Here is a 57,671-nt window from a genome sequence, read left to right as displayed (position 1 = left end):
AATTCGCTTTTTTTATACCCTAAGTAAGATATACCACAGTTAACTAGACGCAATACGGAAAAAAATGTCAAGAAGTGTTAAATTATGCACAAAAAACACCCAACCAAAGGCGTGCACATAACCCTATGATTATTAATATATAACATTATATAAAGCCGCTTAACCAAACAGTAACCCCTTCCAAAAAGTCACTTTAGGCAACCTAAACGCCAAAATCGATAAAAAACCAAACTTTGAAACATTTTATTTACATCAAACTATTTAGATAAACCTGAGACTCTGTTAATTTAGGTGTAATGAGTAATAAAAATGAATCTGAATGAACAGGTTAGCCAACGTAGTTAACTGTCTTCGGCATTATTTCAGCATGGATAAGCAATAGAAATGATAAAAATCATACTAAGAAGATTGTCACCGCTCTTTATTATCGCAGTGTTTGCTGTCGCAGCCTGGTTATTAATTAATACTAAAGAAGCGCCAGAACAAAAAGACACTCCCATCACAGTACCGATTATCGACGTGCAAACCGTCACGCCACAAACCTTATCGCTTAACTTACCTTCCTATGGCGTCGTAAACCCTAAATATAAAACTCAATTGGTCACCGAAGTTCAAGGTCGTCTGCTGAGTATTTCAGCCAATTTTGTTGCTGGCGGCGTTGTCAAAAAGGGCGAGCAACTGGCCATTATAGAGCCATCTGATTATGAAGCTGACCTCATTCAAGCAGAAGCGTCTGTCGCGCAAGCAACGGCTGCGCTAAACGAGGAAAAAGCACGTGGTGAAGTCGCTAAAGTCGAATTTAAAGATTTTGGCAATGGGCTACCACCCGAGCTTGGATTGCGTATTCCTCAATTGAAAAAAGAACAAGCAAACGTCAAATATGCGCAAGCGGCATTAGCACGCGCCCAACGTAACTTAGAACGTACCGTAATCCGCGCACCGTTTGACGGCATCATCAAAGCACGCAATGTCGACTTAGGCCAATACGTCACCTTAGGCACTAATCTAGGTGAACTATACGACACCAGCATTGCTGAAATTAGATTGCCACTCACAAACGAAGACCTCGCTTATTTGGAATCAGTCGACAATCCAGAAACCGCCGTCACTCTCACTGCGTTACTGGCTGGTAAACAAGTGACCTGGGAAGGCAATATTGTTCGCAGCGAAAACGTCATTGATGAGCAAACCCGTATGGTATACCTCGTTGCCGAAATTCATGATCCTTATCTACGTAACAACAAAACACCCGGTCAATTACCGCTTAAATACGGCAGCTTTGTGAATGCCATCATCACCGGAAAATCGGTTGATGATGTAGTCAAGCTACCACGCCATGTGATTCGTAATGGCCAAGCCGCTGTGGTGAACAAAGACAATATTATCGATATGCGCCAAGTGAATATTATCCGCTCAGATGTTGATAGCCTGTACATTAAAGGCAGCTTTACCGCCGGAGAGCGAGTATCTACCACCAGCATTAACAGCCTTAATGCTGGCCAAAGCGTAAAAGTGCTTGGTGAAGAATCAGCAAAGCCCGTAGCTGAAACTGCTACAACGGCAGGTGAATAATCATGGATACCAATAAAGGAATTATTGCCTGGTTTGCCCGCAATAGTGTGGCGGCTAATTTATTGATGGCCGCGTTACTCATAGGCGGTTTATTCAGTGCTGTGATTATTAACAAAGAAGTGTTTCCAACGTTTGAGCTTAATCTCATCAATATCAATGTGGCCTACCCTGGTGCTGCGCCACAAGAAATTGAAGAAGGGATTAACATAAAAATCGAAGAAGCGATTCAAGACATTAGTGGCATTAAAAAGGTCACATCCGTCGCCAGTGACAGTGTTGGTTCAGTGACCATTGAAGTGGAGGATGGTTACGATGTGCAACAAGTGCTTGATGAAGCGAAACTTCGGGTCGATGCAATTGCCACCTTCCCCGACAACATTGAAAAACCCAATATTTACCAAATAAAGCCTGAAAACAATGTTATCTGGGTGTCGGTCTATGGCGACATGACGCTGCATGACATGAAAGAAATGGCCAAAGCAATCCGTGATGACATTACGGATTTACCCGCTGTAACCCGCGCTAAAGTGACGGGTGTACGTGACTACGAAATCGGCATTGAACTGTCAGAAGACAAACTGCGCGAGTACGGCATCACTTTTACGCAAGTGGCTTTAGCGGTTCAAAACTCGTCTATTGATTTACCCGGTGGTTCTATTCGCGCTCAAGATGGCGATATTTTGTTGCGCACTAAAGGTCAGGCCTATACCGCAGATGACTTTGCCCAAATAGTAGTAGAAACACGAGCAGACGGTAGCCGTATTATGCTGCCACAAGTTGCGACGATAAATGACGACTTCGAAGAGCGTTTAGAATACACCCGCTTTAACGGCAAACCTGCCGCGGTGATTGAAATCACCAGTATTGACGATCAAAATGCATTAGATATTTCGTCACAAGTAAAAGCGTATGTGGCAGAACGTAAAAAAACTTTACCCAGCAATATTGAGCTTGATACCTGGGGAGATTTAACCCACTACTTGCAAGGCCGTTTAAACATGATGCTGTCGAACATGTTTTATGGCGCCTTGTTGGTGTTTATTATTTTGGCGTTATTCTTAGATCTCAAACTGGCCTTTTGGGTCATGATGGGATTGCCAGTGTGCTTTTTAGGCACCCTGTTATTAATGCCACTTGAACCATTTAATATGTCGATTAATATGCTGACATTGTTTGCCTTTATTCTGGTATTGGGGATAGTTGTCGACGATGCCATTGTCATCGGCGAAAGTGCCTACACCGAGTTAGAGGAAAACGGTCACTCGTTGGATAATGTCGTAAAAGGGGTGCAAAAAGTAGCCATGCCAGCCACGTTTGGGGTATTGACCACCATTGCAGCTTTTATCCCAATGATCATGGTGTCAGGCCCCATGGGCATCATTTGGAAATCCATCGGTATGGTGGTGATTTTGTGTCTAGCTTTTTCATTGGTTGAATCAAAACTGATTTTACCGGCGCATTTAGCCAATATGAAAATTAATAAACGCAAAGCCCCCACAAATGTGTTCTCACGCGTTAAATTTGCCATCAACGAATGGCTACAACATTTTATTCATCACACTTATCGCCACTTTTTAGAGCGCTGCATTGGCCGCCGTTATAGTGTGGTTGCCGTGTTTATTGGCGTGCTTATTATATCGATAGCCCTTGTACAAAGCGGTAAGGTTCGTTGGGTATTTTTCCCCGATATTCCATCGGACTTCATTCAAGTACAGCTTGAAATGGAAGAAGGCAGCTCAGAGCAAAACACCCTAAAAGTGCTGCAACAAGTTGAAGATGCGTTATACAAAATGAACGCAAAACTTGAAGATGAATACGGCTACGCCATGGTGAAACACAGCTATATCGAGCTTAGCTCGCGCAGCAGTGCCTTTGTGTTTACAGAGCTCACAAAAGCTGAAGATCGCGACGTTGATGGCGTTGCCATAGCAGAAGAATGGCGTAAACAGCTACCTGAGTTACTGTCGGTTAAAAAGTTGAACATCAACGCCAGCACCAACGATGCCGGCGGTGATTTATCATTCCGATTAACATCAAGTGATTTAGACCAGTTATCAGAAGCAGCCAAAGTGCTAAAAGCCAAACTCGCCACCTATGAAGGCGTGTACGACATTACCGATAACTTCTCTTCAGGCTCGCATGAAATACGCTTAAACATCCGCCCTGAAGCTGAAGCTCAAGGGCTGACGCTGTCAGACTTAGCACGCCAGGTACGTTACGGTTTTTATGGCTATGAAGCTCAACGTATTTTGCGTAATAAAGAAGAAGTGAAAGTCATGGTGCGCTACCCATTAGAGCAACGTCGTACCGTGGGCGATCTTGAAAACATGTTGATACGCACCCCATCAGGTGCTGCGGTACCGTTTTCAACCGTAGCCGAGATTGAGTTAGGAGAATCATACGCGTCAATTACACGTGTAGATGGTCGCCGCGCTATCACCATTACGGCTAATGTAAATAAAAACAACGTTGAACCTTCAAAAGTGGTCGCTGAAATTCAGGAAGATTTTTTACCTGAACTCACCGCTCGCTTTCCTAAAGTGGCTTCGGCATTAGATGGCGGCAGCCTGGATGAGCAAAATGCCATGTTGGGCTTAGCACAAGGCTTTTTCTTTGCCATGTTTACCATTTATGCCCTAATGGCCATTCCGCTTAAGTCGTATACCCAACCATTAATCATTATGTCGGTAATTCCGTTTGGTATGATTGGTGCTTTATTTGGCCACTATATGCTTGGATTATCCATGAGTGTATTGAGCTTGTGTGGCATCGTGGCACTGGCAGGGGTCGTGGTAAACGACTCGTTAATTTTAGTCGATTTTGTTAACCGCGCTCGCGAAGAAGGTAAGTCGTTATTGCAATCGGCTATCGACTCAGGTTGTTATCGCTTTAGGGCGATTATTTTAACCTCGCTGACCACGTTTGTTGGCTTAGTACCGATTATTATGGAAAAGAGCTTACAGGCTAAAATTGTTATCCCAATGGCAACCTCACTGGCGTTTGGTATTTTATTCTCGACATTAGTGACGTTAATATTAGTGCCAATTTTGTACATCATTCTTGATGACATAAAACGCACATGGCGACGCTTTTTTAATTGGTGGTGGCAACCTAAAGCGCCTACTGAACCTCTTGGCCTTGATGAGCAACCTTAAGCACCGCCCGCAGTTAAGTTAATAGAGCCTACGCCAAGCTTAGGCTACAAAAAAGAGCGAATGTCATCACATTCGCTCTTTTTATTTCAATATTTTATTGCAACAGATTGCCATAAGTGCGAGCTAAGCAACAAAGCACCAGCATAGAGTTAGCTACAATAATGCGATGTTATTCTTGTCATGTTAACCATTATGACCACCACAACCCCCACCTTAGTTTATGATATCGGCAACAACCGTTATCTTAATATCACCGCCAGATGTACCTTAAGATGCCAGTTCTGCCCTAAACACAATGGATCTAAACAAATTCATGAATATGATTTGTCATTAAGTAAACGGATCACTGCAGACGATATTATTCCATTGCTTGGGGATGTAAAAAAAGTTGATGAATATGTGTTTTGTGGTTTTGGTGAGCCTACGCTGAACCTAGAGTGTTTATTGCAGGTTGCTCATGCCATTAAGGCGCAAGGCGGCCGCGTGAGATTAAACACCGACGGGTTAGGTAATCACTTTCATCGACGTAATATTTTGCCAGAACTGAGCCAATGCGTTGACAGTTTATCGATTTCACTCAATGCCGATACCCCACAAAGCTATGAGCAACATTGTCAGCCAAAGCTTGCGGGGTCTTATCAAGCACTGCTTGAATTTATTCAACAAGCTCCGCAGTTTATTCCAGAAGTTCAAGTGAGTGCTATTAACGGTCTAGCGAATGTCGACATAACACGTTGCCGCGCCATTGCTGAACAAAATGGCGCTATATTTAAGCAACGAGAATTAGATAAACTGGGTTAACTGTGGATAAATAATTATCCACATCTAGGCGTTTTGCCTGCGCGAGCTTCATGCTAGTATTGCCATTCAGTGAAGGCTAAAAAAGTGGCGCAATGTTTAAACGTACAGCAGTGAGTTCTCCTAACTCGTTATTAATCTCATCACAAGCAGCACGTTGGTCTCAACAACATATTCTGTCTCTGTTAAGTCAATTGCTTATACTGTTAATTACAGTGTTTATTGCCACCCATATGGTCGTTAATCTTGGCGAACGTCGCTTGCAAGAAGACTGGGCAGATCAGCGCTACAGCGAATTACAAACTGTCGCATCACTGGCATCAGACAAAGCCGCATTTTTGCAGTTTAGAACCCAAACATTTGCCAAAGCAGAATTACTGCGCCAATACCTGCAAAACCCCTCCAAAACTCAGCAGCAAAGAGTCACCAAAAGCTGGGACTCTTTGACACAAAATATTCCAGAGTTATTGGGCCTAGCCTTGTTTTCTCCAGAAGGTAAATTACGCTTCTCAACCACTGACAGTTTCGACAATATGCAGATCCCCGCAGCATTACTGGGCTCGGGACGTAATATGGGCGGCAGCGATATTTATACATCGCCAATGTCGTTCACACCAATTGACGGCATACTTGAGCCTTACTTCTATCAATTGTCGTGGATAGAGAATCCAGATCAAAGTATTAAAGGCTACTTAGTTACCTACAACTCAATCACCAAGTTGCTTGAGTCAATTAAGCCGGCCTTTTTTAATCATAATTCGCCATTATTGTTGCTCGACACTCAAGGCTTTTTATACGCAGGCGCTAACCAACCAGAGCCACTCACTAATATGCCCGATAATTTAGGCTCGAGTTTAAAACAAACTTACCCTGACTTATGGAAAGACATGGCCATGAATAACTTTGGCCAGTTCTATAGTACAAATGCGACTTTTGTTTATTTGAAGGTAGAGCTGACCAGCCAATATGAAACCAAAAGAGAGTATTTTTTACTGTCTTATATTCGCCACGATGATATTGCAGCGCGCTACCTTGAGTGGCGAATGGTGATCCTTATTGCTGGGGTACTCATCGCATTATTGGCATCGGCTTTAATCGTATTACGCCACTTATTCGTACTTGAACGACGCGCTAAACACAACAGTTTGCAACTCAGCCATGGCCTATTTAACAGCGAAATAAGCTGCTTGATTATTAATGATAACGGCCGCATAGGCAGTGCCAACCCTAAAGCATCAAAAGCACTCGGCTTATCGATTGAAACCTTAATCGATCGCAGCTTTCAACGAGTATTAAACCTCGATGATGAGCGCGTTAAACAAATCAAAGAAGCTTTAGCGCATCACCAACAGTGGCGCGGCGAAATCAGCATACAAAATACCAATAGCAGCACTTTGCAAACCCACATACGCAGTGAAGTATGCCCGCACAGTAAAGAACATTATTGGTTGGTCACATTTGACGACATCACCATTCTTTACGACAGCCAGCGTCAAGCTTACTTATATCAATTACTCAGTGATAGTGCCGTCGCAACCGCGTTAACGGATGCCAATGGCAAACTGATAAAGTGCAACAGTAAGTTTGATCATTTAATGTCGTTAAATGGGGAAACCAATATTGCCATCACTGAGCTATTGGGTAATGAACTTAACAATCAATGGCAAAATATTTGTGCGCAAATCAGCTTACAAGGCGAATGGACAGCGCAAATCATGCCTTTTACTAAAAGTCGCTACAGCCAATGCTTAAAAACCACTTTAGCGGGTCAGTTAGCTTATGACGGAGATATTGAGTACCTGATTTGTACGTTCGAAGAAACGGTACCAACAGTCGCGGTTAATAACAGCAGCAACGTATTTGGTCATCGCAGCGCGATTGTGTTACGACTGAATGAGCTTGAAAATCACTTTAATAATCTCAGTGAGCAAACTAAAGTGGAGTCGAGCTTAATGGTGATGGAGATTAACCCAGAAGGTATTTTCAGCCATATGGGTAATATGAGCCAATTAGAAAAGCGCCAAAAAGACATTGAGTTACAACTCTTAATAGAGCTGCCATTAAACTATCAAATATCGCAATGGCAGCTAGGCAAATTAGTCATTTTATTGCCCGACACGGATGCGACTAGTGCCTATCAATATGCGTTAAATGTTATGCAATGTTTAACTGAAAATAATCTTTGTGAAGGCATCAACATGGGAATTGCAGGTTACGTATCACCACAAACGCTAGAGCAATATTTGGCTAATGCTGAAATTGCACTTAAGCGTGCTAAACAGTCAGTTGATCAAAATATCTGCCAAGCATTTACCCGCCCAGCTCATACTGACCATCTTAACTAACGGTTAGCTCAATGAATGTTTAGTGGAATAACGACAACCCTGATTCAAGCGGTACTTGGATCAGGGTTGTTTTATTTAAGGCTCTACTTGATGATGGTCCACAACTTGAGTGTCTTCATTTAAACTGCTTTCTGACTCCAACGTAAAGGGCTGAACGTTATCAGGCAGCTTGCTTTCGGTAATTTCAACAATACTTGAACGATTCATCGTGACTTTAAAGCGCGCATATTCAGGCTGTTGCTTGCCATCACGTAACACCGCAACCAGATTTACCTGGTAACGACGCTCAACAGATTCATTACTGATATTACCGTCGGACTCTTTATAAATTTTAGCTTTACCACGCTCTAAATGACGCGCAAATGGCACTAAGCTGAAGTTCACTTGCTCCTGGATTTGCGAATACCCCGCCTCAAACGGTTTATTGGCCACTTTTGTGGCAATACGATAATGCAACACGGTCGAGTCGACTTTGTTTTGGCTATGACGTTGTTTCATAATCTCAGACACAGTGTCGGGGATGTCTTGCGAACGCATAAACTCAAGCCAGACTAGCTGTTTTGCGACAATCGCCTGAGTGGTGGTATCACGTAAAATACGGCTCCAACGCGGGCGTCCTCGTTGTATAAAGCGCCACATCGCATTACGAAAGTCTTCTTTAAAGATTTCCCTGAAACCGTAAATAACCGCAAGCGTAAGTAATAATGTTAACGTTAGGCCATTAAAAAAGCCTTGAGCTTTAATAATTAACGCCGAAACGACTAACATCACTAACCCGGTGGCAAGACCTGTGACAAACTTTTTAAGCCCCACGCCCAGAGGTTTTAGCTCTTCTTTTAATACTACGCCTTGTTGGATCAAACGGCGCAGCAGCAGCATTTTATTCGAAATCCGATTAGCATCTAGCTGAGTTTGCATCGAATTGTATTTGCACACCATTTCACGGTAATGATTTTCACTGCGGCATAAATTCAATACTTTCTCTTTCACGTCGCTAAAATCTGAGCTGCGCGGCGAATACGCTAACGTTTTAAGTAATTGTTGCTCACAAAACCATGAAAGATAATTATCGGCATGTTCAAAATACGATTTCCATTTTGGATCGCTAGGTTCATTTCGACGAAACTTTTTAAGGAGCTGGATCACGACATCGCACAGCTCATCGAGTGCCATATAAAATTCACTGGCATCACTTTTTTGCCGCAGTTCTTTGCCGTCGGTTTCAATGGCGACCGCAAATTGATAAGCAAATAGATTAAGGTATAAACGAAATTCCTCTAAGGTGCGCTTATTTAAACTGATAAAACGCGATTGAACCAACGGCAGGTGTAAGCCTTTAGAATAATAGGAGCGACGCCCAAGAATACCACTGTGATAGTATTCCTCTTCGTCTAGTGTGTGTGAGCCAATACCCATCTCATTAGGCAAATAAAAGTACAAATCAAAGGTACGCTGATCCCCTGGTGCCATTTGATGACTAAATTTGATTGATAATGCTTCTTCTTGTTTTACTTTAACTTTTGCCACAGTTTTTGATTACTTACCGTTTAAATTATTCCCTATGTTATGGATAGTAACCTAATAGGTAATTTATTCAATGTTACTGATGTAGATCTGCAGACGCTATCTGACAAGACCATAAACTGTTGCTTGGAATAAACTTCACTGTGGCGCGAGAATGCTCATTATCGATATTGAGTATTTGTACCTTAAGCGGTAAAGACTCAAAAAGCTGTAATCTATCCCTTGATAATGAAAGCTCATTGATGAGATAGGAATACAAGATACTCTCGTCTTGCCATTGTCGTGATTTTATCTGTAACGTTAACTGATAACTTAGCGAACTTAAATCAACCTCATTCACCTCGCCTGTTAATACGGTAAATTCGGCCACCGTAGTGTTAGAACCTAGTTGATAATGCAATGAGACTTGTTGATGTTCAATGTCAAAGTTCAGCGTTAAATCAGTGGGTGCATCCGATTTAAGGGATTGAGCATTAGATAAATATCCATCCGCATGGCAGGCCAAGCGCCATAGATGATGTGGGGTTACCCATTTTTCAAGTGCACTGGCGCCGCTCAACACGAGTAACAAAATACTCAATATCAACGTCAACTTACCGCGTTTTGATTGTACAAAACGACGTGTTTTTCTGCGCCATCGGCGCGTGCGCACTGATAACCTAACCACAAATATGCACCTCGTGAAGCCATTGCTGGGTAATAAATGGCAAGTGCATATTTTCTACCCTAACTTTCACATTTTTAAAGCGCCTTATCGGCTCATTAGATTGGGTTAGCATGAAACTCACATAGTGACGATCAGCAGAAATAGCCGCACTAATCGAATCCCATCGCACATCGTGACATAAACGTAATTGTGTGGATAAACACTCGGCATGCAAAATAGCATCTTGCGGGTGTTTCCCATCAAATACCGACAGCTGAACCACTTTGCCATTAGGCGTTACAACCTGTCGCAGCACATCGGCTTTGGCAAGCAAGGGGGGAGTAATATGTGACCAGAGAAAAAACAGTAACGCTAACAGTGCACCAATAATGACGCCATATTGGCCCAACGATAACAAGCGATTTGGTAAATCGAAAATTCGGGGATGTTTAACGTGAGTCATGGGGTATAAAATCACCCCTTGTTCTGGAATATATTCGATTAAGTCATTGTGACTGTTACACAAATAATCGATGGTATGGTAAATAATACTAACGAGCTCAGTGTGGCTGAGTTGATGGGCAATTTCACCTGAAATCACCACTGCTTCTAGCATACTCAAAGGCACAACTTGGCCCCGATGCTGAACTAATTGAGTTAATACCCAATATTCATTATCGTTTAATTGCCACTGAGTCGAATTTGTTTGATCAACCAACAAACGTCGCTCATTATCAAACCAACAACATCCTATTTGCATCGTCCTTTCTCAGCGTCGCTACTGATAAAAAAAGTATACTCCTAAAGCAATAGACTTATGGGCAAATGGGCCTAAATCAGTAGATAAAAGTCCGGCTCCGTGAACCTAGACTCGAATATGATTGTTTTTTGAGCCAGATATCATTGCATGATTACAAATATAGCGAACGCTAATACGCTGAGTTTTTTGCTAAAAACAAGCCATAAAAAAAGCTGGCTAAGCCAGCTTTTTAAGCGTTAACACATTGAATTAAAATGCGTAAAGCAATGTCATGTTGGTTTCAGTATCTGTGCTTTCTTTGCCATCAAGTGGGTCACTGTTGTAACGCACAATCACTGCAAATTTCATCGCTAATGCACCCACGATGTTTGCCGTAAGTGAGGTTTCAGAACGGGCATCTAATTTTTCACCCCAGTCGGCAACAAACTTCTGTTGAAACTTAGACGATTCGCCAAGCTTAGTTTGAAAGTCAACCACGGCGTGAAGAACCACGCTGTCATCACTATCATAACCTTCTGAAACAGCGAGCTCATCATCAAGCTGCTGATAAATATAACCAGGACCCGCTTCTGCTTTTAATGACATTCTTTCGGTGTCAATAAAACGATAACCGTAACCCGCTGAGGTTGTAGAGGTAAAGTCGTAACCGGTGAAAGGGTCTACTTCGTAGTTAGTGTTAGCAAACAAGTAGCTAAGGTCATCAATTTGATAGTCGCCCTGTACACCAAAGAAGTAGCGTTTAGCCGTAACTTCGTCAGTGTCTTCCTTGTATAAACCTTCGGCGACATATTGGTTTTCCCAATTACCTAATTCTTGCTTTAAGGCTAAACGCGCTTTAAAAGAAGAGGTATCGGTGTTACCCGTGGTTAACGTAGCGCCCAATTCAGCTTCGCCTGCAAGAGTCGCATCGCCTTCAACAAACTCACTTCCAGCATGTGCTGCAAATGGCATGGCCAGTGTAATAGCTGCAGTTAGTAGCAGTTTCTTCATGTCATTCCGTCCTTTAATTACGATTTACAAAAACGTTTGGATGGCTATCTTGTCCAAATTTGTTCGCATATTAACACTTTAACCACTGGATTGAAAAAATAGTGACCAAAATCAATATTAACTTGCTTACATGAACCCAAGATTTGATCCTAAAAAATAAATACGAAATATGAGTACGAAACGATCTGCTTAACTCAATAATATTTAAAGTGAGGTAACCATATTTAGGCGATTAAACTTTTTGTTTGCCAACGTCCACTGCGCCAGCGCCACAACATCGCCAACCCTCTCACCCATTCATCTAACGCTAAAGCAGCCCAAATGCCTAACAAACCAAACTCATAATGAATGCCGAGCAAATATGCGCCAGGTACAGCAATGCACCACATCGAAAATAAGCCCATAAAGAACGGGAACTTAGCATCTCCGCTCGCTCGTAATGCATTAATCACAATAAGATTAAATGTTCGCCCCGGTTCCATCACCAACGTGAGTATAAATAATTGGCCAACAAGCAAAGCGATGTCAGCTTCATCGGTAAATAAGCTCACAAGATTTGGGCCCCATATCGCCACAAATAATGCCACTATCGTGGTAACAATTAAGCCTAACTTTAATGCGCGATACATTTGGTGTTCTGCGGCTTTAAGCTTTTTCGCACCCACCATATGACCAATAATGATTTCGTTACCGATACCAATCGATAATCCAAACAGCAAAATGAACATACAGATCTGAAAATATAACGACTGTGCTGCCAGCGCTTTATCACCCATTAACCCCACAAATGAGGTGACCACCATAAATTGCAGCATCCATGACACGTTTTCACCCGCCGCAGGTAAGCCAATATGGAACACTTTTTTAAGCATCTTCGTTTCTGGGCGCAATATACTCGGAATATGTAATTTAATGCCAGTGTAGCGCACAAACAGCACCGCCATAATAGTCATGCCTACGAGTCGACCTGCAACCGTACTAATAGCCACCCCAGCAACACCCATTTGCGGTATGCCAAACCAGCCGTAAAGCAGTAATAAATTACCCACAAAAGTAATCACGTTCATCGACAACGTAACCCACATGGCTTGTTGAGTAAATCCATGGGCACGCATGCCTGCGGCTAAACACATTGCCATGGCTTCGGGAATAAGACACAAGCCGACAATTTGCAGATACAACTCTCCATCTGCCATTAATTCTGCGGGCAGGTTCATTAAATTCAACATCATAGTGGAGCCGGTTAAAATACCCACGGCAGCCACTAATCCCACTAAAAAGTTAAAGCCAATAGATGAGTACACCACAGCACTGGCCGCGGATTTATTTTGTGAGCCCAAATATTGGGTAATCACCACACTCGCGCCAATACTGACGAAACTAAATAACGTAATCGCCAGTTCAAACACCATATTACCGACCGATAAAGCGGCTACACCTTGGTATGACACATGGCTGATCATAAACGTGTTAATTGCTGCGGTTAAAAAATGCAGCGCAAAATCCACAAATAGTGGCCAAGTCAATGAAAATAATGATAAAGGCTTGTCTGAATTTGAATGCATTAGGTATTCTACTGTGAAATTGAAATTGCGATCTAGATAGGGTTATATCAATAAAACATGACATTTTAAGGGCGCAAATCATGCGTGATGACGTATAAAAAAACAACATTTTTCGTAATTTATTTACAAAAAAATGGCCCACTGAATTCAGTGGGCCATTAAATAACAATATTCGCTAACTTGGTTTACATGATTTTTGGATCAAGTTCACCAGATTGATACGCTTTATACATAGCTTGCAAAGACTTAGGCTTAATTTTAGACGCCATACCCGCACAGCCAAACGCTTCGTAACGAGTAGTACAAATGTCTGCCATTGCTTCCATCGATGCTTTTAAGAATTTACGTGGATCAAATTCAGCAGGATGTTCAGCTAAGAACTTACGAATAGCACCTGTTGACGCTAAGCGTAAATCAGTATCGATGTTCACTTTACGCACACCGTGCTTGATACCTTCGACGATTTCTTCTAATGGTACGCCATAAGTTTCTGGAATTTCACCACCGTATTGGTTAATGATCTGCAACCACTCTTGCGGTACCGATGAAGAACCGTGCATAACCAAATGAGTGTTTGGAATACGTGCGTGAATTTCTTTAATACGGTCAATACGCAGCACATCACCGGTAGGCTTACGGCTAAACTTGTAAGCACCATGGCTAGTACCAATTGCAATCGCTAATGCATCTACATGAGTGTCTGCAACAAAACGTGCCGCTTCTTCTGGTGTTGTAAGCATTTGATCCATGCTTAAAATACCTGATGCGCCAACGCCATCTTCTTCGCCTGCCTGGCCAGTTTCTAAACTGCCTAAACAACCGATTTCACCTTCAACAGACACACCACACGCATGTGCAAATGCAACCGTACGACGAGTCACATCAACGTTATAGTCATATGACGCAGGTGTTTTACCATCCGCCATTAACGAGCCGTCCATCATTACAGATGACATGCCTAACTGAATTGAACGCTGACAAATATCAGGATCAGTGCCGTGGTCTTGATGGATACAAACCGGAATATCAGGGTATTGCTCAAGAGCCGCAGCCATAAGGTATTTTAAGAACTGTGGGCGAGCATATTTACGCGCACCAGCAGATGCCTGCACAATGACAGGGCTGTCTGTTGCTTCAGCCGCTTGCATAATGGCACGCATTTGTTCAAGGTTGTTTACGTTAAATGCAGGGACGCCATAACCATGCTCTGCAGCATGATCAAGCAGTTGTCGTAGAGAGATAAGAGCCATTTTGTTCTCCATTAATAGGGTGATTACTCACCTAGGTCGCTATCGTTTGGACGGATTTTTAACTCTGCCACCACCGACATCCTGTCGATGATGACAAAGCATTTTTTATAATAATTATTATTAGGTATTACAACACAAATGCTGAATACGTGAACTTAAGCGCCACGCTTTTCAAGCATTGCTACAGCAGGTAATTCTTTGCCTTCTAAAAACTCAAGGAAAGCACCACCACCAGTAGAGATGTAAGACACTTTGTCAGCAATATTATATTTATCTACGGCTGCGAGCGTGTCGCCACCGCCGGCAATAGAAAATGCTTTCGAATTGGCAATTGCTTGCGCAATGCGTTTAGTGCCTTCACCAAATTGATCAAACTCGAATACGCCCACAGGGCCATTCCAGACTATCGTACCGGCTTGTTCAATTATTTTTGCCAGTGCTTCTGCGCTATCAGGACCGATATCAAAAATCATATCGCCATCAGTGACATCAGCGACTGATTTAAGTGTAGCCGAGGCCGTTGGGCTAAACTCACTGGCCACAACCACATCTGTTGGTACCGGAATATCACCACCACGGCTTCTCGCATTTGCCACAAGGCGCTTAGCTTCTTCAACCAAGTCTGCCTCATATAATGACTTACCGACTTTATAACCTGCAGCAGCAATAAAGGTATTAGCAATACCGCCACCCACAACAAGCTGATCAACTTTAGTCGACAGGCTTTCAAGTACCGTTAACTTAGTTGATACTTTTGAGCCACCCACAATGGCCACCATTGGGCGAGCAGGATTATCAAGCGCTTTGCCTAATGCATCTAATTCTTGTGACAATAGTGGGCCAGCACAAGCAACAGGAGCATAAACACCTACACCGTGGGTAGATGCTTGAGCGCGGTGAGCGGTACCAAAGGCATCCATGACATAAACATCACATAAAGCCGCCATTTTTTTAGACAGGGCTTCATCGTTTTTGCCTTCGCCTACGTTAAAACGAACATTTTCAAAAACAACAACTTCGCCAACATTCACATCAACGCCATCAAGATAATCACTCACTAAGCGCACTGGGCAATCAAGCGCTTTAGCTAAGTAATCGACTACCGGCTGCATTGAATATTCTGCATTATACTCACCTTCAGTTGGGCGACCTAAATGCGACATCACCATGACGGCGGCGCCTTTTTTCAGTGCGAGTTGAATGGTTGGTAATGATGCACGTAAACGCGCATCACTGGTCACAACGCCATCACTGACAGGTACGTTTAAATCTTCACGAATAAGCACACGCTTATTTTGCAGATCTAAATCTGTCATATTAATAATTGCCATAATTAGCATTTCCTTTTTAAGTTAAAAACAAATCTTGTATTGAGTTAGATGACGACTAGGTTTACAAATCCTAATGCTCATCTCTCAAGTAACCGGCTTAGCGCCTATTACTAAAATATTTGACCTTATTGGTCGGGTTGCTTTGCTTGGATCATCGCTAAGCTCGTATCGAGCATGCGGTTCGCAAAGCCCCACTCGTTATCGCACCATAAAAGTAATTTGACTAAATGCCCAGCGCTTACACGTGTTTGGGTACCATCAACAATACTTGAGCGTGGATCGTGGTTAAAGTCGCACGACACCAACGGCTCGTCAGTATAACCTAAAATACCATTAAAACTGCCGTTTGACGCACGTTGCAGCACACTGTTAATTTGCTCAATATTGACTTTTTTCTCTAACGTGACTGACAGGTCGATCGCGGTCACATTGATGGTTGGCACTCGAACAGATATGGCCTCAAACTTATCTTTCATGTGCGGCAAAATACGTTCAATGCCTCGCGCTAATTTTGTGTCTACCGGAATAATAGATTGGCCCGCTGCGCGCGTTCGACGTAAATCATCATGATAGGCGTCAATCACTTGTTGGTCGTTCATTGCTGAGTGAATGGTAGTAATGGCACCACTTTTGACTTCAAAATGCCTGTCTAACACATCAATAACCGGCACAATACAATTGGTTGTACATGACGCATTAGAAATAATGGTGTGCTCAGGGCGCAATAAATCATGATTAACACCGTATACGATGGTGCCATCAACATCGGCTGACGATGGGTGACTAATCAACACTTGTTTGGCGCCCGCATGAATATGCGCTTCGCACGCTTGGCGTTCAATTAAACTGCCTGTCGCTTCATACACAATATCGATATCGAGCTCTGCCCAGGGCAATAAATTGGCATCTGCTTGATTGAGTAATTGAATGCTGTCATCGCCAATCAGTAACTTATCGCCATCGAGTTTAACGGCATACTGAAAACGACCATGAGTGGTGTCATATTGAGTGAGATGACAAATAGCCTCAGGCTTGGCGAGCTCATTAATGGCCACTATCTGAATTTGCTGACGTTTTCCAGACTCGTACAATGCACGAAGAATTGAGCGGCCAATCCGGCCATAACCATTAATTGCAACTCGAATCATTTAGGGTCCAGAGTAATTAATCAACGCACAAATGGGGTTACGCATAAGTAACAATCCACTAAGCGATTGATTTATTTTATCAAATTACGTGAAATTGCAGGCATAAAAAAACGACCTACAATTGCATTGCAGGTCGTCATTATACAGATTAAACACTTAATAGATAAGTGTTTAATGGCACGCTATTATCCTAAAGACTGGACAGTTTTTACTACATTATCAACAGTGAAGCCGAAATGCTTAAGTAAGTCACCGCCTGGCGCTGATTCACCAAAGGTGGTCATGCCCACTACGCCGCCGTCAAAACCAATGTACTTGTACCAAAAATCAGCATGCGCAGCTTCAATTGCTACACGCTTAGTGACTGCTTTTGGTAGCACTGATTCTTTATATGCCGCATCTTGCTTATCAAATTCAGTCGTTGATGGCATAGAAACCACACGCACTTTTTGACCTAGCTTAGTTAACTCTGCAGCAGAATCCATGGCTAATTGCACTTCACTGCCGGTCGCAATCAAAATCACATCAGCAGTGCCTTGACAATCAGACAGTACATAACCCCCTTTAGCCACGTTAGCTAATTGCTCAGCGGTACGCGCTTGGGCTTTAAGACCCTGACGGCTAAAGATTAATGATGTAGGTGCATCACGGCGTTCAATGGCCGCTTTCCAAGATACAGCAGTTTCCGCAGCATCACATGGACGCCATACTGCCATATTAGGCGTTAAACGTAAGTTAGCTAATTGCTCAACCGGTTGGTGAGTAGGGCCATCTTCGCCTTGACCAATAGAGTCATGGGTATAAACGAAAATGTTTTGAATGCCCATTAATGCTGACATACGTACTGCGTTACGTGCGTACTCCATGAACATCATGAAAGTTGCGCCATAGTTAATAAAACCACCATGTAACGACGCGCCGTTCATAATACCGCTCATACCGAATTCACGAACACCATAATAGATGTAGTTACCGGCAGGATCGTCTTGAATACCTTTTGAACCAGACCAAAGCGTTAAGTTTGAACCCGCTAAGTCTGCGCTACCACCAAGTAATTCAGGCAACATAGCACCAAAGAAACCAATGGCATTTTGAGACGCTTTACGGCTAGCAATACCTTCAGCTTTATCTTGGCTTTCTTGGATAAACGCTTGTGCTTTAGCTTCGAAATCTGCAGGTAAATCGCCTTTTAATACACGACGATCATATTCAGCAGCTAATTCTGGGAACGCAGCTTGGTACGCAGCAAACTTATCATTCCATAATGATTCGTTAGCCACACCTTTTTGCTTAGCATCCCAACCAGCATACACGTCAGACGGAATATCAAACGGCGCATGTGGCCAGTTTAAGAATTCACGTGCGGCTGCAATTTCAGCATCACCTAGTGGCGCGCCGTGACAGTCATGGCTGCCAGACTTGTTTGGCGAACCAAAACCAATAATGGTTTTGCAGCAAATCATAGATGGCTTATCTGTTACAGACTTAGCTTCTTCAATTGCGGCACGGATAGCATCAGGATTATGACCATCAACACCCGCAATAACATGCCAGCCGTAAGCTTCAAAACGCTTAGGGGTATCGTCAGTAAACCAACCTTCAACATGACCATCGATAGAAATACCGTTGTCATCCCAAAATGCCACTAACTTACCAAGGCCTAAGGTACCGGCTAATGAACTGGCTTCGTGAGAAATACCTTCCATTAAACAACCGTCACCTAAGAAACAATAAGTGTAGTGGTCAACAATATCGTGACCAGGACGGTTAAACTGTGCGGCTAGGGTTTTTTCCGCAATCGCCATACCCACTGCGTTACTGATACCCGCACCTAAAGGACCCGTTGTGGTTTCAACACCAGGGGTATAACCATATTCAGGATGACCAGGTGTTTTAGAATGCAACTGACGGAATTGCTTTAGCTCTTCGATAGGCAATTCATAACCAGATAAATGCAGTAAAGAGTAGATAAGCATAGAGCCATGACCGTTTGACAGAACAAAACGATCGCGATCGACCCAGTTAGGATTAGTTGGATTGTGCTTTAGAAAATCATTCCATAGCACTTCGGCGATATCAGCCATCCCCATTGGGGCACCTGGATGACCAGAATTGGCTTTTTGAACCGCATCCATACTTAGGGCGCGAATAGCGTTAGCGAGTACTTTACGAGATGACATGCTCTCTCCTGCTTGTTTGTAAGGTCTAACGGGCAATTGTGAAGCCATATTTTCCCCTACAAGGCGATGTGACGCAAATTAAAATTTCTCTCATTACATTTTTTGTCGCTAATAAACCATATTTTTGACCACTACAGGTCTCAAAACAGCTCAACTTTATACACCACCTCTCAAAAGTAAAAACCAATCTGAGACATTGATGTTCTGAGTAATTATTTATTGACAGTCAAGCTAAAAAGCAACTCAACATCAGTAAAAAAACATATTACAACTTCAGCTAATACCCAATAACCAACCTTAACATTGTTCAATTAATGACACCAAAGTGATTAAAACAGAACAAAATAAAACTTCAAAAACCTTTTTAATCAGAAAGTTAATTAACCTCAAAGCTAAACACTCTCCTTGTAAATAAAAAATATTCATGCACCACTGCACAATTCTCCAGTTAAATTCGTATTAGGGGGTGTTATCGATTTCGATTTCGACTAAAATAGACGTCTAGACGTATATTCAAATGCAACCAACGAGATTCTCCTATTATGGCAAAGCACTTGTTTACCTCTGAGTCAGTCTCAGAAGGTCATCCAGATAAAATCGCCGATCAGATTTCTGATGCGGTATTAGACGCAATACTTGAGCAAGATCCTAAAGCTCGTGTTGCGTGCGAAACATATGTTAAAACAGGCATGGTATTAGTCGGTGGTGAAGTCACCACTTCTGCTTGGGTCGATATTGAAGAGATTACCCGTAAAACGGTACGCGAAATCGGTTATACCAATTCAGATATGGGTTTTGATGCCGATTCATGTGCAGTTTTAAATGCTATTGGCAAACAGTCTCCGGACATCAACCAAGGTGTTGACCGTTCAGATCCTGCAGAGCAAGGCGCGGGCGACCAAGGGTTAATGTTTGGTTATGCCAGCAATGAAACCGACGTATTAATGCCAGCACCAATTACTTATGCCCACAAATTAGTGAAGCGTCAGTCTGAAGTTCGTAAAGACGGCACCTTGCCGTGGTTACGCCCTGATGCAAAAAGCCAGGTGACTTTTGCATACGACGACGGCAAAATTATTGGTATTGATGCAATCGTACTGTCAACTCAACACCGTGAAGATGTTACCCAAGCTGACTTGATTGAAGCCGTAATGGAAACCATTATTAAGCCGGTATTACCTGCACAGTGGTTAAATAAAGACACTAAATACTTTATTAACCCAACCGGTCGTTTTGTCATTGGCGGCCCAGTGGGTGATTGTGGTTTAACAGGTCGTAAGATCATTGTTGACACATACGGCGGTATGGCGCGTCACGGTGGTGGTGCTTTCTCTGGTAAAGACCCATCAAAAGTAGACCGTAGCGCAGCTTATGCGGCACGTTATGTTGCTAAAAACATTGTTGCTGCCGGTCTTGCTGATCGCTGTGAGCTTCAAGTGTCTTATGCAATTGGTGTTGCAGAACCTACTTCAATCAGTATCGAAACATTCGGTACTGGTAAAGTGTCTGAAGAAGTATTGATTAAGTTAGTGCGTCAACACTTCGAACTACGTCCATATGGCTTAACCGCGATGTTAGATTTGGCGCGCCCAATCTACCAACAAACGGCAGCTTATGGTCACTTTGGTCGCGATATTTTCCCATGGGAAGCGACAGACAAAGCTGAAGCATTACGTGCTGACGCCGGTTTATAATTAACCGAGCTGTCCAGCCCACACAAAACCGCCGCATGGCGGTTTTTTGTTAATATTAGAAAAATAAACATTATGATAAACATCCGCTGGGTAGAGACTAACTTACCCACTCAATATGAGCATTGCGCTGCATCGTTGCAGCAAATAAAGCAGTGGTCAGCAATTAAGTTGTTTTATCGCCAACATATGGCTTATTCCAGAGTATCGAGCAAAGAGTCTGTTGCGGTTATTTATCAAGAGGATGTTAAAGCACGCGATACGGCTAATCCGCAAGCGTTGCCACACAATGAGGTAAATTCAACTATCACCTCTGGTCGTGAAGGTTTGGAGTCTCGCGAAATCATTGCTGCTGTAAGAATTAAACATGTTGGTCAATATCAGCTGATCAGCGGCTTATTAGTGGCGCCGCACCTGCGGGGTAAAAAACTAGCGACTCAACTACTTCAATTTATTGCGCCCACATTAATACCGCAAAAGTGCTTCCTTTTTACCGATATCAGCTTGCAGGCGTTATATCAGCAACAACAATTTCAGTGGTTACAACCCGCTCATATAGCTCAAGTTCCTGCAGAGATAATGCAACTGTATCAGCGTTATCACAGTGAAAGCAGGCCGCTTATTATTATGCAGCTATCGTGAAACGGTAAACATGATGAGCATATAGCAGACGTTAGCAGTGATCAAAATGGGCACTTTCAACACACATAAACCCAACTTGTTGCATCGTCATTACAGGGATATTTAGACTCGTTAATGATGTCATTTCAATTCGTTCAATCTCAGTAAACAACACAATAGAAGCACAATAGGAGTTGGTTAACCCGCAAAATAGCCATGCATCATGCCAACGCACAAAATACCCTGTCTCCATTGAAGTATTGACAGGCGATATTGACATCTTAGCTTCAACGCATTGATAGGGTTCATTAATCTCAGACAACACTGCAACAACCAGCTTCATGTTATCAAAGGCCGACAGCGTCAGCACCAAATACGGTTCAAAAAGTGCGTTAAAACGAGTTGTCATCGGTGACCCTCTGCGGCATTGATTTAAGCAGCCGTGACACCGCACACGGCCACTGTATGGAACAACCGCTTACTTTTGTGTTTCAGTGATCAGCAATTGATAATCACGCTGCTCAAAACTAAAGCCTTCTAATATCTGCATAGCCGCTTTATTTTGGTGCGCAGCGAGTGAACGAGCATTATCGGCGGCAATATAGGTCACCATAAACGGATAACGGTCTTTTAAAAGCAATTTAAGTTCGTTAACCATCGCCTCAAATATACCATTACCTCGATATGATTTATTAATCCAAACTGGCCCATATTGGCAGGTATTGGTGGTCGATAAAGGACGTCCTTCAAAATCAGCAAATTTAATTCGTTGAATAATATTACGATACAATGGCTGAGAAGAAACAAAGACCCATTTCGCGGCAACAACATAACCGATAATGTCGCCTTGTTGTTCGGCAACCACTATCCAGTGCTGAATAATTAATTGCTTAACTTCGCTAATGGTTAACGAATGAGCATGTAAAATGCCGTTAGGGGTGGTTAGTTCGTCATCAACATGGGCACGTTCTAAGTGCGCGATGGCTTTGGCGTCGGTTAATACAGCTTTACGGACGATGAATGACAATGGTTATTCCTTTGAATTGAAAGAAGAAGGTTGTTTTTGTGCCCACTCGATAACCAGTGCAACAGGTAACGGCGACATAATTAACGTGCCAATCCCAATGAGCAAGGCAATCACTAACATGCCGCTCACTTGCTGGCCAAACTCTGTCTGCAGGTATAAATACACACCCACCAGCAACATAGCGATGCCAATAAAGTGTAAAATTTTGAGTAGTTTGATCATATGGTGTACCCGTAAACAGGTTAAATTATGTTAATTAAACCAATAATTAGGTCATTATCCCCCTAAATGCGCTGAACAAATAGTAGAATAATGGCTTTTGTTATTTTAGGAACATTAACAACATGATAAAGCCTATTCTTACTGCCGCCGTTTTACTTTTTGGCCTCAGTGCTTGTCAAAACCCACCATTACAACTCTCAAGCGATCAACTCATTGGCACATGGCATGTCGAAACTGTTCTCGATACGCCTGCTATTTACCACAGCCCAGCCAATATCGTGTTTGCTCAAGACGGACAACTCACTGGTAACAATAGCTGTAATCAATTTTTTGGCCAATATACTCAACAAGGTAATCTGTTACAGCTCACCACCGCTGGCGCCACGATGAAAGCATGTATCGATTCATTAATGGCGCAAGAAGCCGACTTAATGCAAGCAATATCATTGGTACAGCATGCAGGTTTTTCTAATGGGAAGCTCAATTTACTGGCTAAAAATGGTGATACTTTATTAGTGCTTAGCCGCTTAAATGACTTAGGCGAACCACCAAAAGCACTGTAATCGCCATATCGCGGTGATAATTGTTCATATAACCCGCAAGGTGTCAGCATTAAGTTCCACTCTTAATTTGAATTTTTATTCAAAAAATATGATTCTTTCTTGACTTAATAAGTGGATCTATTCAAAATGTGCAAGTTTTTTGAATAACAACTATAAGATGAAATATCATTATGCCAGCGACAAGAAATCAGGATGAGCTCGTTAAAACTTTTAAAGCGATTCTGAAAGAAGAGCGTTTTGGAAGCCAAAGTGAGATTGTTATTGCGCTTCAAGCCGAAGGATTCGGCAATATTAATCAATCAAAAGTATCTCGTATGCTTAGCAAGTTTGGCGCGGTACGTACGCGCAATGCTAAACAAGAAATGGTGTACTGTTTACCAGCAGAGCTAGGTGTACCAACAGCTGGCAGCCCACTAAAAAATCTAGTGCTAGATGTTGATCATAACCAAGCCATGATTGTGGTAAGAACCAGTCCTGGTGCTGCACAATTAATTGCTCGCTTACTCGACTCTATAGGTAAGCCCGAAGGTATTTTAGGCACTATCGCAGGTGATGATACCATTTTCATCTGCCCTGCCAGCATCAAAACAATTGATGACACCTTAGAAACCGTTAAATCTCTGTTTAACTACACAGAATAATAAAGCACTTAAACTGAATTTTAATTCTAGCATTAAGCAGAATTAAACAATGTTGAGATATAAAAAAGCAATGCCTCGGCATTGCTTTTTTATTGCCTAAAGATAAACCCTAAACAGCAGAGAACCGATTATGCGTCGTCAAACTGGGTTAAAAAGTCCAGAGAAGGAACAAAGAAAGACGACCCGGTTAAGGCTTTGGTAAACAGCATTAAATGGTCATGATTACCATGAGCATCACCGTGCACCATACTGCGTAACATTTTCTCAAAATGTTCTGGTGTTTTGCACACAGAAATGAACACTAATCCCTGCTCTTTTACCGAACCAAAAGGCATGCTCTGGCGCAAAATCTCTAATGAGTTACCTTGATCATCTTTTAAATTAACCCGCTTTGTATGGCTTGTTAACGGCTTATCTTCAGATTCATATTCAATATCGTCGACCTTAGTACGGCCATAAATATCTTCTTGTTTTTTTAGAGGTAATCTATGCCACTTGCTGAGGTTATGTTTGTATTTTTGTACATGCACATAACTACCTGAAGTGAACTCAGGATCTTCATTACCCACTAATGCGACTTGCTGACGATGACGTCCTTTCGGATTTTCGGTGCCATCGACAAAGCCAGTTAAATCACGGCTGTCCATAAAGCGGAAACCACGTTCTTCATCAACGAGTTCAACCAAATCTTCAAACATTTGGTTAATCTCATTGGCCACTAAATGCAAAATATCGTAGCGATCACAGCGGATATGCACAAAAATATCATACTCCATTGCAGGTGCGTCACGGTTACCTTCGTTCATCGCCGGAAACGGTTTTAACAATGCAGGGCGTGCTTGAGGATAAAAAGTATCCCAAAAGTTAGCGCCAATCCCCACAAAGCCATTAAAAGCACTGTCGGCATATTGGTCCGTGAGTTCGTATATGTATTGCGCCACATTAGCAATTGATGGGCGTAACTGCTCTTCAACACCATCAATAGCGTTAAACATCAAATACACACTGTGTAAATTCCCTTCTGCGCAAATTCCTAACTGTTCACGAGGCATAACTTGGTTACCCATATAAACTCATCCACCTTAATACTGTTTGTCGGCCTAAATGCATATTACTTAACAAATTGATGATATTAGATTTGTAATCATTAAGCCAAATCACTTTAGCCTAAATAACCACAAATTACTTGAAGTGCACTCACATTTAGATGATTAACTGCCATTCACAGTCAATTATCACCGCAGCAAGCAAATAACGACTAAGTTGAGCAATATGTTAATCAAGAAAAACCACCAGTGGGTGCTCGGCAACGGTAAGGCTGACTCGCTGGCCCGCTGCAAAACTCATGATTGGACTGCTCACTTCTATATAAATATCATTTAACTTAACTTGGTAATGACACACTGAGCCTAAAAACCGCCGATCGATGACTTCCCCGAGGCCCTTTGGATCGGCTTGCAGCATCATTTGTTGTGGCCTTAATAATAATTGCCCCTGCGCCCCAACAGCATGGCTTAACGCAGTAGAACTGGTTAGCACACCTAATGGACTCTGTACCTGATGACTGCTTAATAACGTAACGGGTAAATAATTTGTGGTACCCAAAAAGTCTGCGACGTAACGGCTATTGGGATTGGCATACAAGGTTTCTGCGGCGCCATGTTGAACGATATGCCCTTGCTCAAATAACGCGAGTTTATCGGCAAACACAAATGCTTCATCTTTACTGTGAGTCACAAACACCGCACTGACGTTACGCTGTTTTAATATTGCGCGGATTTCTAACATCATCTCATGCCTAACTTGTGCATCAATGTTAGAAAAAGGCTCATCAAGTAACATGAGTTCGGGTTGGTAAGCTAATGCACGCGCAATCGAAACTCGCTGTTGTTGCCCGCCAGAAAGCTCATGAGGATAACGCCCACCTAGCCCGGTTAACTTAACCAATTCGAGCATGTCCTCTAATCTTGTTTGGCGCTCAAGTTTATTTAAGCCTTTCACACCGAACAAAATATTATCGCCCACCGTTAAATGCGGAAAAAGCGCATAATCTTGAAAAATCATTCCAACACCGCGCTGTTCACTGGCAATGAAAATACCTTCACCACTGAGCACTTCACCGTTAATTTTTATACTGCCCTGGCTAATTCCCTGCAAACCAGCGATGGCTTTCAATAGCGTGGTTTTACCGCAACCGCTTGGGCCTAACAAGGCAACAATTTCACCTTGTTGTAGGGTTAAATTTAACTGATGTAATATCACCTGACCTTGATAGTCACTGGTGACATTACTGATAGATAAAGTCGACATATTAGTGGGACTGCTCCAACGAACGATTTAAATAAATCAATGGGATTAACCCGACAATAACAATCACAATGGCCGCTAATGCACCATGTTCTAGCTTTTCATCCGAGACAAATTGAAACACATACGTAGCCAGGTTTTCGAAGCCTATTGGGCGTAGTAATAATGCTGCGGGTAGCTCTTTCATGCTTTCAATAAACACCAATAACGCACCGGCAAACATGCCTTTGCGTAATAACGGCAAGTGCACACGCCGCAATAATTGCATCGGCGATTGCCCCAACGTAATGCTCGCCATGTCCAATGAAGGTGAAATACGCTTGTAACTGTTTTCTAAGCTGCCAATCGCGATGGCGACAAAGCGTACACAAAAAGCAAAGATCAGCGTAAATACACTGCCAGTAAATAATAACCCAGGGCCTTGAGCGCCAAACCATTCCATTACATCATTAATGGCAAAATCGATATACGTCAGTGGTACCAATACACCAATGGCTAAAACGGTTCCGGGTAATGCATAACCAGTACTGCTGAGGCGTGAGGCTAAATGATCACTTGAACGTGGGCTTACACGCCTTAAAAACATTAATATTACCGCTAACACCACACACACGGCACTGACGACAGCGGCAATATACAAACTGTTTAAACTGTATTGCCAAAAACGTACATCCCAACTCTCGGCAAAGTAATCAATGGCATAACCGCATAACACGGCAAACGGTAATAAAAATGAGAGGGTTAATAAGCTTAAACAGTAGCCCCATGCAGTCCAAGCTTTTACTGAAGTTAAACGATACCTGTCGGACTCATCTAATCTCGCTTGTTTTTGAAATAGCTGTTGTTTACGCCGAGCAAAACGCTCTACACCCACCATGCTAAATACCACTAATAACATGATTGCAGAGAGTTTAGCTGCCGCGGTTAAACTGCCATAACCTAGCCAGGTGTCGTACACCGCCGTGGTTAATGTCGGTACCGCAAAATAGCTGACAGTGGCAAAGTCAGCGGCGGTTTCCATGGCAACTAATGCAACGCCAACCGCTAAAGCAGGCCTTGCCATAGGTAAAGCTAGCCGCCAAAAACTACGCCAAGGTCCACAGCCCATAACTTTAGACGCGTGCAGCAAGTTCGATGATTGCTCCATAAATGCGGTGCGGGCTAACAAGTAAATATACGGAAATAACACCAGCGACAATACAATGGCTGCGCCGCCAATACCGCGAATGGCAGGGAAATAATAATCATGAGGCGTTTGCCACTCAAACCAAGCCCTCAATGCACGTTGCACGGGGCCCGCGTAATCAAGCATATCTGTATAAACATAGGCGACAATGTATGCAGGCATGGCTAAAGGTAATAATAACAACCATTGAAAATAACGTCTGCCAGGAAACTCACAACGAGCAATAAACCACGCAGCAGGTAAAGCAATGATTAGTGAGCCTAAGCCTACTAACAACATTAATATTAGGCTATTGAAAATATAGGTGGGTAATACGGTATTAAACAGATGAGAGAATACCGCTTCGTCTGGCAATGTTGCCTGTACGATTAATGCTAAAAGTGGTAACAGTAATATTGCTGTTATCACATAACCAGTAAGCGACCAGCTTCTGGTTAACCCTAAAATCATAACGTTTACCGAATTAATTACGGCACACTATTAACGGGTAATAATATGCCGACATTGTTGTTATCTGAAATTTTCCCTATAACTCAGTTACAGATCAAATTTAACTTCATCAAGCAACCTAACCGCAGCTTGATGATGTTCAGCGAGTTTATAAATAGGCAATGAGTCGGCTTTAAAATCACCCCAAGATGCCACAAGTTTAGACGGTGGTACATCTGCTTTAACTGGGTATTCCATGTTGACTTCGGCATACATTCCTTGGGCAACATTTGAAGTTAAAAACTCCATTAACTTAACTGCATTGTCTTTATGAGGCGCGTGTTTTGCTAATGCCATACCTGATACGTTGATATGCGCACCACGGTTTTGCTGATTAGGGAAATTAATGTTAACGGCCTCTGCCCAGCTCTTTTGGTTTTTATCCATCAACATATTACCGAAGTAGTAGCTGTTACCGATGGCGATATCACACAAACCTTCTTTAACCGCTAACACTTGGTCACGATCATTGCCTTGTGGCTTACGCGCAAGGTTGGCTTTTACGCCTTCTAGCCAGGTTTTGGTTTGCGCTTCCCCATCATGGGCAATCATCGAGGCCACTAAGGCGACATTGTAAGGATGTTTACCACTGCGAGTACAGATTTTACCTTTGTATTGTGCAGAAGCTAAGTCTTCATAATTAATATCAATCTTACCAGTGCGCTCTTTTGAAGAGTAAACGTTACGTACGCGCATGGTTAAGGCAACCCAATCGTTTTTCGGCGAACGATATTGAGCAGGAATATTGTCATTAATGACAGGGCTATTGACAGGGCTAACCAGATCTTTCTCAACCAACTCCATCAAGCGAGAAAAGTCAGATGTGAGTACCACATCAGCAGGCGATAAACGGCCTTCGCGGGCAATACGTTCAGCAATACCGTCTTTGGCAAACACCACGTTAACCTTAATGCCTGTTTGCTCAGTAAACTGCGCTAAGATTGGCTCAACTAAAAATGCTTGGCGATACGAATAAACGGTTAGTGGTTCAGCAGCACTGACCGAAAAAGCCATTCCGGCTAACCCTAACAATGCGACGTTATTAAGCAATTTCATTGTGGCACTCTCCTGTGATCAAGCTTTAATAAGCCCTTTAGAATGTAAGTGATAATAATTATCAATTGCATACATAATAAATAAACGTCACATATTGAGCAAGTGCTGTTTGATTTTTTCGTATTTTAAGTCAACAGAATGTAAACAGCGTAGCCTCTGCACCAGTTTCAATTGGTCAAAATTGCAAGTTACCAATATTTCTCAACGGTAATCTGCCCAGGTGCTCTTCGTAAGTTCTTAGTGAGACCTTTATCCATTAACGCAGTTTGTGCATCACTGATCATCCCTGGATTGCCACAAATCATCACTTGGGAATGTTCGGCATTAATGCCTAAACCGGCTTTTTGTTCAATCAAACCACTGCTCAGGCCGTCAGGGATCCGGCAAGATAATCCGTCAGGAAATGCTTCGCGAGTCACAATGGGAATAAAGACAAATTGTTGCGGGTGTGTTGCTTGAAGCTGCTTAATGGTGTCTAGATAAGCTAAATCTTCAGCTAGCCTGACGCCATAAACAAGCACCACTTTCTCAAACCGTTGCCAAGGCGCTTGTGTGCCTAGCATTGAAATAAACGGTCCTACGGCTGTGCCAGTCGACAAAAACCATAAGTGTTTACCTTGTAATGCGCCTTGGGGAATTTCATCTAAGGTCATAAATCCGGTGGCTTTAGGGGTTATCTCTATGGTGTCGCCTGGGCTGAGGTTTTGTAAATCTGGCGATAACTGACCATCTTCTACTGCCACCGCCAGCACTTCAACATAATCGGTGCCGGGTGGGTTAACGAGGGAGTAAGCCCGGGCGACGCGCTTGTCATCGCGTATTTGACTTAACTTAATAAATTGCCCTGCAATAAAGGGCTCAATATCAGCTTTAATACGCAAAGAAAATAATTTGTCATTCCAGTCTATGCGTTTAATGACGGTACCGTTAATCCACATGGCGATTATCCTTTGAGATTGGTATGAATAATAATACCAATCTATACAGATATTTGCTGAATGAACAGTCTAAGCGTGTTTAGGATATAAAACTCAACCTCTTGAAGAGGGCGAAAATGTCATTGCGTAAGCTTAAGCCTCTTTTGCTTCTGCTTTAGCAGCGTTAGCATCTAGCCTGTCTTGTGCAAATTGAGCCAGTTTTTGCTGGATCAATTCATACGTTTGATCAACACCTTCGGCAATGTCACCTTGCAATACTTTGAGCCCAGACAAAATATCACTGGCTTCTTTAAAGCCTTGATCGATGGCGTCGCCAATTTTCACCATAAAGCTACTAACTTGGTCATCAAACCCCATTGATTGATTTTGTTGCTGATGGGTAGCAAAAAACTTTGTCGCAAAACTCACGATGCGGTCGGCGGTGGCTTCAGGTGAATAATCAATGCCTTCTTCGGCATTTTTTTGTACCGAATTTTCGCCTAGGGTCGGTGCGAGCTCTTCGTTAATGGCTTCAATAGCTGCGCGATAAAGCAGTGCCATCGACTTATCACCCGCGGCAATGCTCACTTCTTCTTGCGCAGCTAAAATCGAATTATTCATCATTTGACGGCTAATTTGATTGTTAGTCATTTTAGGCTCAGCGGTGGCGTTTTTTGTTGCTTGTTGGCTGGCTGTCGTCTGATTGTTAGTTTGATTGTTAGTCTGCGAGTTCACACTCGCGTTATTGGTGCTTTTAATATCCATAATCTTGACTCACTTACAATGGCAGATAGCTTAATTATCGACCAAAAAATTTATTTCTGAAGTCATCGTTGTCATATTTTCACATCATTTTCGTCGAGTAACGTTAGCCTACTGATTAGTATCATCAATTTAACTTGCTCAAAGACATGTCTGCTAATATGGTAATAAAAATATTTGTTAAACAAGGACAGCATCATGCCGCAACAACATTGGTTTATGTGGGGAATAGACATTTTCTCAGGTCTATTTTTGGTGCTGTTTTGGCTATTATTGATTGCAGTGGTTTATATGTATATCGCAGATAAACTACAAACTAAACAGGCAATTAGGCATAATTACCCTGTGATTGGTCGCTTTCGGTATTTATTTGAAAAACAAGGCGAGTTTTTTAGACAATACTTTTTCTCTCAAGACCGTGAAGAACTGCCATTTAATCGTGCTGAACGTAGCTGGGTTTATCGTGCCGCCAAAAATGTTGATCGCACCATCGCATTTGGCTCAACCCAAGTATTAGATAAGCCTGGCACTGTGATGTTTATGAACTCAGCCTTTCCTATCAGTGATCATGACCAACATAACACCGTCGCAGTAATCTTAGGACCAGACTGTCAGCATCCATATAGCACTAACAAAATTTGCCATATATCAGCAATGAGCTTCGGCGCCTTGTCTCGCCCTGCAATAACGGCATTGTCGCATGGCGCCGCGCAAGCGGGTTGTTGGTTAAACACCGGTGAAGGTGGATTGAGCCCGCACCATTTAAAAGGTCATTGTGATTTAGTCTTTCAAATCGGTACGGCTAAATATGGGGTGCGCAACGAACAAGGTCATTTAGATCCTAAAAAGCTCGCCGAGGTAGCCGCTCATCCTGAAGTGAAAATGTTCGAGATTAAATTAAGCCAAGGCGCTAAACCTGGCAAAGGCGGCATTTTACCCGCTATTAAAGTTACCGAAGAAATAGCAGCAATAAGAGGCATACCTGTCGGTCAAGATTCTATTAGTCCAAATGGTCATATCGAATTTACCTGCGTGGCCGATATTCTTGACATGATTAATCAAGTACGTGACATCACCGGTAAACCAACAGGGATTAAAGCCGTATTAGGTGATATCACTTGGGTGAACGATTTATGTGATGAAATTGAACGGCGTGGTATGGGATCTGCGCCTGACTTTTTTACCCTCGACAGTTCAGACGGTGGCACTGGCGCAGCACCTCAGGCATTAATGGATAATGTAGGCTTACCCCTAAAACAAAGTTTGCCTTTATTGGTCGATTTACTCAATGAACGCGGTTTAAAGCAGCGGATCAAAATTATCGCCACGGGTAAATTAGTCATGCCATCTTATGTTGCATGGGCTTTAGCAACGGGAGCTGACTTTATAGCCTCCGCCAGAGGCAATATGTTTGCTTTAGGGTGTATTCAATCACTACAGTGCAATAAAGACACCTGCCCTACCGGCATCACCACCCACAATACACGCTTACAGCAAGGGTTAGACCCTAAAGACAAGTCTGCGCGAGTCGCTAATTATAATCATTTTCTGCATTATGATTTAACGATGATAGCCCATTCATGTGGCGTTACCGATCCAAGACATCTTACCCGTCACCATGCCCGCATTGTGCAAACCACGGGCGTTGCCGTGACACTCGACAAACATTATCGACACATGCAATAGATCGGCTATTAGACTAATTAGGTAGTACTGATATATCTTTTTTTATACAGCATGGCTTTGCTGAAAATACGAATAGGGTGTAGAATAGAAGTTGATATTGATCACATTAATCTAGGTTGATGTGATTTAGGAACACTTGTAAGCCAAGGATCATATGTTGAAAGTTGCAGCGGAAAATATACCTGTTAACGAAAAAAGCTTGAGTGCTAGCTGTAAAAACTGCGATCGCATGATTGAGATCGAAGGTGAACTTGTGTGCTTTGAACACGGTAAGATTAAGCGTTTAGTTCTCGACACCTCTCCAAAATCTTTGGTCAAAATGGTGTGTATCGGTTGGCGTAAAAAATAGCCTTTTTATATCAGCAATGCCTACTTTAGCGATATTATTCAGTTAATAGGCATATCACACTTACCCAATCACATTTCTTATCCCAGTATCATCTTTTCATTAATCTCTATATCTAAATGAGTATCAATTCAGTTGAATTATTTTAGGTTAAGTAAGATATGAGTCAAACATATTGGGGATTAAGATAGGCACGAAATGTCGTCTTTGCTGTCTATATTTCTACTTTACAATATTCTCGTTTTGCTGTTTTTCAACAGCCTTAGCTAACGTCAGCCCACGAGTAGTAACGCGTAACCCTGCACACAAATCATTGTACACAATCTCAATAGCGTCATCTGACATATTTCGCGTTTTCAGCATGGCCATAATCGCAAACCAATCTGTTGTCACTTGATGCCGGGTGCCTTCAAGCGCCGCTATCAACGCAATATTATGCACAAGTCACCTCCACACATCATTTTGCACCTTAATTTAAAAACTAATTGATTAATAAGATATTTAGAAAACAAAGCAGTATATCGCAAATAAGTTATATCATTGATATTGGGTATCCCCAATCAAGCTAAAAAATGCATGATTCAGAGCATCTTCAAGCTAATTGGCTATAAGGGTAACTGCGTTAATCTTTGTCGTCAAAACAAACATTCATTATAAATGTAACAATACTCATCTATCGCCAATAAAGTTCAATCACGAGAATACAGCACTCATAATCGTGCTGACCCCGTTAACCCTTTTCATTAATTTGCCTGCAACTCATTTTGTTCATGTTGAATATGCCATAAACGTGAATACAAGCCTTGTTGCGCTAATAAACTACTATGAGTGCCGTGCTCAACGATACATCCTTTGCTGAGCACCACGATTTGATCCGCATCGATAATGGTCGACAAACGGTGCGCTACGACTAAACTCGTGTGGCCTTTAGCGGCATCACGTAATGCACTTAATATTGCTTGCTCTGAACGAGAGTCTAATGATGATGTAGCCTCATCAAACACTAAAATAGGCGCGCCTTTTAACACTGCCCGCGCAATAGCGACGCGCTGTTTTTCACCACCCGACAGCTTTAAACCTCGCTCTCCAACTTTGGTGTCACCTTTATCCGGGAGTGATTCAATAAAGTCGCTTAAATGGGCTAGCTGAGTCGCTTGCTTAATGTCCTCTTCTGTCGCGTCTGGGCGACCATAACGAATATTCTCATAGATTGAATCGTTAAATAACACAGTATCTTGTGGCACCACAGCAATGGCTTTACGCAATGCGAGTTGAGTCAAATCACGTATATCGACACCATCGATGGTAATTGCACCACTTTTTACATCATAAAAACGGAACAGAAGCTTAATAATGGTCGACTTGCCAGCCCCACTGTCGCCGACGACAGCAATTTTTTTACCTGCGGGGACATCAAAACTCACCTGCTTTAAAATAGACCGTTGATCATATTGAAAACTAACATCATTGAATTTTATGGCACCAATACTTGGACTTAGTGGTGAAGCGTTATCTTGATCTTCTACTTGCGGTACATTAGCCATAATATCAAACATACGTTCGATATTGGCTAATGCGCCACGGATTTCACGGTATACAAAACCTAAAAAATTAAGCGGAATAAACAACTGCATCATAAAGGCATTAATCAATACAAAATCACCAATGGTCATCACATCCATTGCGACTTGGTGTGCTGCTAATGCCATCATTGCGGTCATTGCTATAGCAATAATCAATGCCTGGCCACCATTAAGAGCCAATAACGATAAGCGGTTTTTACGCTTAGCAACTTCCCATTGGGCTAGCGCATCATCATAACGCTGTGATTCGTAGTGTTCGTTATTAAAATATTTTACCGTTTCATAATTCAACAAGCTGTCTATCGCACGGGTATTAGCAAGTGAGTCAGCTTTTGCTGCATCGCGCACATATTCGGTGCGCCACTCAGTTGCTCTTATCGAATAGCCAATATAAATAATCACTGAAACTAAGGTGATGAGTGCAAAGTTAATACCGTAATTAAAAAAGAAAATGCCGATAACTAACGTAATCTCGAGCAACGTAGGCACAATATTAAACACCATAAAGCGCATTAAAAAGCTCACACCACTCGTGCCTCGCTCAATATCGCGAGACAAACCACCGGTACGGCGATCAAGATGAAAATCGAGATCTAAGCGATGCAAATGATCAAACACAGTCAGCCCTAAACGACGAATAGCGCGTTCTGTCACCCGGCCAAATAAGGTGTCGCGCACCTCACCAATAATCACGTTTAAAAAACGAATAGCACCATATGCGACAACCAAACCAAACGGCACTGCTAAGACCTGTGCTGTACTTGACTTATCTAAGGTGTCGACAAGATCTTTCAGAATAAACGGTAAGCCTACGCTCGCAATTTTAGCAATAACTAAACACAACATGGCCAATAGCACGCGGCCTTTAAACTCAATGAGATACGGCCATAATAATCGTAAAACATGCCAGTTTAGTTTCCCTACTGGGCCTTCAAAATACGCAGAAGGTCTCATCGTGACTCCAATGTTAGGCCGCTTAACGTGGCAATGTGTTCATGAGGTTTATCAATATTGTCTTATTATAAAGCATTTTCTTATCAGACTTGCGTCACATTCTACTTGATTAAACACGAAGGTATAATAAGCCATTTTACTTGTTGCTATTAAAATAATGTAGCACTTTAGACTTACTTACATAGCAATAAACAAATACTTTTATACTACTACCTGGTTTTATTTCATCATTTTGTGCTTTTAAAGCCCAAATAGAGTTATTTCTGTGGATATTATTTGATACTCTTCAGGTATAAAGAAACGACTGTTTGGTTATAAGCAAACAACGATTTACAGTTTGAAGGATGCTTTATGTTGGATAGCACGAAAGTTCAATACCCACCATTACAACTAATACAAACCTGGGTATGGATGATGATTGAATCAGGTAATCCTGAATTACAAGATAAAGGCCGCGATAATCTTATTTCAGCCTTTGGCAGCTTGGCAAAAGCAAATGAATATTTAGTCGAACAGGTAAAAAAATAAGGCGCATATTGCGCCTTATTTTTTATTAATATGAATGAGTTACTTTTTGCGGCGCTCAATCACACTTTGGCTGAGTGTCGCAAGTAATGACTCGGTATCTGTCCAACCTATGCAGGCATCGGTAATACTTTGTCCATAACACAGCGCTACACCTTCCACTAAGTCTTGACGACCTTCCACCAAATGGCTTTCAACCATCACACCAAATATAGCTTGATTACCGGCAGAGATTTGTCCCGCGACATCATCAGCAACAAGCATTTGCTTTTTATAATCTTTACTACTGTTTGCATGGCTAAAATCGATCATAATATTATCGGCAACATTCGCTTTTGCCAATTGCACAGAGATATCTTTGACATGCTCGGCGCTGTAGTTTGGCTCACGGCCACCGCGTAAAATAATATGACAATCAGGATTACCCTTGGTCGACACAATCGCAGAGTGGCCAAACTTGGTAACCGATAAAAAATGATGTGGTGCATTTGCTGCACCAATTGCATCGATTGCCACTTTAATCGTGCCATCGGTACCGTTTTTAAACCCAACAGGACAAGACAAGCCTGATGACAGTTCACGATGTACTTGTGATTCTGTAGTGCGAGCACCAATCGCGCCCCAGCACATCATGTCAGCCACGTACTGCGGCGTAATCATATCGAGAAACTCACCCGCCGTAGGCATGCCATGCTCATTTAAATCAACAAGAAGCTTACGAGCAGTACGTAAACCATCATTTAATTGAAAGCTATTGTCCATATAAGGGTCATTGATCAATCCTTTCCAGCCAACGGTAGTACGAGGTTTTTCAAAATACACTCGCATCACAATTTCAAGCTGATCTTTATATTGTTCACGCAATGCCACTAAACGTTGGCCGTACTCAAGTGCTGCAACCGGATCATGAATAGAGCAAGGACCAATAATCACTAATAGACGGTCGTCCTTTCTGCTCAAAATATGATGGATATTGTTACGCGCATTAAACACGGTTGCTGATGCATTTTCAGTTGCCGGAAATCGTTCAAGAATAGCGATCGGAGGTAGCAATTCTTTTATTTCATCGATACGAATATCGTCATTTTGATAATACATAATGGTTACAACTCCGGCAAAACCTACTGGAACTCTGATTCAATAGATTGAAAAAAAGAAAATTTAATTCATAAAAGTGATATAGAAAACGAGTAGAGTACATCAGGAAAATGAACAAGAATCTTCAATTTAACCAGTATCTATCGACAAATCAATCAAGTATTATTCATCACAGCCGATAATAAGTCATCGTTACCATTAACGTTAAGTTATCTGCTGAAAAGTCATACTCGAACAATCTAACCGCATTGACAACGGCACACTTTTCAACAATATTTTAACGGTTAGTGTTTATCTTAATGAGCTCAATGACATAATCGTAGAACTCTAACAATCGATCCCTAACACTCGATACTTAACACGCAATACTTCGCAGAGTGACGTCATTACAAGGAAGTGATTTTTCAATACATACGTTTCAATGAGTCAGTAGCAATAGAAGGAAGTTAACGTTTGAAATTCGGCATTATTTTTTTGCTCATCACGCTTAGCTCATTTATCGGTCACGCCGTTTCAACGGTCACCGTTGTTGCCGATCCGATAGAAACGATTCATCCTTCTGAAAAAGCCCACCCATTAGTTGACCAGCATGTAGAGCACTATCAACAAGCATCCTTACCAAGTTTAAAACAAATCAGCTTCTCAACAAGTAACAGCATAGCGCCCTACTTTTTTGCTGATAAACCACAGGGTGTGCAATATGACTTATTGGTTGCCGCGCTTGAGCTTAACGACATTGCAATTAAAGAGCTGGTGCATGCGCCGAATCTACGCGCACAACGATTAGTGAATACTAAAAAAATCGATTGCATGGTGAATACACCAAATAATGTCGAGGGGATGTTTTACACCCAAAGCTTAATTGAGTATCAAAATAGTGTATTTTATTTAACTAAAAATCATTTACAGGTTAATAATGTACAAGATCTTAAACCCATCACTATTTTGGGATTTCAAAACGCAAAACATTACCTTGGTGACGAATTTGAAGCATTAGCAACAGCCAGCTCAAGCTACAGCGAAATATCAAATCAAAAAAGTCAGGTAGTCATGCTGTTTAATGGTCATACACAATCAATTGTGCTCGAGCGTCGTATTTTTGAGTATTATCGCCACCAACTACGTGACAAACTCAATACCAGCCTCCCGGTGACTGAAGTGGCATTATTTGCTCCTGCTGAACGCAAAATTGCTTGCCATGACAAACACACTGCCGCCATCGTAGACCGTGCAATATCAACGCTAAAACAGTCTTATCGTTACCAAGAGATCCTCGATTTAGCAGAGCAAAATAGTTACCAACCCGCACAATATTACAATCAACTCACTCGATAACGCGTTAAACAACTGAATAGATAAATCTTGAATCAACTCAGCATTAACATGTTAACGCTGTTTCATTGCTTGTAACTTACTTTGGTAGCGCTGTTTATTATTGCCATCACTTAACGCTAAAGCCCGCTTCATATTTTTCTCTGCCAAGCGCTCCTCACCCGTTGCCCAATATGCTCGCGATAAACCAAAATAAAACTCATGGCGATAATCTGCTTTTTCAACGGCACGTTTGTACCACACCAACGCATCTTGATATTGTTTATCAAAATAGGCTTGCTGAGCCATATCAAAATAATAAAAAGGATTATTAATACGTGCCAGTTCAAGCACTTTATGCACTTGCGCCCACTCTTCTAAGCGATCTTGCTCGCCTAATATTAACGCCAAATTATACAATGTAGATAAGTCGTGCGGGTCAACATTCAGTGCGGTGCGATATACCCGTTCGGCGGCATCGTTGTCACCTTTATGGCGATAAATAACGGCAAGTGTATTAATGGCAGCAACATAACGTGGATGTAAAATGATGGCTTTTTTCACCAGAGCATAAGCCCTGTCATAATCACTGTTAATTAAAGCTTCAGCGGCAATATTGTTGTAATACATAGCGCTAAGTTGGCGTTTATTGACCTGCTTTTTCTTGTACGCTCGAACCGAACGCTCAGGCAAAAAATCAACCAACACCTCTGCCCCTCTAAATAGCACGGTATGATTATTTTCTGGCGGCATCAAACTCAAATTCACATGGCCATTGACCAAGAAAAATCCGCCGCGACGGTCCCAAATAGGTTCAACATCAATATCGTTAAACTCAACCGGTACGCCTAACACGTCAGCTAGCGCAGCAGACAACACAACCAAAGACATACAATTGCCTTGTCGATTTAATACGGTTTCACTGGCAGAACGAGTGTAATGATCACGGTATTCAAATCCCCCCGCCTGTGCTCCAATGTATTGCGCTAACCATTCATTGGCTAACTTATTGTGACTACGAAGAGAATTTTCAGCTTGATATTGACGTCTAAATTTAGCAACAAAGGACGCAGGCAAACGATAAATATCATCCACATTAATGGTGCTTACAGGCGTAAACAGCTCATCTTTAAATAGGGTCTGTACATCAAGTTGCTTAACTGCTGATGAGGTAGACTGACAAGCGGTTAAGCTACATATTAAGCCAATTAAGATAAATGACCTGACTCTCAGTACTTTAGCACTTGCCGTGATTAGCCTCAGAGCGATAAAGCTTAATATTTTTACACTAGATAAAAATCCATTTTGATTCGGGCATAATGCCTTTTTGGCGCTCCTGCTTGGGTGATAAGCGAACATAATTCAACCCTCAGATAGGAATAAGCTATCTAAAAGCGTAGTCAATAGTCCTACTTTCAGCCACTAATTGATACTCATTGCGCAGAGTATTGCATAGAGTGTGCGCACTATGATGATTATTTGGGTAAAGCAGGATTGCGTTGATAAGGGTCAATTTCGATAAATAATTGTTGGTCTTGATATTGATAAGGTCGGTAATGATGTTGACCACATTGAAAGTAGAGGTAGGTAGTATCGACAGAAATGCAGTTTAACGGGAGAGATTGCAAAATATTTAATTGCTGTTGTTGTCTCATTAACTGTTGCCATTCATGTTGCAACAAAACCTCGTTACGCACCGCAAATGCATCGAATGCTTCAGAGGATTTACGCACCACAACAGTGCCTGCATTCACAGCAAAACTCAACATCACCAATGATATTACGCAAGCCAACTTAAATTGATTCACCATTGCCACATGCCTCTTTATACCATTGCGTGTTAGTAAATGATCTCTCAGCGAGAATTTAAAAGGGCTTAAACAAGGCGTATGACTGAATGAATAGTGGTTCTCTTTCGAAGTCATGCAACGCAGTGTAAGCCCTTTTAAAACTCGCCTGAAAGGAATGCCCCAGCGGCTTTTGCTTTACGTTCTCGCTATTTGAAAGGGAACAACCATTACTGCATAGCGACGCCTTAATCAAACACCGCTGGATGCATTCTGAGTGGTCACTTATTAATGCGCAATGGTATTATTTACATCATATGCCACCAACTTACTACAAATATGAAAAAACAGAACCCGAAGGTTCTGTTTTTTATACGTCGTTGACGGATCTAATTAACTTGCAGATTTAACACTCACAAACTCAGGGTATGCATCAACACCACAGTCAGATACATCCATGCCGTTATATTCTTCTTCTTCTGTCACTCGAATGCCCATGGTCATTTTTAACACAAACCATACGAGTAACGATGCAGAAAATACCCAGGTAAAGATAACTGATGCACCATATAACTGACTACCAAAGCTTGCATCGGCATTTGATAAAGGCACTAACATTAAACCTAAGAAACCGGCTACACCGTGAACAGAAATCGCACCGACTGGGTCATCAATTTTGATACGGTCTAATGCGATGATAGAGAATATAACCACGGCACCTGCAACTAAACCAATCACGGCAGCCATTAAGAATGATGGCGATAATGGGTCTGCGGTAATGGCAACTAAACCAGCTAACGCACCGTTTAAAATCATGGTTAAGTCGGCTTTGCCCCAAACTACCTTACAAACGAGTAGAGAAGAGATTGCACCAAAGGCCGCGGCTGAGTTGGTATTAACAAAGATTTTAGCGACTGCGGTTGCGTTTTCAGCATCAGACACTAATAACTGTGAACCACCGTTAAAACCAAACCAACCCATCCATAAAATGAACATCCCTAATGTCGCCATCGGTAAGTTTGAACCAGGAATAGGATTAACTTGACCGTTCGCGCCATACTTGCCTTTACGTGCACCGAGTAACAATACACCCGAAATTGCAGCAGCCGCGCCAGCCATGTGCACAATACCGCTACCAGCAAAGTCAAAGAAACCGGCTTCTGATAAAAATCCGCCGCCCCATGTCCAGTAACCTTCAACTGGGTAAATAACGGCTGTCATTACTACAGAGAATGCTAAGAAAGACCACAGTTTCATACGTTCTGCTACTGCACCAGATACGATAGACATCGCAGTTGCCACAAACACAACCTGGAAGAAGAAGTCAGACTCTAATGCATGATCTGCATCGCTTGCTTGTGAGCCAATTAACGAACCAAATGATGGCAAAATACCACCTTCAGTATTGTCAACGTACATAATGTTGTAGCCAACAAGCAAAAACATGGCACAAGCGATTGAGTATAAACACACGTTTTTAGTTAAAATTTCTGTGGTGTTTTTAGAGCGGACAAGTCCAGCTTCTAACATGGCAAAACCAGCAGCCATCCACATGACCAACGCACCTGAAATTAAAAAGTAGAAGGTATCTAATGCGAAACGTAATTCAGTGACTGTGAGCCCTAATTTTGTTAATTCTTCCATAATTGCCCCCTATAACGCTTCGTTATCAAGTTCACCCGTACGGATACGGATCGCTTGTTCTAATTCAGTCACAAAAATTTTGCCATCACCGATTTTACCGGTATGAGCCGCGGTGGTGATCGCTTCGATTAACATTTCTAAGTTTTCAGATTTAGTGGCAATTTCTAATTTTACTTTCGGTAAAAAATCCACTTGATACTCTGCACCACGATAAAGCTCTGTGTGCCCTTTTTGGCGTCCAAAGCCTTTAACTTCAGTAACAGTCATACCCTCAATGCCCATGCCTGCAATGGCTTCACGGACATCATCCAATTTAAATGGTTTGATGATAGCGCTGACGAGTTTCATCTCGACCTCCAAAAGTGTGAAAAAATATAGTTGTTATTGATTTGTTGTATTAACTAATTCAATCATTAGGCCACTTTTTTAAAGCCATGTTTTAAAACACTTTAATTTATATTCTTGATTGTAGACGCATATAAAAGCACCAATGACGTGCATTAAAAAATCAGTAGCGCCTTATTTTGGTGCAACAACGGTGTCAATCCATTTGTATGAGTTAAAGGAGGGATAATGTTAATTAAAATAAGATTATGAAAACTGAGGATGTTGAAAAATGAGGATTGTGGAAACCGAGAGTGATAAGAGCAAAAAGTCGCGATGGCTTAGAAAGATTAGAAATGGTAGTTATTGACACATCAGAGTGATGAAAAGGATTATCGCTGAAATAAGCAGCTTTTGCGCTACATTCTCACTATTTGAAAAGAACAACCATGGCGACATAGCGACGCCTTAATCAAAAACCGCTAGATGTATTCTGAGTGGTCACTTATTAATGCGGATTGGTATTAGGCTAATCAAACCGCAAAAATAAAAACCGCTCACTAGGGAGCGGTTTTGGCTAATCATTAACAAAATAACGATATAAGTCGCTATTCCATCATTGCTGATTACTTATATGTTGCTTCGCGTTTCTTCGCTTCTTCAGTCCACTTAGGCACAAGTGTTTTCTTGAATTCAGCTTTTTCAGCATTCATGGTTTTCATGTCCATGCCTAATGCTGCTTGCGCTTTTGCTTTAGTCGAAGTATCAGGATATGCAATAGGTTGTTTAACACCTTTAGCACCTAATACCTGAGCCAATTTAACACGAGCATCAGCAGCTTTATCTAATGCAGTACCTAAAATACGCAATACTTCTGCTGGAGCATGAGCTGATGCGCCATGTGATGCAGTCGCATAATCCCAACGCCATTGTGAATGACGAATATCCATTAGAATTGGTTTCATTTCCGCTTCAGTCGCACCGGCATCCCAAGCAGCTTTCGCTTCAAAGTGAGCTTTAACGAGTTGAGCTTCAACACGTGCTTTTAAATCTGCTGCTTTATGCTTACTTTCTTCAACTTGCTTAACCATGAACTCTTTGCTTTGGCTATGACATGTTGCACAGGTTTCTTCAAAGCGATCAAATGGGTTACCTACTTTATGGTCGGTAAATTTACGACCTTTATCGTTTGTCACTTTAGGCATATGACAATCAACACAGCTCACGTTATTTTGACCGTGAACACCCGTTTTCCAAGTTTCATAACCAGGGTGCTGCGCTTTTAACATAGGCGTTTTAGACACGGCATGAGTCCAGTCAGAGAACTCCATGCTGTCATAGTACACTTCCATTTGCTCAACAGTGGTTCCCATATCCCAAGGGAATTTAACAAAACCAGGACGTTCTGCTGTTTTCTCGAAATAGTATTCAACGTGACACTGAGCACACACCATTGATTGCTTGTCTTTACGAGAAGCTTTATCAAATGGGGTATTGATTGTGTTCATTGCGCGTTCAACATATGGACGTGACATACGTAACTTTGGTGAACCCTTCTCATGACAATCGCCACAACCTAGAACATTAACGATTTCTGGTCCGCCTTTAGCCCACTTACCGCTAAAGTAACCGTCTTCACCTTGCTCTTCAATCACGCGAGGTACATCAGGGCTTTTACAGCTCCAACAAGCCATTGGCATTGGGCCATCTTCTGCATTTTTGGGTGCGCCAGTACGTAATGTGTTAGTCACATCCGTCACAGCGTACATATGGCCACGAGGTGCATTATAGTCTTTCGCGAAACCATAACCGGCCCACAATACAACTAAGCTAGGTACTTGCTCTAACATATCAACAACTTCTTTGCTTTCTTCAGTTGCATGCCAGCTGTTATATTGATTTGAAAATTTATCTTTATAAACCTCATTACGAGGTTCGGTTTTATCACTCGCCATTGCGCCTGCAGCCATAAAGCTGGCAGCGATAACAGCACTGAGTGCAATTGATTTTACGTTCATCTTCATCACCCTTTATCTCCGTGTTACATTATATTTATGTTAATAATCACGACATCTCCACTAACAAAAGTAGCCATTAACCTCGAACTTAGACATACCCCTAATGGGGTATAGAGGTGAAAGTTTGCGCCAGATCAACATGTAAACAGGATGTATCTCACATTTCTGTAAAATGGTTAATGTAATGCAGACACACCTAATGTAGAACACACGATTAGATAAGGGTTAAAACCCTATTTTTGTCTGATCTATATTCCATTTTTTCGTCATGTTAAGTAGGATTTTATGTTCACTCGAGGCAGTCTTACCTCCACCATTTTAAGCTTAATGCTGTTGCTGATTTTATTGTCATCAAGCTTAGCAGTGTTTTCCATCGTTAACTTAACTTTTAGTCTAGACGATGCGAAAGGGATTAATGCTTCTGGCTCAATGCGCATGCAAAGTTACCGTTTATTGCTCTTTACCAATGCCGGCAGCATCAACACCGATGAAAAAATTATCGAATTTGAAAATACCCTTAATTCTGATGCACTAAAAAGAACGCTTGCCTGGTACAGCCCACAAGAATTGAGCGAACAATATTTGTTGGTTATCGACAAATGGCAGGTGATGAAAACCTACATTGAAGAAGGCAATGCACGCCTTTATTCAGTCGCATTAAAAGACTTTGTCGATACCATTGATACGTTAGTATTGAAGATGGAATTGTTTGCGGCATTTAAGCTAAAACTACTGGTTATTGGCCAAATTATTGGCTTAGTGATTTTGCTTGTGATTGCATTTATTTCGGTACTATTTACGCGTAAACGAGTTGTTAAACCGTTGCAATTATTAATGGACAGCGCGGCCACAATCTCTAAGGGTAACTTTAAAGTAGAGATGCCTAAAACGGGTTATATAGAGCTCACCGCGCTCGGTAATGCATTGCAAAAAACGGCGGCCGAGTTAGCCGATTTGTATGAAGATTTAGAAGGTCAAGTTAACGACAAAACCCTAGCTCTGACTCGAGCCAATAACGAGCTTGGTTTCCTCTATGACAACCTCGTTATGCTCCATGCCGATAAACTCGACTACAAAGCGTTACAATCTGCGATCAATCAACTGAAAGGCTTTGAAAACCTGGATTTTCTCAGGTTAGTGATTAAGCATGAAGATGACTCAAGCGATGTCATTAAAGCGGAAGGCGGCTGGCCAGATGAAGCAAACAACATAAAGTCAGTACAGTTTCCATTAACGATTGAGGCAACCAAACTGGGCTATTTAGACGTCATATCAAGTCAGCCCTTAAACCGTCAGTTATTTGAAAATTTTGCCATGATGCTATCGCGTTCTATCACCATTCATAATGCAACAGAACAACGCCAACAACTGGCGTTAATGGAAGAACGTGCTGTTATCGCCAGAGAGTTACATGATTCGATTGGGCAATTATTGTCATTTTTAAAAATTCAGGTCAGTTTACTTAGAAAAAGCTTAGATCAAAGCTGCCGCAGCCCAGTAGTTGAGGGGCAGTTGATAGAGATCAATGAAGGCGTGAGTACAGCGTATGTACAATTACGTGAATTATTATCAACCTTTAGATTAACCATTAAAGAACCCAACTTAAGCCAGGCGATTGAGGTCATGCTCGATCAATTGCGCCAACAAAGTGATGTTGATATTAAGCTTAATTACAAATTGTCGGCTCATTTACTGGAAGCAAAGCAACATATTCATATTTTGCAATTGATACGCGAAGCAACGCTAAATGCAATAAAACACGCCAGTCCGTCTCATATAATGGTAGATTGTCAGTTAACAAAAAATGGTATGATAACCATAGCGATATGCGATGACGGTATTGGTGTTGCACATTTACAAGAACGCGACCAACATTTTGGTATCGGTATTATGCATGAACGAGCCAATAAACTAGATGGCATAGTGTCGTTCAACAGTAATCAGCATGGCGGCACCACCGTTACGCTCAGTTTTCCACCTCAACAGGAGCCTTTAAATGGGTAAGCCGTATTCCGTACTTGTTGTAGATGATCATCCCCTGTTACGCCGTGGCATTTGCCAGCTTGTCACCTCTGACAGTGATTTTTTACTTTTTGGCGAAACGGGCACTGGCTTAGAAGCACTCACAGCCGTTGCTGACAATGAACCCGATATCATTTTACTCGACTTAAATATGAAAGGTATGTCAGGCCTCGACACGCTTAACGCCATGCGCCAAGAAGGGGTTACCGCGAGAATTGTCATTTTAACCGTATCAGACGCCAAGCAAGATGTTATTAGACTGCTTCGTGCAGGTGCTGATGGTTATTTACTTAAAGACACTGAGCCTGATTTATTACTTGAGCAACTCAAAAAAGCCATGTTAGGCCATAGAGTCATTAGCGAAGAAGTTGAGGCTTATCTTTACGAGCTAAAAAATGCTACTGATGACAACACCTGGATTGAAAGCCTCACACCACGTGAATTACAAATTTTGCAGGAACTTGCGGAAGGGAAAAGTAATCGCATGATTTCTGAAGACTTACACATCAGTGAAGGCACGGTAAAAGTGCATGTAAAAAATTTACTGCGTAAAGCGAATGCCAAATCACGCACCGAAATGGCAGTACGTTATCTTAATAACTAGCCGAGTAAACGCTGTAAAGTAATCACCCAGTCAACACGCTTTTGATGAACATTGCGATTGGCGATACCCCACACCAGAGCGTGGGGTATTCTTATTTTTGATTAATAAAGGCAAGCCAGCTTTGCAATACAGACTCAAAGTCTTCTAAACCGCAATACGACTCCGACTCCGCATCATACAAATTCATTGCGTCATCTAAATAATGCTCTTCTTCAAAATCGATGACATTAGCAAAAACTCGCACCTGTTCTGTGTCGATATCGATGGTCAAGTCAGCACCGACGTGACGCCACTGATTTTTACTGCCTGATTTAATTAAAATAATTTGAGTCAAAATATTATTAGCTCGGCTGTTATCGTCACCTAGATCTTCAGCAAACCAGCGGCCTAATACTTCATGCCCCATACTAAACTCAGCAAAAACCGTTCCTTCCAAACGGTTACGACGAAATTGATATTCCATTATTGTTGCTCTGTAATTAGCGTTATCACTATTTTAACCGAAGAAACCAAAACCTGCTGCCTGTAATGTCGTCGGATCAGTCCACATCAGATTAAATGTTAGATAAATATAGGGTTTCATTCGCTATAATCAATATATATACCCAATAAACCTGGGCCAAACTTAATGGCTGTGATAGCGAACACTTGGAATGATAAACAATGAATACTGGTTTTATTTATAGCTTACTGTTAACGGGGCCAAATGCAGGCCAGTCTCTGAGCGAGGAGCAAGTGGCTCAATGGCAGCCTCAGGATGGCTTATTGTGGCTACACCTTCGCTATCGTGAACCTAAAGCCCGTAAATGGATCCTTAACTCGGGGCTCGACCGTGTCGAAACCGATACCTTATTAGCCACCGATACTCGCCCTAGGGTCGTCAACTCAAACAAGGGGGTGTTGTTAGCGCTGCGCGGAGTGAACTTAAATCCCAATTCAGATCCTGAAGACATGGTCGCGATACGCATTTATGCCGAAGAGCATAAAATCATTTCAACCTGCGAGCGTCAGCTGCAATCGGTTATCGACATTGCAGATGCCATTTCCCAAGGTAAAGGCCCTATCGATACCGCTGCATTTATCATGGCCATTTGTGAACGTTTAACGCATCGTAAAGTTGAATTTATCGGTAAACTTGAGGAGCAACTCGACGAGTTAGAAGAGCGCGTGGTGACTAAAGTCAATAAAAGCTTACGTACCGACATTGCCGAACTTCGCCGTCAAACCGTAGTGCTTCGTCGTTACCTAGCGCCACAGCGTGAAGCTTTTTCGCGGATGTTACACGAAACCAACGAGCTCTTTGACGATAATGACAAAGTCCGTTTACGTGAAATCCATGAAACCTTAATTCGAGTGATTGAAGATCTTGATGCCATACGTGACAGGGCCAGTGTGACGCAAGAAGAACTGCAATCGCAACAATCAGAACAGGTGAACCAACGGCTGTACTTTTTATCTTTGATATCGGCCGTATTTTTACCACTGGGCTTTTTAACTGGCCTGCTCGGCGTCAACATTGGTGGTATTCCAGGTGCAGAGACTAACTGGGCATTCGCCGCATTCTGCGGTGGCTTATTTGGCCTTATCGCCTTGCAAATGTATTTATTTTATCGTTTAAAGTGGCTGTAAACGTTAGGTTTATTAACCTGAGCCCGGGATAAGGGATGAACTTATGCTATTTAAAATCAGCATGTTACACCTCCTAACTTTCAAGCTTATCATTTGTTCTGCTAACAAGGCGAATTGACGCGTCAATAGCTAGCCTATTGTAAGTCGATTCAACACAGTTAGCAGGGCAAAGGGCTGTTTGAAAGGCGTTTATTATCCCGGGCTTAGGTTATTAGCCGTTGATCTGGGTAAAACGACCAAGTTACACCCAATAAAAAAGGACGCTTAGCGTCCTTTTTGTTATTAACTCAATCATTTGGGCGTTAACACCAAACACGAGTCAGCATGTATTCACACTATTACTTGGTCGCAGCAGCGGCAGCAGCAGCGGCTTTTTCTACAGACACAAGTTCAACTTCGAAAACCAATGTTGAGTTAGCTGGAATAGTGCCAGTATCGCGGTCGCCATATGCAAGTTCTGCAGGGATAACAAACTTATACTTAGCGCCTACAGGCATTAACTGTACGCCTTCAGTCCAACCAGGAATAACACGGTTTAATGGGAACTTAGCCGTTTCACCACGAGCATATGAACTGTCGAACTCAGTACCGTCAATTAACGTGCCACGGTAATGTACTTCAACGGTGTCTTCTGCAGCAGGTTTGTCGCCTTTACCCGCTTCTAATACTTCGTATTGAAGGCCAGATTCAGTCGTAGTTACGCCTTCTTTGGCTTTATTGTCTTCTAAGAATTTTTTGCCTTCAGCAACTGATTTAGCCGCTAACGCTTCAGCTTGCTCTAAACGCTTGTCGTTTAACTTTTTGTCTAGGTCTTGTAATACAGTTTGCATTTCTTCTTCGGTCAACTGCATTTCTTCGCCTAAGCCATCGCTAAAGCCTTTGATAACCATAGTACGGTCAACAGCAAAACCTAACTCTTCTTGCTCTTTAATGTGACCAGACATGTACTTACCAATTGAACCACCCACACTGTATGCTTCTTTTTGAGCGTCAGTTGTTAACTCTACTTTCTTTTGTGCTACGTCTTGTTCTTGGTTACATGCAGTCAAACCAACAACAGCTAATGCAACTAACGATAATTTGTAAATAGATTTCATTAAAGCTTCCTCAGCATCCTTTAGTGGTTACAATAACCTAATACATTCTAACTATGAGATGTTTTAGTGGTCATGTTCGCTTGCCACTTTATACTAGTTAATGGGGTTATACCATTGGGTCAACCTTATATCACAAGGTTTACGACAATAATTCAAGGGGCAAGTTCATGACACGGGTTTCAATGCTGTTTTTTTGCTCAACTTGGCTGTGCGTATGGCTTTTATCAGGTTGCCAACCCGCACCAAACAAGGTTGTCGAGATCACGACTGACGCCAGTTACAGTGCGAGCTTGTCTGCCGACGGCCAATTAGCATTGGTGAGCACCGCCAACAATGGGGTACAAGTGTGGGATTTAACCGGCCCAAGCATGTCCTACCAATGGCTTCAAGGTCAGCAAGATAACACCAGTAATGTCATCGATACGGCAATATCAGCCAACAATGCCTTTGCCGCGACCATTAGCAGTAGCTCATTAGCCATTTGGCGCTTAAATGATGGCAGTTCAGTCGGGTGGTGGTCACTGCCCTCGTATGCTCAAAGTGTCGCTATCGCCGATAATGGCCAAACATTAGTGGGACTTGTTGATGGTTCAGTGATGTCACTATCGCCACAAAAAAGTCGTTTAATTCAATTTTTAGGTCATCAAGAAAAGGTCAATAGCGTCTCGATAAGTGCCGATGGTCAAACGGCGCTAACAGGCGGAAATGATGGCAAAGTGATGTTATGGAATAGCCAAAGCGGCCAACCCATTAAGCAATGGCAATTAAGTTCACGTATTACCAAAGTTCTCATCAACGACAGTGGCAGCTTAAGTTTTGCGGCTGACATCACCGGCAATGCTACCGTGTGGCAATCAGCTTCTGGTGAGCCGTTGAGTAAACTAAATATTATTCGCCGCCAAATGAACTTTTCCTCCGCACGCTTTGTCAAAAATGATACACAACTGCTCACAGGTACGCCCTCAAAAGAGATTTTTTTGTGGCAAGTTGACTCTGGTGAATCCTCAGGGCACTGGCAAGTTCAGCTGAGTAAAAACACCCAAAACAGAGGCGCTGTAGTATACTCTGCCGCAATGACAGCCCAAGGCACCATTGTCAGCATTAGTAGCCAAGGTTTAATTGAATATTGGCAGCAGTAACAGAGATAAATAGAGGCCCATATGGAGCACGTTTTGCAGAAGATTGACGACCTTGAAATGAAGCTTTCTTTTCAAGACATCACCATTGAAGAACTTAATCAAGAAGTGATTAAACTCAATACATTAGTTGCCAGACTACAACAGCAAATGCTATTAATGGTCAACAAAATGCAAGCTATGGAGCCGAGTAATATGGCATCCCAAGCCGATGAAACACCGCCACCGCACTATTAATATCGTCATACTCAATACCATGACAACACACGTGTGGTTAGGCTCATTGGTAAATAGCTTGTCATTGCTCCCCTTAACGATTAGCAGGCATACATGAACTTAAATCAACACCTCGCAATAGCCACGACAGGCGATGATATTCTCACGCTGATGGCTGAGCCTGTGACGGTGTTTGATGATAAATTGCGTACTTTGGCCGATAGCATGCTTAGCACCATGCTCAGAGCTAACGGTGTCGGTATAGCGGCCACACAAGTGTTTAGCCCAGCGGCAATGTTTATCATGGCATCCAATCCAAATGAACGCTATCCAGATGCCCCCGTGATGTCGCCAACTGTAATCGTTAACCCCAAGATATTATCAACCTCAGCGGCCACAGAAGCTGGCATTGAAGGCTGCTTATCCATCCCGGGGCAACGCATAAGTATTTTGCGTCATAACCAAATTGAAGTGCAATACCAATCACTTGACGGACAATGGCAACAACAAGTGTTAAACGGTTTTGTTGCGCGTATTTTCCAGCATGAATATGACCACCTGCAAGGCATTACTTTACTTGAACGCATTAACTTAATGACGTCTCAACCAGAGGTGATGCCATGCTAAAATCACTCTCTATAGCGTTTTTACTCATGGTAGGGCTGTCGGGTTGTGCTTATAACAGTGTGTTTGTCAATTATCCCTCACAAATCGCCCCGTATAAGCAGCAGTTGAGTAGTGACTCTCCAGCGGCAAATATCACCGATTTAGCTGACAATATTAGCGGCAATGATGGCCTGCTCTATGCCCAAGAGTCGGGACGAATTATGCAAATTGCCGGCGATTTTGCGCGCAGTAAAACCTATTATCAACAAGCGATTTCGGCATATCAAGCCTTTGACGACAAAGCGATTATTAGTGCTAGCAAACTCGGCTCTGGCGCAAGCAGTTTATTACTAAACGACAATGCCATACCTTATCGCGGCCCAGGTTATGAGCGCATTATGGTGCACCAGTATCAAGCATTTAATTATTTATTTAGTGGTGATGCACAAGGCGCATTAGTCGAAGTGCGCCGCAGTAATGAGCTGCAAAGCATTGAGCAAGCGCGTTATCAAAAATCGCAAAAGTCAGTACAAAATATGGCGAATGGCACCATCGATGCGCAAATGGCGCAATTGGGCCAATCTGCTGGGAGCGTCACCAGTTCATTTTTAAATGCATATAGCTACTACATAACCGGCTTACTGCACGAACTGGCTAACGAGCCAAACGATGCATTTATTGATTACCGTAAAGCCGCGCAAATCACCCCAGACAATCGTTACTTGCAACAAGATTTAGTCCGCTTAGCCAAGCAATTGGCCATGCCTCAATTTGATGAGTTTCAACAACGTTGGGGCGATGCGGTGATGCCAACGGCTGGTCAAGGCCAAGTGGTATTTATTGTTGAGCGAAGCTTTGTGCCAGAAAAACAAAGTATTACTGTACCGTTTCCGATTAATGGCAATATACAAAGTGCGTCACTCGCCACATATCAACCGCAACGACAATTAACCACGACAAGTCTAATTCAAGGCTTGGGTGATAATCTAGAAGCGCAAAACATTGCCAATATCGACGCATTAGCGATTAATGCCTTAAAAGAAGACCTACCTGCAGCGTTATTTCGCCAGGCAGCAAGGATTTACGCCAAGTACGAATTAAATCAAAGTGTGCAAAGTAGTAGCCGACGAGCCAACAATCAAGTTGATGCTGGCGCACTTGTGATGCAAATTTTTAACGTGATTAGCGAACAAGCAGACCGCAGAAGCTGGTTAACCTTGCCGCGCCAAGCTCAAATAGCAAAGCAATTTATCGATGCTGGCGACTACGATATTCGCTTAAATAACAGCCAAAATGTGAAAATTGAAGTAAAACCAAGCCGTACAACATTAATTTGGGCAATAGAGACTGGAAATCGTACCCGTTTTTATTCGATAATCATCTAATAGATGATAACCCTTATCAACTGTCACTCATCACCAATGGAATTTATTATGAAAAACTTGAAACTGATATTTGTGTTAGCCGCAGTGATAGGGCTGAGCGCCTGTCAATCTAAAGTAGAATACGGCGATGCTACTGAAGTAGAAACTGTTAACGAAAACTTTGGATCAACTGATCTGCAAGACATTGCTGCTAAAATGGTCGACAGCATGATGACATTCCCACCAGTGGTTGTCATTACCCAAAATAATCGTCCGATTATATTTGTCGATAAAATTAAAAACAAAACCTCTGAGCATATTGATACCGAGTCTGTTACCGACACGATTAGCAACAAGTTACTCCGTTCTGGTAAGTTCCGTTTTATCGACATGACAAAAGTCGACACTGTGCGTAAACAGCTAGATTATCAAAATAATGCTGGCATGGTAGACCCAACAACCGCGATTAAATTTGGCCGTCAAATTGGCGCGCAGTATATGTTATACGGCAACTTATCGAGCATCGTTAAGCAAGATGGCAGCACCAAAGACGTGTACTACAAAATGACCATGCGCTTAATGGATCTTGAAACAGGCTTAATTGAATGGTCTGACGAAAAAGAAATTCGTAAGGTTAAATCGAAGTCATTTTTAGGCTTGTAATACACAAGCACATAGCAATAAAGCCGACATTGATGTCGGCTTTTTCATACACCCAATAATAAGTTAGGAACACTAACGTGAAATTGTTATCCACTGAATTGTTTAGTCCACGGGTTATTAAAACCGCTTTTGTTGCATTATGTTGTGCCAGCGTGTTCAGCTGCAGTAGCTCACTTTCAACCTCATCTTTACAACGTGACGGTTCGGCTTATATCAGCCAGGTGCAAGCGCAAGCACGTGCCAATGTGGTATCAAATGTACAATACGATTTGACCTTCTTTTTAAGTGAACACAGTCAATTCAGTGCCATCTCGACAGTACACTTTGACCTAAGCAGTGTGCCTAAATCGTTAACGCTCGATCTCAATAAAGCCAACATTAAACAATTTACCATTAACGGCACCAAGGTATACCCTAACTACAACGGCGCTTACATCGTTATTAATCAAAGTTTATTGGTGAGCGGCAACAACACTGTTGCAGTCGAGTTTACTCGTGAGCACAGCACCAATGGCGAAGGTTTACATCGCTTTGTTGACCCAATAGACAGTAAAGTTTACTTATACTCGCATTTTGAGCCCGCGGCCGCGCAACAAATGTTTGCCGTGTTTGACCAGCCAGACTTAAAAGCCACCTACCAAATTAATGTACACGCGCCCAAAGACTGGCAAGTGATTAGCGCCATGCGTGAAACAAATGTGGTCGATCAAGGCGATACCAACCTGTGGAACTTCCCTGTTACGCCTAAATTAAGCCCATATAACTTCTCGATGCATGCGGGCCCTTATAAAGTCTGGGAAGACAATTCAGGCCGCTATCCGATGCGCTTATTCTCGCGTCAATCGGTTGCCGAGCAAGTTACACCACAAGATTGGTTTACCTATACCAAACAAGGTTTAGACTTTTTTGACCGCTATTTTGGTATTGCTTACCCGTTCAAAAAGTACGATCAAGTATTAGTGCCAGACTTTTTATACGGCGCGATGGAAAATGCGGGCGCAATTACCTTCTCAGAAGATCGTTTCTTATTTAATGCCAAAATGACCGCCGAACAAAAAGAGCGTTTAGCCGGGGTTATCATGCATGAAATGGCTCACCAATGGTTTGGTGATTTAGTCACCATGAAATGGTGGAACGGCTTATGGTTAAACGAAAGTTTCGCCTCATTTATGGGCACATTAGCCACCAGCGAAGCCACCGAGTTTAGCCATGCTTGGCGCACCTTTTATGCCTCTGGTAAACAAGCGGCATATCATCAAGACAGCTTAGTCACCACTCACCCAATTGAAGTGCCTGTAGCCACTAGCCAAAATGCATTTGATAATATTGACGCCATCACCTATCAAAAAGGTGCCTCGACCATTAAACAGCTGCGACATCTTTTAGGCGAAGAAACCTTCCGCAGTGGAGTTAGTCAATATTTAAAACAATACAGCTATCAAAATGCCGAACTCAACGATTTTATTAACAGTTTAGCCAAAGCCAGTGGCCGCGATTTATCGCTATGGACCAAAGAATGGCTATACGCAGCAGGCGTTAACACCATCAAGGCGCAATACACTTGCCAAGGTAATCAAATAGACTCATTTGCAATAATACAAACCGCAGAAGACAGCCAACACCCTACGTTGCGTGAACAACGTGTACAAATTGGATTGTTTAGCAAGCAACGTTATGGCTTAGAAATGCAGCAGTCTATTGCGGTAACTTATAAAGGGGCTTATACCGAAGTTAACGAACTGATTGGCGAGATTTGCCCAGATTTAGCCTATCCAAACTACGACGATTGGGGTTTTGTTAAAGTCGAATTAGATCAAAAATCATTTACGACCGCCAAACAATTACTGAGCCAAGTGAGCGATCCGTTATTACGTTCGATGTTATGGCAAAGTATGTGGGACAGCGTGATTGACGGTAAAACATCACTGGATCAATTCTTAAATATTGCCCTGATTAATGCGCCGCTCGAAAAAGATTACACCATTTTAGGTCAAGTGCTGGATAACATGCAGCGAGCCAAAAACTACCTTGACCTTATGGCGCCGATGCATGCCAGTTATAACAGCAAAATATCAAAAGCACTTAGCCAAATGAGTTTGCGTATGAGCATGGAAAGCTACCGTAACCGTGATTTTCAACGTCGTTGGTTCGATGCCTACATCAGCTTATCAAGCCACGGCGATGCGCTTGAGCATATTCAATCGTTACTGCAAAGCAAGAGCCACATTAAAGGCTTAAGCATAGATCAAGACTTACGCTGGGCCATGATCCGCCAGCTAAACCGTTATGATTACGGGGATGCTCAAGCATTCTTGGCTAAAGAGAAGCACCTTGATCAATCTGACTCTGGTGAAAAGGCCGCGATTGCAGCCGAAGTTGTCCGCCCACAGTCATCCCTTAAGCGCCAGTGGTTAAATACCATTGAACATAACGACAGCATGGCATTTTCAAAGGTACGCGTTGCTATGTATAACCTTTATCCTGCCGAACAAAAGCTATTGAGTGCAGCCACTGCCGAACAACGCTTTGCAAACTTAGCGCTAATGGACGATAAAGGGCCAGTGTTTATGCGCAGCTTTGCAGCGCAATTAATTCCAACCGATTGCAGCTCAAGCAATATTGATGCAATTAGCCAGGTATTAAACAGCGAAACCGGTTTATCAAAACTGGCCAGACGCGCACTGCTTGAAACTCGCCAACAAGAACAGCGTTGTGTGAGCATTAAGCAAAAGCTCAATTAACAGCCTTAATTGAGCAGCCTTTTAAAACGTAAAAAGCCGGAGCAATCCGGCTTTTTTGTTAGTGAAATTAGCCTGTACGCAATGCTAATATTTTACCGATATCCAATGGTGGCTTAAATTGACTAAAAGCGGTGTGCTGTTGATCAATGGCATAGATTGACATTCTGTCGGCTAGCTCATTACCTTCAATGCCGATATGGGCTGCAACATGTTGAATGGTGAGCTTATCTTTAATCGCATCATAAAGTTCATGCGCTTGTTTAATAATATCTAGGTTAGCGATTTCGCCACCTTTGCGGGTCCAGCCTTTTGACTTCCAACCGTAAGCCCACTCGCTAATGCACTTAATAGAATATTGCGAGTCACTCATAATCTGCACGCTATGCCCGGCATCTAAAGCCGTTTTAGCCATCAATAAGGCTTGATGTAATGCATTAAGCTCTGCGGTATTGTTGGTGCCATTAGGGTTGAATGAACCATACCATAGCTCGGCAAGTTGAGCTTGACGATATACTGCAATACCAGAACCCGCTTTACCCGGATTGGGCTCACAACCGCCATCGGTGTAAATCACTACATCAAACTGCGACAGTACCGCATTGTTAGACGCTTGGGTTGCAGTACTGCTGCTCGCTTTCGCCTTAGTGCTTGTCGTTTTCGTGTCCGATGATTTAGCGGAAGCCTTGCCAATACTGCTGTGCGGCGACTTGGCAAAAGCCGCTTTCGCTTCAGCTTCAGTGGTAAAGGATTTGTATTTAGCCTGAGGAAACTTATCAACGGAACGTTTGGTCACATCCCAGCTGGTAAAAATACCCGTTTCGCGCCCTGCCCAAACTACATAATACTTCTTTGCCATTGTGGTTTATCCTTGCCAAATCAATGCAATACCATTCCGCGTTAGTAAATGATCTCTCAGCGAGAATTTAAAAGGGATTAAACAAGGCGTATGACTGAATGAATAGTTGTTCTCTTTCGAAGTCATGCAACGCAGTGTAAGCCCTTTTAAAACTCGCCTGAAAGGAATGCCCCAGCGCCTTTTGCTCTGCGTTCTCGCTATTTGAAAGGGAACAACCATTACTACATAGCGACGCCTTAATCAAAAACCGCTGGATGCATTCTGAGTGGTCACTTATTAATGCGGAATGGTATCACATCATGCCACGATTAATTTTGGCTTTAAAACAAAACCTACAACATAGGCAGGTTTTGCTGATTGTTTATTCAAATCAATCAAAACAACAACGCACAATATGACTAGTTGACGATAATTGGGCCATCTATATGCTGATGATTCACCCCGCCAGAGCCTGCGCTCACAATCTCAAGTCCTTTAGTATTACTGACATTAATGCCACCAGAACCATCACTAATGGTGACTTTACCGTTAACCTGATCGATATTAATCGAGCCAGAACCATCGCTCACCTCAATATCACCTAGCACTTGTGAGATGTTAATAGAGCCAGAACCGTCTTGCAAGGTCACATCACCAGTCACATTTTTCATATTAATTGAACCAGAACCATCAGCCAGCGTCACTGCGCCGACATGGTCCATCACAATGCTACCGG

General features: G+C 42.3%; 51 protein-coding genes (1 of these 51 only partly in view). 21 read left to right on the top strand and 30 right to left on the bottom strand.

Annotation, left to right across the window (positions count from 1 at the left end):
- Positions 1-384: 384 nt before the first annotated feature.
- The 4 genes from AC19MV_RS15875 (at position 385) to AC19MV_RS15860 (ending at position 7,870) form a co-directional block, all read left to right on the top strand.
- Positions 385-1,572, top strand: a complete 1,188-nt coding sequence (locus AC19MV_RS15875) for an efflux RND transporter periplasmic adaptor subunit (protein WP_498308760.1) — start codon at positions 385-387, stop codon at positions 1,570-1,572.
- Positions 1,573-1,574: 2 nt separating this feature from the next.
- Complete coding sequence (locus AC19MV_RS15870; RefSeq protein ID WP_498308758.1) at positions 1,575-4,727, top strand: efflux RND transporter permease subunit; 3,153 nt, start codon at positions 1,575-1,577, stop codon at positions 4,725-4,727.
- 192 nt (positions 4,728-4,919) lie between these two features.
- On the top strand, positions 4,920-5,528 hold the full coding sequence (locus AC19MV_RS15865) for a TatD family nuclease-associated radical SAM protein (protein WP_432402446.1): 609 nt from the start codon (positions 4,920-4,922) through the stop codon (positions 5,526-5,528).
- Between the two features lie 92 nt (positions 5,529-5,620).
- Positions 5,621-7,870, top strand: coding sequence for a PAS domain-containing protein (locus AC19MV_RS15860; RefSeq protein WP_498308757.1), 2,250 nt, complete (start codon positions 5,621-5,623; stop codon positions 7,868-7,870).
- A gap of 75 nt (positions 7,871-7,945) precedes the next feature.
- On the opposite strand, the gene AC19MV_RS15855 is transcribed toward AC19MV_RS15860, so the two are convergent.
- The 9 genes from AC19MV_RS15855 to tkt form a co-directional block, all read right to left on the bottom strand.
- Positions 7,946-9,397, bottom strand: a complete 1,452-nt coding sequence (locus AC19MV_RS15855) for a hypothetical protein (RefSeq protein ID WP_432402450.1) — start codon at positions 9,395-9,397, stop codon at positions 7,946-7,948.
- Between the two features lie 73 nt (positions 9,398-9,470).
- Entirely contained in the window at positions 9,471-10,061 is a 591-nt protein-coding gene (locus AC19MV_RS15850) for a hypothetical protein (protein WP_498308755.1), read from the bottom strand.
- Entirely contained in the window at positions 10,054-10,761 is a 708-nt protein-coding gene (locus AC19MV_RS15845; RefSeq protein WP_498308753.1) for a hypothetical protein, read from the bottom strand. Before AC19MV_RS15845 ends, AC19MV_RS15850 begins: the two co-directional genes overlap by 8 nt.
- A gap of 288 nt (positions 10,762-11,049) precedes the next feature.
- Positions 11,050-11,790, bottom strand: a complete 741-nt coding sequence (locus tag AC19MV_RS15840; protein ID WP_498308751.1) for a DUF481 domain-containing protein — start codon at positions 11,788-11,790, stop codon at positions 11,050-11,052.
- 224 nt (positions 11,791-12,014) lie between these two features.
- Complete coding sequence (locus AC19MV_RS15835) at positions 12,015-13,355, bottom strand: MATE family efflux transporter (protein ID WP_498308750.1); 1,341 nt, start codon at positions 13,353-13,355, stop codon at positions 12,015-12,017.
- A 185-nt stretch (positions 13,356-13,540) separates the two neighbouring features.
- The gene (gene fba / locus AC19MV_RS15830) at positions 13,541-14,605 is read right to left on the bottom strand and encodes a class II fructose-bisphosphate aldolase (protein ID WP_188958423.1); all 1,065 of its coding nucleotides are present in this window, start codon (positions 14,603-14,605) and stop codon (positions 13,541-13,543) included.
- A 155-nt stretch (positions 14,606-14,760) separates the two neighbouring features.
- Entirely contained in the window at positions 14,761-15,936 is a 1,176-nt protein-coding gene (locus AC19MV_RS15825) for a phosphoglycerate kinase (RefSeq protein ID WP_498308748.1), read from the bottom strand.
- Positions 15,937-16,061: 125 nt separating this feature from the next.
- The gene (gene epd / locus AC19MV_RS15820) at positions 16,062-17,084 is read right to left on the bottom strand and encodes an erythrose-4-phosphate dehydrogenase (protein WP_498299191.1); all 1,023 of its coding nucleotides are present in this window, start codon (positions 17,082-17,084) and stop codon (positions 16,062-16,064) included.
- Between the two features lie 185 nt (positions 17,085-17,269).
- Positions 17,270-19,264, bottom strand: a complete 1,995-nt coding sequence (tkt, locus tag AC19MV_RS15815) for a transketolase (RefSeq protein ID WP_498308783.1) — start codon at positions 19,262-19,264, stop codon at positions 17,270-17,272.
- 542 nt (positions 19,265-19,806) lie between these two features.
- Here tkt and metK point away from each other — a divergent pair.
- Both metK and AC19MV_RS15805 read left to right on the top strand, forming a co-directional pair.
- Complete coding sequence (metK, locus tag AC19MV_RS15810; RefSeq protein WP_011636133.1) at positions 19,807-20,958, top strand: methionine adenosyltransferase; 1,152 nt, start codon at positions 19,807-19,809, stop codon at positions 20,956-20,958.
- Positions 20,959-21,030: 72 nt separating this feature from the next.
- Positions 21,031-21,597: a GNAT family N-acetyltransferase gene (locus AC19MV_RS15805; RefSeq protein WP_498308746.1), complete on the top strand. Its 567-nt coding sequence runs from the start codon at positions 21,031-21,033 to the stop codon at positions 21,595-21,597.
- 31 nt (positions 21,598-21,628) lie between these two features.
- Here AC19MV_RS15805 and AC19MV_RS15800 read toward each other — a convergent pair whose 3' ends face one another.
- The 3 genes from AC19MV_RS15800 to AC19MV_RS15790 all read right to left on the bottom strand — a co-directional run bounded on the left by AC19MV_RS15800 (position 21,629) and on the right by AC19MV_RS15790 (position 22,825).
- Positions 21,629-21,985, bottom strand: a complete 357-nt coding sequence (locus AC19MV_RS15800; RefSeq protein WP_498308745.1) for a hypothetical protein — start codon at positions 21,983-21,985, stop codon at positions 21,629-21,631.
- Positions 21,986-22,054: 69 nt separating this feature from the next.
- Entirely contained in the window at positions 22,055-22,603 is a 549-nt protein-coding gene (locus AC19MV_RS15795; RefSeq protein ID WP_432402470.1) for a GNAT family N-acetyltransferase, read from the bottom strand.
- A gap of 3 nt (positions 22,604-22,606) precedes the next feature.
- Positions 22,607-22,825, bottom strand: coding sequence for a hypothetical protein (locus tag AC19MV_RS15790; RefSeq protein ID WP_432402472.1), 219 nt, complete (start codon positions 22,823-22,825; stop codon positions 22,607-22,609).
- A 122-nt stretch (positions 22,826-22,947) separates the two neighbouring features.
- Between AC19MV_RS15790 and AC19MV_RS15785 the strand changes: the two genes are divergently transcribed.
- Positions 22,948-23,388 carry an META domain-containing protein gene (locus AC19MV_RS15785; RefSeq protein WP_498308743.1) on the top strand — a complete coding sequence of 147 codons (441 nt, stop codon included), beginning with the start codon at positions 22,948-22,950 and terminating at the stop codon, positions 23,386-23,388.
- A 170-nt stretch (positions 23,389-23,558) separates the two neighbouring features.
- Positions 23,559-24,029 (top strand): transcriptional regulator ArgR, encoded by a 471-nt coding sequence (gene argR / locus AC19MV_RS15780; protein ID WP_432402476.1) that lies wholly within the window; start codon positions 23,559-23,561, stop codon positions 24,027-24,029.
- A 128-nt stretch (positions 24,030-24,157) separates the two neighbouring features.
- On the opposite strand, the gene AC19MV_RS15775 is transcribed toward argR, so the two are convergent.
- The 6 genes from AC19MV_RS15775 to AC19MV_RS15750 form a co-directional block, all read right to left on the bottom strand.
- Positions 24,158-25,096 carry a Dyp-type peroxidase gene (locus tag AC19MV_RS15775; RefSeq protein WP_432402478.1) on the bottom strand — a complete coding sequence of 313 codons (939 nt, stop codon included), beginning with the start codon at positions 25,094-25,096 and terminating at the stop codon, positions 24,158-24,160.
- 208 nt (positions 25,097-25,304) lie between these two features.
- A complete protein-coding gene (locus AC19MV_RS15770; RefSeq protein WP_498308741.1) occupies positions 25,305-26,339 on the bottom strand; it encodes an ABC transporter ATP-binding protein in 1,035 nt (344 codons plus the stop codon).
- Position 26,340: 1 nt separating this feature from the next.
- Positions 26,341-27,972, bottom strand: a complete 1,632-nt coding sequence (locus AC19MV_RS15765) for an ABC transporter permease (RefSeq protein ID WP_498308740.1) — start codon at positions 27,970-27,972, stop codon at positions 26,341-26,343.
- A gap of 87 nt (positions 27,973-28,059) precedes the next feature.
- On the bottom strand, positions 28,060-29,067 hold the full coding sequence (locus AC19MV_RS15760; protein WP_498308739.1) for a Fe(3+) ABC transporter substrate-binding protein: 1,008 nt from the start codon (positions 29,065-29,067) through the stop codon (positions 28,060-28,062).
- 188 nt (positions 29,068-29,255) lie between these two features.
- A complete protein-coding gene (locus AC19MV_RS15755; RefSeq protein ID WP_498308737.1) occupies positions 29,256-30,005 on the bottom strand; it encodes a ferredoxin--NADP reductase in 750 nt (249 codons plus the stop codon).
- A 132-nt stretch (positions 30,006-30,137) separates the two neighbouring features.
- Positions 30,138-30,749 (bottom strand): DUF5610 domain-containing protein, encoded by a 612-nt coding sequence (locus AC19MV_RS15750; protein ID WP_498299197.1) that lies wholly within the window; start codon positions 30,747-30,749, stop codon positions 30,138-30,140.
- Between the two features lie 195 nt (positions 30,750-30,944).
- Here AC19MV_RS15750 and AC19MV_RS15745 point away from each other — a divergent pair, with 195 nt between their 5' ends.
- Positions 30,945-32,432, top strand: coding sequence for an FMN-binding glutamate synthase family protein (locus AC19MV_RS15745; RefSeq protein WP_498308735.1), 1,488 nt, complete (start codon positions 30,945-30,947; stop codon positions 32,430-32,432).
- 154 nt (positions 32,433-32,586) lie between these two features.
- The gene (locus tag AC19MV_RS15740; RefSeq protein WP_498308734.1) at positions 32,587-32,781 is read left to right on the top strand and encodes a hypothetical protein; all 195 of its coding nucleotides are present in this window, start codon (positions 32,587-32,589) and stop codon (positions 32,779-32,781) included.
- A gap of 219 nt (positions 32,782-33,000) precedes the next feature.
- Here AC19MV_RS15740 and AC19MV_RS15735 read toward each other — a convergent pair whose 3' ends face one another.
- Positions 33,001-33,219 carry a hypothetical protein gene (locus AC19MV_RS15735; RefSeq protein ID WP_188958389.1) on the bottom strand — a complete coding sequence of 73 codons (219 nt, stop codon included), beginning with the start codon at positions 33,217-33,219 and terminating at the stop codon, positions 33,001-33,003.
- Between the two features lie 302 nt (positions 33,220-33,521).
- On the bottom strand, positions 33,522-35,315 hold the full coding sequence (locus AC19MV_RS15730; RefSeq protein WP_498308733.1) for an ABCB family ABC transporter ATP-binding protein/permease: 1,794 nt from the start codon (positions 35,313-35,315) through the stop codon (positions 33,522-33,524).
- A gap of 351 nt (positions 35,316-35,666) precedes the next feature.
- Here AC19MV_RS15730 and AC19MV_RS15725 point away from each other — a divergent pair, with 351 nt between their 5' ends.
- Complete coding sequence (locus AC19MV_RS15725) at positions 35,667-35,843, top strand: hypothetical protein (RefSeq protein ID WP_160053507.1); 177 nt, start codon at positions 35,667-35,669, stop codon at positions 35,841-35,843.
- Positions 35,844-35,882: 39 nt separating this feature from the next.
- Here the strand turns inward: AC19MV_RS15725 and aroG are convergent, their stop codons facing one another.
- Positions 35,883-36,938, bottom strand: coding sequence for a 3-deoxy-7-phosphoheptulonate synthase AroG (aroG, locus tag AC19MV_RS15720; protein WP_498308731.1), 1,056 nt, complete (start codon positions 36,936-36,938; stop codon positions 35,883-35,885).
- A 453-nt stretch (positions 36,939-37,391) separates the two neighbouring features.
- On the opposite strand from aroG, the gene AC19MV_RS15715 reads away from it, so the two are divergent.
- A complete protein-coding gene (locus AC19MV_RS15715; RefSeq protein ID WP_498308729.1) occupies positions 37,392-38,273 on the top strand; it encodes a transporter substrate-binding domain-containing protein in 882 nt (293 codons plus the stop codon).
- A 51-nt stretch (positions 38,274-38,324) separates the two neighbouring features.
- Here the strand turns inward: AC19MV_RS15715 and AC19MV_RS15710 are convergent, their stop codons facing one another.
- The 5 genes from AC19MV_RS15710 to nrfA form a co-directional block, all read right to left on the bottom strand.
- A complete protein-coding gene (locus tag AC19MV_RS15710; protein ID WP_498308727.1) occupies positions 38,325-39,608 on the bottom strand; it encodes a tetratricopeptide repeat protein in 1,284 nt (427 codons plus the stop codon).
- A 116-nt stretch (positions 39,609-39,724) separates the two neighbouring features.
- Positions 39,725-40,060: a hypothetical protein gene (locus tag AC19MV_RS15705; RefSeq protein WP_498308726.1), complete on the bottom strand. Its 336-nt coding sequence runs from the start codon at positions 40,058-40,060 to the stop codon at positions 39,725-39,727.
- Between the two features lie 369 nt (positions 40,061-40,429).
- Positions 40,430-41,680, bottom strand: a complete 1,251-nt coding sequence (locus AC19MV_RS15700) for an ammonium transporter (protein WP_498308724.1) — start codon at positions 41,678-41,680, stop codon at positions 40,430-40,432.
- Between the two features lie 9 nt (positions 41,681-41,689).
- Complete coding sequence (locus AC19MV_RS15695) at positions 41,690-42,028, bottom strand: P-II family nitrogen regulator (RefSeq protein WP_432402506.1); 339 nt, start codon at positions 42,026-42,028, stop codon at positions 41,690-41,692.
- Positions 42,029-42,630: 602 nt separating this feature from the next.
- Positions 42,631-44,022: an ammonia-forming nitrite reductase cytochrome c552 subunit gene (gene nrfA, locus AC19MV_RS15690; protein WP_498308722.1), complete on the bottom strand. Its 1,392-nt coding sequence runs from the start codon at positions 44,020-44,022 to the stop codon at positions 42,631-42,633.
- A 285-nt stretch (positions 44,023-44,307) separates the two neighbouring features.
- On the opposite strand from nrfA, the gene narQ reads away from it, so the two are divergent.
- Together narQ and AC19MV_RS15680 are read left to right on the top strand one after the other, a co-directional pair.
- On the top strand, positions 44,308-46,026 hold the full coding sequence (narQ, locus tag AC19MV_RS15685) for a nitrate/nitrite two-component system sensor histidine kinase NarQ (RefSeq protein ID WP_498308720.1): 1,719 nt from the start codon (positions 44,308-44,310) through the stop codon (positions 46,024-46,026).
- Positions 46,019-46,648, top strand: a complete 630-nt coding sequence (locus tag AC19MV_RS15680) for a response regulator (RefSeq protein WP_432402510.1) — start codon at positions 46,019-46,021, stop codon at positions 46,646-46,648. The genes narQ and AC19MV_RS15680 overlap by 8 nt, the downstream gene beginning before the upstream one ends.
- A 91-nt stretch (positions 46,649-46,739) precedes the next feature.
- On the opposite strand, the gene AC19MV_RS15675 is transcribed toward AC19MV_RS15680, so the two are convergent.
- Entirely contained in the window at positions 46,740-47,111 is a 372-nt protein-coding gene (locus tag AC19MV_RS15675) for a YacL family protein (RefSeq protein WP_432402512.1), read from the bottom strand.
- Positions 47,112-47,311: 200 nt separating this feature from the next.
- Here AC19MV_RS15675 and AC19MV_RS15670 point away from each other — a divergent pair, with 200 nt between their 5' ends.
- On the top strand, positions 47,312-48,277 hold the full coding sequence (locus tag AC19MV_RS15670; protein WP_432402514.1) for a zinc transporter ZntB: 966 nt from the start codon (positions 47,312-47,314) through the stop codon (positions 48,275-48,277).
- Positions 48,278-48,615: 338 nt separating this feature from the next.
- Here AC19MV_RS15670 and fkpA read toward each other — a convergent pair whose 3' ends face one another.
- On the bottom strand, positions 48,616-49,374 hold the full coding sequence (fkpA, locus tag AC19MV_RS15665; RefSeq protein ID WP_498308718.1) for an FKBP-type peptidyl-prolyl cis-trans isomerase: 759 nt from the start codon (positions 49,372-49,374) through the stop codon (positions 48,616-48,618).
- 167 nt (positions 49,375-49,541) lie between these two features.
- On the opposite strand from fkpA, the gene AC19MV_RS15660 reads away from it, so the two are divergent.
- From AC19MV_RS15660 to pepN, 6 genes are all read left to right on the top strand, one after another.
- The gene (locus AC19MV_RS15660) at positions 49,542-50,513 is read left to right on the top strand and encodes a WD40 repeat domain-containing protein (protein ID WP_498308716.1); all 972 of its coding nucleotides are present in this window, start codon (positions 49,542-49,544) and stop codon (positions 50,511-50,513) included.
- A 21-nt stretch (positions 50,514-50,534) separates the two neighbouring features.
- On the top strand, positions 50,535-50,747 hold the full coding sequence (locus AC19MV_RS15655) for a SlyX family protein (protein ID WP_432402520.1): 213 nt from the start codon (positions 50,535-50,537) through the stop codon (positions 50,745-50,747).
- Positions 50,748-50,840: 93 nt separating this feature from the next.
- Positions 50,841-51,353: a peptide deformylase gene (gene def, locus AC19MV_RS15650; protein ID WP_498308714.1), complete on the top strand. Its 513-nt coding sequence runs from the start codon at positions 50,841-50,843 to the stop codon at positions 51,351-51,353.
- Entirely contained in the window at positions 51,347-52,717 is a 1,371-nt protein-coding gene (locus AC19MV_RS15645) for a COG3014 family protein (protein WP_498308712.1), read from the top strand. The genes def and AC19MV_RS15645 overlap by 7 nt, the downstream gene beginning before the upstream one ends.
- 48 nt (positions 52,718-52,765) lie before the next feature.
- On the top strand, positions 52,766-53,359 hold the full coding sequence (gene lpoB, locus AC19MV_RS15640) for a penicillin-binding protein activator LpoB (protein WP_188958353.1): 594 nt from the start codon (positions 52,766-52,768) through the stop codon (positions 53,357-53,359).
- A 77-nt stretch (positions 53,360-53,436) separates the two neighbouring features.
- Positions 53,437-56,100, top strand: a complete 2,664-nt coding sequence (pepN, locus tag AC19MV_RS15635; protein ID WP_498308711.1) for an aminopeptidase N — start codon at positions 53,437-53,439, stop codon at positions 56,098-56,100.
- 67 nt (positions 56,101-56,167) lie between these two features.
- On the opposite strand, the gene AC19MV_RS15630 is transcribed toward pepN, so the two are convergent.
- Both AC19MV_RS15630 and AC19MV_RS15625 read right to left on the bottom strand, forming a co-directional pair.
- The gene (locus tag AC19MV_RS15630) at positions 56,168-56,956 is read right to left on the bottom strand and encodes a ribonuclease H1 domain-containing protein (protein ID WP_498308709.1); all 789 of its coding nucleotides are present in this window, start codon (positions 56,954-56,956) and stop codon (positions 56,168-56,170) included.
- Positions 56,957-57,354: 398 nt separating this feature from the next.
- A protein-coding gene (locus AC19MV_RS15625; RefSeq protein WP_498308707.1) for a DUF4097 family beta strand repeat-containing protein crosses the window boundary here: on the bottom strand, positions 57,355-57,671 show its 3' portion. The gene runs 487 nt beyond the window's last position; 317 of the gene's 804 nt are visible here — the last part of the coding sequence; its start codon lies off the right edge, out of view; the stop codon is at positions 57,355-57,357.

This window comes from Shewanella sp. MF05913 (genome assembly GCF_059758095.1).
The sequence above is the reverse complement of the archived record's forward strand: the minus strand, read 5'-3'. Positions and strand labels throughout refer to the sequence as shown.

Excerpts from the sequence above, each read along its gene's own strand:
- AC19MV_RS15805 (WP_498308746.1), top strand. The coding sequence starts at position 21,031 with ATGATAAACATCCGCTGGGTAGAGACTAACTTACCCACTCAATATGAG.
- AC19MV_RS15835 (WP_498308750.1), bottom strand. The coding sequence starts at position 13,355 with ATGCATTCAAATTCAGACAAGCCTTTATCATTATTTTCATTGACTTGG.
- AC19MV_RS15675 (WP_432402512.1), bottom strand. The coding sequence starts at position 47,111 with ATGGAATATCAATTTCGTCGTAACCGTTTGGAAGGAACGGTTTTTGCT.
- AC19MV_RS15760 (WP_498308739.1), bottom strand. The coding sequence starts at position 29,067 with ATGAAATTGCTTAATAACGTCGCATTGTTAGGGTTAGCCGGAATGGCT.
- AC19MV_RS15750 (WP_498299197.1), bottom strand. The coding sequence starts at position 30,749 with ATGGATATTAAAAGCACCAATAACGCGAGTGTGAACTCGCAGACTAAC.
- AC19MV_RS15710 (WP_498308727.1), bottom strand. The coding sequence starts at position 39,608 with ATGTTCGCTTATCACCCAAGCAGGAGCGCCAAAAAGGCATTATGCCCG.
- AC19MV_RS15680 (WP_432402510.1), top strand. The coding sequence starts at position 46,019 with ATGGGTAAGCCGTATTCCGTACTTGTTGTAGATGATCATCCCCTGTTA.
- aroG (WP_498308731.1), bottom strand. The coding sequence starts at position 36,938 with ATGTATTATCAAAATGACGATATTCGTATCGATGAAATAAAAGAATTG.
- epd (WP_498299191.1), bottom strand. The coding sequence starts at position 17,084 with ATGATTCGAGTTGCAATTAATGGTTATGGCCGGATTGGCCGCTCAATT.
- AC19MV_RS15725 (WP_160053507.1), top strand. The coding sequence starts at position 35,667 with ATGTTGGATAGCACGAAAGTTCAATACCCACCATTACAACTAATACAA.
- AC19MV_RS15655 (WP_432402520.1), top strand. The coding sequence starts at position 50,535 with ATGGAGCACGTTTTGCAGAAGATTGACGACCTTGAAATGAAGCTTTCT.
- AC19MV_RS15770 (WP_498308741.1), bottom strand. The coding sequence starts at position 26,339 with ATGTCGACTTTATCTATCAGTAATGTCACCAGTGACTATCAAGGTCAG.
- AC19MV_RS15800 (WP_498308745.1), bottom strand. The coding sequence starts at position 21,985 with ATGACAACTCGTTTTAACGCACTTTTTGAACCGTATTTGGTGCTGACG.
- AC19MV_RS15705 (WP_498308726.1), bottom strand. The coding sequence starts at position 40,060 with ATGGTGAATCAATTTAAGTTGGCTTGCGTAATATCATTGGTGATGTTG.
- metK (WP_011636133.1), top strand. The coding sequence starts at position 19,807 with ATGGCAAAGCACTTGTTTACCTCTGAGTCAGTCTCAGAAGGTCATCCA.
- AC19MV_RS15630 (WP_498308709.1), bottom strand. The coding sequence starts at position 56,956 with ATGGCAAAGAAGTATTATGTAGTTTGGGCAGGGCGCGAAACGGGTATT.
- tkt (WP_498308783.1), bottom strand. The coding sequence starts at position 19,264 with ATGTCATCTCGTAAAGTACTCGCTAACGCTATTCGCGCCCTAAGTATG.
- def (WP_498308714.1), top strand. The coding sequence starts at position 50,841 with ATGAACTTAAATCAACACCTCGCAATAGCCACGACAGGCGATGATATT.
- AC19MV_RS15745 (WP_498308735.1), top strand. The coding sequence starts at position 30,945 with ATGCCGCAACAACATTGGTTTATGTGGGGAATAGACATTTTCTCAGGT.
- AC19MV_RS15865 (WP_432402446.1), top strand. The coding sequence starts at position 4,920 with ATGACCACCACAACCCCCACCTTAGTTTATGATATCGGCAACAACCGT.
- fkpA (WP_498308718.1), bottom strand. The coding sequence starts at position 49,374 with ATGAAATCTATTTACAAATTATCGTTAGTTGCATTAGCTGTTGTTGGT.
- nrfA (WP_498308722.1), bottom strand. The coding sequence starts at position 44,022 with ATGAACGTAAAATCAATTGCACTCAGTGCTGTTATCGCTGCCAGCTTT.
- AC19MV_RS15660 (WP_498308716.1), top strand. The coding sequence starts at position 49,542 with ATGACACGGGTTTCAATGCTGTTTTTTTGCTCAACTTGGCTGTGCGTA.
- AC19MV_RS15695 (WP_432402506.1), bottom strand. The coding sequence starts at position 42,028 with ATGAAACTCGTCAGCGCTATCATCAAACCATTTAAATTGGATGATGTC.
- AC19MV_RS15790 (WP_432402472.1), bottom strand. The coding sequence starts at position 22,825 with ATGATCAAACTACTCAAAATTTTACACTTTATTGGCATCGCTATGTTG.
- AC19MV_RS15775 (WP_432402478.1), bottom strand. The coding sequence starts at position 25,096 with ATGGGTAACCAAGTTATGCCTCGTGAACAGTTAGGAATTTGCGCAGAA.
- AC19MV_RS15875 (WP_498308760.1), top strand. The coding sequence starts at position 385 with ATGATAAAAATCATACTAAGAAGATTGTCACCGCTCTTTATTATCGCA.
- narQ (WP_498308720.1), top strand. The coding sequence starts at position 44,308 with ATGTTCACTCGAGGCAGTCTTACCTCCACCATTTTAAGCTTAATGCTG.
- fba (WP_188958423.1), bottom strand. The coding sequence starts at position 14,605 with ATGGCTCTTATCTCTCTACGACAACTGCTTGATCATGCTGCAGAGCAT.
- argR (WP_432402476.1), top strand. The coding sequence starts at position 23,559 with ATGCCAGCGACAAGAAATCAGGATGAGCTCGTTAAAACTTTTAAAGCG.
- AC19MV_RS15755 (WP_498308737.1), bottom strand. The coding sequence starts at position 30,005 with ATGTGGATTAACGGTACCGTCATTAAACGCATAGACTGGAATGACAAA.
- AC19MV_RS15870 (WP_498308758.1), top strand. The coding sequence starts at position 1,575 with ATGGATACCAATAAAGGAATTATTGCCTGGTTTGCCCGCAATAGTGTG.
- lpoB (WP_188958353.1), top strand. The coding sequence starts at position 52,766 with ATGAAAAACTTGAAACTGATATTTGTGTTAGCCGCAGTGATAGGGCTG.
- AC19MV_RS15740 (WP_498308734.1), top strand. The coding sequence starts at position 32,587 with ATGTTGAAAGTTGCAGCGGAAAATATACCTGTTAACGAAAAAAGCTTG.
- AC19MV_RS15730 (WP_498308733.1), bottom strand. The coding sequence starts at position 35,315 with ATGAGACCTTCTGCGTATTTTGAAGGCCCAGTAGGGAAACTAAACTGG.
- AC19MV_RS15700 (WP_498308724.1), bottom strand. The coding sequence starts at position 41,680 with ATGGAAGAATTAACAAAATTAGGGCTCACAGTCACTGAATTACGTTTC.
- AC19MV_RS15670 (WP_432402514.1), top strand. The coding sequence starts at position 47,312 with ATGAATACTGGTTTTATTTATAGCTTACTGTTAACGGGGCCAAATGCA.
- AC19MV_RS15645 (WP_498308712.1), top strand. The coding sequence starts at position 51,347 with ATGCTAAAATCACTCTCTATAGCGTTTTTACTCATGGTAGGGCTGTCG.
- AC19MV_RS15825 (WP_498308748.1), bottom strand. The coding sequence starts at position 15,936 with ATGGCAATTATTAATATGACAGATTTAGATCTGCAAAATAAGCGTGTG.
- AC19MV_RS15840 (WP_498308751.1), bottom strand. The coding sequence starts at position 11,790 with ATGAAGAAACTGCTACTAACTGCAGCTATTACACTGGCCATGCCATTT.
- AC19MV_RS15765 (WP_498308740.1), bottom strand. The coding sequence starts at position 27,972 with ATGATTTTAGGGTTAACCAGAAGCTGGTCGCTTACTGGTTATGTGATA.
- AC19MV_RS15785 (WP_498308743.1), top strand. The coding sequence starts at position 22,948 with ATGATAAAGCCTATTCTTACTGCCGCCGTTTTACTTTTTGGCCTCAGT.
- AC19MV_RS15860 (WP_498308757.1), top strand. The coding sequence starts at position 5,621 with ATGTTTAAACGTACAGCAGTGAGTTCTCCTAACTCGTTATTAATCTCA.